Here is a 57,671-nt window from a genome sequence, read left to right on the forward strand (position 1 = left end):
CTTGCTCCCCTGCTCTTGCCGCTTCAATCGCCGCGTTAAGTGCCAGTAAATTGGTTTGCTCTGCGATCCCACCAATCTCTTCCATCAAATGGTTCACCTTCTGCGCCTGATCACTCAGTTGATACGTCGTTTCCGTCGCTTTTTCAGCTTGAAGGCTTAATTGCGCTAGATTGGTGTGCGTTTGATCAATGGTCTCCTTCGCCATCAAGCATGACTTCAATGTATCATCAATCAACATATGGGCATCATTGGTACTCGAAGAAACCGAATTTGCCGACGACTCCACCTCTTGGGTAGCATCTCGCACACGATGAATATCGGTATTTTGCTGATTTAATGCAGCCGAGACTTCTGCCGTTGTTTGACTGAGCTCTTCGGCGCAATGCTGCAAAGGCAATGCGGAGTCAGTCATTCTTCCTAACACGGTTCGAATTCTTGCGGATAGCATTTTGATATGGAAATCGGCAATCGAAAATGCCGTGTTACCGGAATAGATCAAGCGACTTACGCTGTCATATTGCTTTTGTAACTTTTTAAGTTGCTGAGGTGTATCAATTAACTCTTGGCGGAATAACAGAGCCAGAACACTTGCAGGTAACGCACTTGCAAGCCAAGCCAACGGCCCTTCAACAGACAACGCATATGCGGTTGCAGGTGCGGTTAGTGCACCAAGTAGAATCGCATAGCGAATGGTTTCATTGATTTTCAACGACCAAGTTCGACCAGACTTCTCTGCAGCACGCATGCTTTTGTAGGCTTTTGTCGCAATATCAACCCACTCTCGCTTTGGTTTCACGCGCACTGATTGATACCCAACAACATGGTTGTCTTCGTAGATAGGGGTGACATAAGCATCAACCCAATAGTAACCGCCAGACTTAGTGGCATTCTTAACCATTCCACGCCAGGCTTTACCTTGTTTAAGGCGTGCCCACATGTCACCGAAAGCGGCTTTAGGCATATCATTATGACGAACTATATTGTGGTTCTGACCGACAAGTTCTTCGTGAGTGTATTCAGCAACGCGGCAAAAGGCTTCATTACAATATGTAATAACACCTTGTAAGTTCGTTGTTGAGACGAGTTCCTCAGACTCCCTCACGAGAGTTTCTTGAGCTTTATGAGAAATATTGGCTGACATAGACGAAACTTCTTTAGTTTTTATTGATTTTCGGCAAGATATATACAGGATTTTTATTTTTATTACAAAAAGTTAGATAAAAAGTCTTATCAAATCGACATTTTTATTGTGGGAATTCACATTATCGATAAAAACATAAAGAAGAGATTGTTGATTTGAGCTAATAAACAAACCCGACACGATAGGCCGGGTTATATATTAAGCCTTAATTAAGCGGTTTGTGATTCTGGCTTTTTATTCGTTTTTAACGCAAACATCGCGATAACGAGTAACACAAATGGAAGAACATACAAATTAAGATTCTGCCAACCTACGGTAGACTCAAGCCAACCAGATAGTAATGCGGTGATGGTGACACAACTGAACACGAAGAATTCATTAAACGCTTGAGCCTTGCTTCTGTTTTTCGCTTCATAGCTTTGACTAAACAGCCCGGTTGCTGCGATAAACATAAAGTTCCACCCTATTCCTAACAGGATTAAAGCAAGACTAAAATGCCAGATAGACACTCCATGTATATTAATTCCAATACAAGCAACAAATAGCAATCCACCCGCCAAAATCATATTCTTAGCGCCAAACCGTTCTATCAGACGGCCCGTGACAAACGCAGGTGCAAACATACCCAACACGTGCCATTCGATCACTCCCGCCGCTTTATCAAAATCAAAGCCACAACCAATCATCGCTAAAGGAGTTGCTGTCATTAAAATGTTCATCACCGCGTACGCAACCATTGCCGCGATAACTGCCAGCATGAAATTAGGTCGACGAATAATCAGTCTCAGCTTATCCGCCTTAGCGTGTAGCGCCTGCGTGTGTGCAGGTGGAAAACGAATGGTTTGTAGCACAACCAACGCGGTTATATAAAGCACGACAAGCACAGCAAATGCACTAATGTATAAGCCATCATCTGACCACTGCTGCGAGTACACGGCCAGATTAGGCCCAAGGATCGCCGCTAACACCCCACCCGCCATAGATATCGAAATCGCCCTATGCCTTGCCGACTCTTCACACACTTCAATGGCAGCAAACCTGTATAGAGTACCGAAACCTATACCAACACCAAGCAAAAACGTAGACATGCAGAACAGATAGAAGTTTTGTTGACTTAATGCATACGTCGCTAGACTAGCACCCAAAATGCCAATGACATTACCAAGGCTAAAACCAAGGCGACGCCCTAACTTGCCCATAATTAGCGACGCAGGAATTGTCGCGGCCATCAGTCCCAAAAACTGCAGTGCAACTGGTAATGTGATAAAACTTGATGACGGCGCAAGTGTTTTGCCAATAAGGGCAATAACAGATATGAGTAAAATATTCCCTGTCATTAATAAGGCTTGGCAGAGGGATAGAAGCCATACATTACGATTCAATTCCAAATTCCTTTTGGTTACGACGTATACAGATAACATATAGGAAAGCAGAAACAATAGAAAGATATGAGAGTAATTCTCAACAAAAAGAGCCAGAGGCATAGTACCTCTGGCTCTTCACTATTCGCTTTTAAAAAAGTTTTTCTGTTGAGCTTACTTGTTGCGGCGCGCTTTTACTGCATCAGAAAGCTGACGAAGTACCGTTTCCGTGTCTTCCCAACCAATACATGCATCAGTGATCGACTGACCATAAGTGGCTGCTTTGCCATCCACTAAGTCTTGGCGACCTTCAACTAAATGAGACTCGATCATCACACCAAAAATGGCTTCTTCGCCAGCAGAGATTTGCTCGGATACATCATCAGACACCAGCATTTGACGCTTGAACTGCTTCGAGCTGTTAGCATGGCTAAAATCAATCATCACTTTTTTCGGCAGACCTGCGGTGTCCAGCTCATCTTTAATTTGAGCTACATGTGCTGCACTGTAGTTTGGTTCTTTACCGCCACGTAGAATAATATGGCAGTCTGGATTACCAGCGGTTTCTACGATCGCGGAATGACCGTATTTTGTTACTGAAAGGAAGTGATGGGAAGCGCTTGCAGAACGAATCGCGTCGCTCGCTATTTTAATATTCCCGTCTGTACCGTTTTTGAAACCTACAGGACAAGAAAGACCAGAAGCTAGCTCGCGGTGAACCTGAGATTCTGTCGTACGAGCACCGATAGCGCCCCAACTGATCAAATCCGCCACGTACTGAGGTGTGATCATATCTAAGAATTCACTTGCCGTTGGCAAGCCCATATCGGTTAGATCAAGAAGAAGTTTACGTCCGATACGTAGACCATCATTTAGCTTATAGGTGTCATTTAAGTAAGGGTCATTGATAAGGCCTTTCCAACCAACGGTCGTACGCGGCTTTTCAAAATAAACTCGCATAACAACCTCAAGCTGCTCGCCCAGTTCATCACGTAGTACTTTTAGCTTTTTGCCGTACTCAACCGCGGCAGCCGGATCGTGAATAGAACACGGGCCAACGATCACGAGTAATCGATCGTCTTTTCCTTCAAGAATATTGTGAATGGCGTTACGGCAATCAAAAGTGGTCGAAGAAGCGGTTTCAGTCGCTGGGAACTTCTCTAATACTGCAACAGGTGGCAATAACTCTTTTACTCTATTTATTCTTACATCATCAGTTTGAAACATTACTTCTACTTCCTGGTTTTATTTCCGACCCCATTTTTACCAACTGAACTCATTGCAACATTGTTCACAAAGCGAGCAGCATCAAGGGCTGTGGTCATTTTCTGTCTAGCGTTTAAGTAACTTATCGGCTTAGGCGTAGACTTGCAATCAGTTTTTGCAAATAAATGCAAATAAAAACCACCTGTTAACCATCGCGCACAATGTAAAGTAAAGTTTACGAAAAAAAGTTCAAAATAATCATCAATTTTCTTATGCACCAAAAAATCTTTACTACAATGTAAGAAATATCAGAAGTTTGTGAGGTATTTTTGGGTAGTAAATGTTGATCAAGTTCAAATATATTGTTGCTTGATATGAAATGATTAGAATATTAAACTAATTTCTTATAAACGCTGGTTTTTTCTAATTTTTTGATAAAACGAAGTAGAAGTTAATATGCAATCAATACAAGGAAACATTATGAACAAAGTAGCAATTGCAGTAGCAGCAGTGGTAGCTGGTAGTAGCGCGCTTTTAAACTCTGCTCAAGCTGAAATGTACATCGGGGGCAAAGTGGGCATGACTACACTTGACGACGCTTGCTATCTAAATAGCCCTTGTGATGATGAAGCGTTCGGTGCAGGACTACATATCGGTTATGACTTTACCGATATCATCGGGCTAGAGTACGGCGTAGACTTCTTAGGCGACTACAAAGCTAACTCGATGTCAGGGGCTAACACGGTTAATACGATTGACGGCAATCTAACGGCTTTAACACTTGCACCTAAATTCAACTGGCACTTAAACGACTCTTGGAATCTATTTGCTAAGATCGGTGGTGCTTACATGATGTCTGATGACGAAACAGACTTTGTCCCAACAGGTTCTTTGGGTGCTGAATACTCGATCGATAGAAACTGGAGTGTTCGCGCTGAATACCAACGCTACCAAGATATGTCTGACGACGTGTGGGACGACATGGATGCTAACTTCTTTGGTATCGGTGTTAACTACAAATTCGCAGCAGCTCCAGTTGTTGCAGCAGTTGTAACGGAAGAAGTGATCGAGCCAGATCCAGAACCAGTGATGATGAGCAAGGTGCACAAAGAAGAGTACGGTACAGGTACGTTTGAATTCGATAGTGCTAAGTTAACAGAGTCCGTTTCTGAACGTCTGGACAACTTTGTTTCATTCTTGAACGAATATCCTCAAGCTCAAGTAGAGATTACTGGTTACACGGATAGCTCAGGCCCTGCGGCATACAACCAAAAACTGTCTGAGCGTCGTGCTCAATCTGTTGCTGATTACCTAACCGCAGCTGGCATTGGTTCAGATCGTTTGACAGTTAAAGGTATGGGTGAAGAAAACCCAGTTGCTGACAACAGCACTCGCGAAGGTCGTGAGAAAAACCGTCGCGTAGAAGTTGTGGTACCTTCATTTGAATACCAAGAGCTAGTTCAACCAGAATAAGCATCTATGATTCATGATCGATGATGTGGTAAAAATTAATGGGGTGCATTTGCACCCCATTTTGATCTCATATTAAGGGATATTGCCACTATGGTTTTGGGAAAAAGATCAACTCATTATCTTGCACCATAACGCAATCCATACCAGCTGCATGCGCAGCTCGCTTCCCCAACTCAGTATCCTCGAACACAAGACACTGTGACGCCTCCAAGTCGAGTTGTTCCGCGGCCACCAAAAAGGTATCTGGAAAGGGTTTATGGTTCTCTACATCACTCGCGGTTACTACAACATCCAACTTGTCTAATAAACCTGCATGGCTTAATAAGCGCATGGCACTTTCTCGTTGGCTGCCAGTCCCGACTGCAATTTTCTTATGGCCTAAATATTCCTCTAACACGATGTTCGTGCAAGGAATAACGTCACCATGAAGCTCCATAGCAGCGAATGTTTCCATTTTAAATGTCGCGACAGTTTTAGGATCTAATGAAAGCTCATGCACACGATTTAGTTCCTCAACAATTTTAAAGCTCGGCATCCCTCCCAAACTGTGAAACCATTCCTGGCAAAACGGAAAATCAAAACGCTCAGCAGTTGCTTGCCAAGCTGCCAAGTGGGCTGGCATGGTATCGATTAGAGTACCATCCATATCAAATATGAATCCCTCATAGGGTCTAAAATCAATCGTGCTCATGTCTTTTCTTCTATTTGTGCATCTGTAATGTTAATTTATCAGCTCTTTCAATCGTCCTTACCGGCATTTACTTATCATGCTCAAAATTTCGAACTCCGTCACAATTCAAGAGTGGGAAATTCAATTATCCCCAATTAGAGCTCAAGGAAATGGTGGTCAGAACGTTAACAAGGTGGCGTCCGCTATACACCTGCGCTTTGATATCCGGCATTCAAGCTTACCTGACTTTTACAAAGAGCGATTACTTGCACTTTCTGATAGTCGTATAAGTAAAGATGGCGTGATCATCATCAAAGCGCAACAATTTCGGACACAAGAACAAAATAAGGAAGACGCCCTAAATCGGCTTCAAGCATTGATAAAAGCTGCCGCTTTACAGGAGAAGAAGCGTATTAAAACGAAACCAACCCGCGCTTCTCAACGCCGACGACTTGATACAAAAAACAAGCACGGAGCGAAAAAACAGCAACGTAAAAAAGTGCTGTATTAGTGCATGTCGTTTTCTCGACATGTTAGTTGAACAACGTTTGCTAGCCCTTGGAAATCTCATTGGATTTCTCTTTTTAGTTACTTATTCAGGAAACAACAATATGACTATTAGGCAAAAACTCTACTTCCTCGGAGTTATCGCCATTTTAGGCATCGTGGCCCTTTTGGGTACGTCATCCCATTTTGAAAATAAGAGCAATGATCTTAATCACGCCATCAAACTCGTTGGTGATCTAGAAATACGCTTACTCAACTTACGCAGAAATGAAAAAGATTTCCTACTGCGTAGTAATGACAAATATCTAAATAAGTTTGACGCCAATGTTGACAAGTTTATAGACACAGAAAAAGAGCTTGCGAACATACTCAAGAGTAATGAATTACCTTCCAGTCAACAATTTAAGCAAGACTTGCTCGCATACCAAAGGGGCTTTCAGAATCTGGTCAGCGCTTACCAACGATACGGGCTTGATTCAAAGAGTGGGCTTCTCGCCGGTTACGAACAAGCACTATTAGAAGCTAAACAACGTTCAGACCACCAGCAGTTATTGGCATTAGTCCGTTTTGACTCTGCGGTAAAAGCAGGACTATTCAATAGTGACTTGCTTGAGGGGCAATATGCTCCTGAGCTTATCAAAACAGGTAAGCAATTGGCGGCCCAAAAGCAAGTTGTTGGGGTTGCTTATGACAAAGGCCTACTCGGTGAAACTCGCGCATTATCTCATGCCGTAGAAGAGCAATTTGAAACCTTTTCCACAGCCCTTAGCTCTGCTGCCGCACAACGTGATGAACAAATGTCGACCATCAAGCAAGTCATTACAGCTCTGATCTTAGTCGTTATTTTCGCATTGATTTGGCAAATTTCACGTTCAATCAACACGCGAGTGAATAGCTTACTTGGCACCATTCGAAGTATCAGCGAAACGAACAACATGGGACTTCGATCTGATTTGAAAGGTCAAGACGAGCTATTTGATATCAGTCATCACCTCAATGACCTATTGGATAAGCTTGAGCATCTAATTAGTAGTACCCAAGAAAAATCGGCGCAACTCACTGCAAGTACCGATAATATGCATCGTGAGTTAGAAGGCGTTATGGAGCAATTCCACACGCAAACTGACCACACAGCATCAATGGCGACGGCAGTTCAGCAAATGGTTGCCACAATAGGTGAAATCTCTGAAAGCACATCAGTTGCGGTAGAAGGCGTACATCAGGCAGCGAATAATGCCGAACAAGGTCGAGGAGTTGTTGAGGCGACGGTAACCAACATCGGTCAACTAACCACGATTTTATCAAACAGCCAGCAGTCGATTGGCTCGCTGAATCAGCATGTAGATAAAATTGGTGGTGCCGTGAACATAATCCAAGAAATAGCAGAGCAAACCAACCTACTAGCTCTCAACGCAGCAATTGAAGCCGCGCGAGCAGGCGAACAAGGCCGCGGGTTTGCAGTTGTCGCCGATGAAGTACGTGCCCTAGCTAGCCGAACTCATCAATCCACTGAGGAAATCACGCGGGTCGTTGCAGATATTCAAACTCAAATGTCTACAGTTGTTGCTGATATTGATCAATGTAACGATCAAGGGCAACAAACACTTAATGCTTCTGAAAAACTGGATTCTAGCCTACAGCAGATCATCACTGACATGCATTCAATTCAAGGTAATTCGGAGCGCATAGCTTCAGCAATTGAAGAACAAGGTATCGTTATGAACCAAGTTAGCGGTTCAATCACCGAGCTAAACGCAATATCTGAGAATAACATGCAATCCGCTCAGGAATGCTTGCATGAAGTGAACTCTGTCTCTGCTCAAGCTCATGATATGGATGAAGCCGTTGCACAATTCAAAACTGCGCTAAAATAACCCTTTTTCAAAATAGAAAGCCCGAGGCAATCATTGCTTCGGGCTTTTTTCAATTGTCACTTCGTGCTTACTGCGCACTTCGGATGTGATTATTCATCATCAAGAGGAACCAGCTTGGTGTTGCCACCATGAACTTTCTCACGCTGTCTTTGCACCAGAGCGTAGAAGCCTGGGATCAAGAATGTACCTGCTAGAAGCACACACAATAGACCACCAATCAGCGACACGCCGAGTGAGTTTTGACTCACGTGCCCCGCGCCAGCGGCAAAGATAAGCGGGAAGATACCCAAAATAAATGACCAAGATGTCATATTCACAGCGCGGAAACGTAAAGTGCCTCCTTTAACCGCTGCACTATCGATATCAGCATCTTTTTCTTCTCGCTCTTGCTTGGCGAACTCCACAATCAAAATTGCGTTTTTCGCCGCCAAGGCTATGAGCAAGACAAGACCAATTTGGGCATACAAGTTAAGCGGCGTGCCAGTTAGATTCAACGCAAGGAAGGAACCTAACGTTGCTACTGGGACCACCAAAATAATAGCCAGTGGAATACTCCAACTCTCATACTGAGCCACCATAAACAAGTAAATGAAGATCAAAGCCAGCGCAAACGCATAAATGGCTTGGTTACCCGCGAGCACTTCCTGATAAGCCATACCTGTCCATTCATACGTGTACCCTTGCGGAAGAACTTCAGCAGCAACGCGTTCCATTGCTGCAATCGCATCACCACTAGAGTAACCCGGAGCTGGTTGGCCTTGAATGATAGCACTGCGGTACATGTTGTAACGCCACGCCACATCAGGCTCAAACACTTGCTCGTAGCTCACTAGCGTACTTAACGGGACCATATCACCGTTCGAAGAACGAACATGGAAACGCTCTAGATCTTCCATGCTGCTACGGTGCTGGCTATCAGCTTGCATGGTTACGCGGAAGTTCTTACCAAACATGGTGAAGTCATTCACATAAAGCGAACCTAAGTTGCCTTGCAAGGTTTGGAAAATAGACGACAGCGAAATACCTAATTGCTGCGCTTTCTCACGATCGATATCAACGTAGTAGTGCGGAACATTCGCGCGGAACGTGCTAAACGTGTAGGCAATTTCAGGCGCTTGGTTAGCCGCTTGGATCATTTCTCCCATGACCATCGACAAGTCGGTACGACTTCGCCCTAGCGTGTCTTCAAGCACAAACTCAAAACCAGACGCAGCGCCCATACCTGGAACCGCCGGTGGTCCCATCGCAAAAACAACCGCTTGAGGTAACTCTGTCGCCGCTCGCCCGTTAATACGTGCCGCGATAGCATTAGCAGAGTGCTCTCCTTGCAGCGAGTTACGAGTATCCCAATCATGCAATTTGATAAATACAGAAGCACCGTTTGATGCTGCTGCGCCTGTCATAAACGAGTAACCGTTCGCAACCGTCACACCATCCACACCAGGTTCTTCACCGATCATTTTCATTAAATCATTGGTGACTTCTTCAGTGCGTGATAAAGAGGCTGAATCTGGTAGCTGTACGTTAACCAGCAAAATGCCTTTATCTTCTTGAGGAACAAACGCTGTAGAGGTGGTTTTCGCAAAGAAAGTGACCGCTGCGATAGCAACTATAAAGAACGTCACGAGCAGTAAAGACTTCTTCACCAAGAAACCAGCGATCTGGCCATAACGCGTAGTGATGCGCTCTAAGCCTCGGTTGAAAGCCTGGAACCAGTTAGCGGTATTGCCCCCACCCTGCTTCAATACCAGAGAACAAAGTGCTGGAGACAGCGTCAATGCATTGATGGATGAAATCACAACCGAAATACAGATGGTCAAAGCGAACTGGCGATACATGATACCGGTGATACCTGGCAGCATGGCGACGGGTATGAATACCGCAAGTAGAACCAAGGTCGACGTGATGATTGGTCCCGTTACTTCTTTCATCGCTAGCAACGTCGCTTTACGCGGTGAAATGCTTGGGTCTTTCGCCATGGTAGTATCGACGTTTTCGATAACCAGAATCGCATCGTCCACCACGATACCAATCGCAAGGATCAAGCCAAACAAAGTAACCGTATTAATGGTGAAGCCCGTTGCCTGCATGATGGCAAACGTACCAATCAGAGAAACGGGGATCGCGACAACAGGAATCAACGTTGCACGCGCACTACCCAAGAACAAGTAAGTTACAGCAATCACCAATAGAATCGCTTCAATCAGTGTTTTTACTACCCCTTTGATCGATTCAGATACGAACACGGTTGTATCGTAGCTGGTCTCGTATTCCATTCCCTCTGGGAAGTTTTTGCTCAAGCCTTCAAGGAGCTCCATGACGGCCTGACCACTTTCTAACGCATTCGCATCCGATTGAAGAGACAACGCAACGATTGACGCGTCCTGGCCACGGAACTTACCGTTACCATCGTAGAACTTTTTGCCTAGTTCAACGCGAGCAACATCTTTCAGATAAACCGTAGAGCCATTGGGATTAGCTCGAAGGACTACGTTCTCAAACTCACTCACGCTTTCCAAGCGACCTTTGGTCACAAGGTTAAACTGAACTTCTTGCGGATTGTTGTATGGTGCTGCACCTACACGCCCTGCCGCAACTTGAACGTTCTGTTCAGCCAAAGCGGCGTATACGTCTGACGTGGTTAGCTTAAGGTTGGCCATTTTTTCAGGATCTAACCAAACACGCATTGCGTATTCGCCACCACCAATCACGTTAACTTCACTGATACCTTTCGCACGAGCCAACTGATCTTTTACATTCAAGTTAATGTAGTTAATCAAGAACTGATCATCGTATTTGCCATCAGGTGAATAGAAGTTAAGTACCATCAGCAAGTCAGGTGAACGCTTTTTCACCGTCACACCAACCATGCGAACTTCTTGAGGCAGTTTTGACTCAATCTGTGACACGCGGTTTTGCACGTTAACTTGCGCCATATCTGGATCGGTGCCAACATCGAACGTGACGTTTAGGCTGTAAGAGCCATCGTTCGCGCTCTTTGAAGACATGTATATCATATCCTCAACGCCGTTGACTGAGGTCTCTATGGGGTCCGCAATGGCCTGCTCGACAACTTCCGCACTCGCGCCAGTGTAGTAAGCCGAAACGCTTACTGATGGCGGGCTTATCTGTGGGTACTCAGCCACTGGCAAAATCGCCAGTGAGATCGCGCCGGCTAGCGTTAATATGATCGAAATAACCAGCGCGAATTTAGGTCTCTGAATAAAGAAACGACTTAACATAGTGCCCCCTACTGCTTATCTTCAGCAGGTGCTTGAAGGCGCACTTCTACACCATTACGCACACGTTGTAGGCCTTGTGTAATAACCGTATCTTCCTGATCGAGCCCTTCTCGAATGATAATGCCTTGTTCAACCTGAGGGCCAAGCTCGACGTTACGACGCTCTGCCACACTTCCCTCAGCCATCACCATCACAAAGTCACCTTCTAAGTCAGTCTGTACGGCACGTCGTGGGATAACAATAACGTCTTTCGTGTTCTTATCTCTCAAGTTCACTTTGATGTGTTGACCCGGAAGTAACTTCTGCTCTGGGTTTGGCACTAGCGCGCGCATAGCAATCGTACCCGTTTTGGTGTCAATACGATTACCTAAGAAATCAAGCTTACCAAGATGCTCAAAAAACTGTCCATTTTCCAGTTCAAGCTGAACTTCAACGCGGTTTGATTCAGCCGAGCCATCACCTTTTACTTGATCCATACCCATAGCTAAACGCTCACGCTCACTCACACTAAATGAGGTATGAACTGGATCTAAACTCACCAGAGTTGTCAGCACGCCAGATGACGGAGAAACCAGATCACCCGTACTCACTTTGGTATCACTAATACGTCCGCTAAAAGGTGCTCGGATTTGAGTATAGGAAAGGTTAACTTCAGCAAGTTTAAGTTGAGCATTTGCCGCTTCTAGCTCTGCTCTCGCACCAAGAAGTGCAGCTGTTAAAGCATCAAACTCAGATTGAGAGATACTACCGCGAGGCAACAAGTTTTTACCTCGAGTATGATCTAATTCGGCTTTTTTTAGCGCCGCTTTAGCTTGTGCAAGTGCGGCTTTAGCACTCGCGACTTGGGCTTCAAAAGAAGATGGCTCGATAGAGTAAAGGAGCTGCCCTTTTTCTACCATTTGCCCCTCTTCAAAGTGACGAGCTTTTAAGTAGCCAGAAATCTGCGCGGTAATATTGGTATCTTCTACTGCTTCAATGCGACCGATATAAGACTTGCTCGGTTGGTAGTCGATAACCGTGACATCCTGAGTCACTACGAGAGGCGCTTGACCTTTCGTTTGGGCATTATTAGCTTCCCCGCATCCAGCGAGGATTGCTGTAGCCGCCATTAGTGCGACAAGTGGTTTCTTTTGCATGTATTTACCGTCTTTATAGAACAGGATATTGTTGAACTCCTATCAACCTTACTCCTTGCTGCCACTGAAAACTTCACTGAAAAGCGCCCAAGGTGTTTCTAAATGTAAACATGAGAAACAAAAGGAAAATAAAGTAATTTAGTTAACAGTGGTATTCAATGAGCAATATACATACAACTCAATCATAACTATTTAATATACGCCTTAGGAGATCGCGAATTTTAGCGTGTGCGTGGAAACACTAACGGGAGTATTGTATTCGGGCGTAAAGTGAGATTCAGTGCTCAAGATAAGAACGTTTTGTGGCTAAAAAGGTAAAAAGTGACGCCTTCATACTCAAGACCCCGATTTTGACTATTTTTTTAATATAAATGGGTTATCATTCAATTAATTCAACGCCTTCGACAGAGAGGATGATTATGATTTCTAAATGGGCGAAACGCTTTTACCAGATGGCAGAACTAGTGGCGTCTTGGAGTAAGGACCCATCAACACAAGTCGGTGCCGTTATTACTAAACAGAATCGCATTGTATCTGTTGGATTTAATGGCTATCCGCATGGTGTTTCTGACAGTGTCGACACCGATGAGCGCGAGTTGAAATACCTTAAAACACTGCACGCGGAAGAGAACGCAATTTTGTTCTCAAAACGTGACTTAGACGGATGTGATATTTGGGTAACGCATTTTCCTTGCCCTAACTGCGCGGCAAAGATCATTCAAACAGGGATCTCACACGTACACTGCCCTGAGCAGTCTGAAGACTTTTTATCTCGCTGGGGAGATAAAATCCAAGTCAGTCAAGATATGTTCGATCAAGCGGGTGTGAAAGTCGACTGGTTACCACTAGAAGACATTGAAATTGAAGACAAAGACGTGCGCTAGTATTCCATCTTAATATTTAAATAGCCCAGGAAGATCTGGGCTATTTTGTTATTAAATCTGCAAGAGGTCTCGACGTAGTCTTTTAACTGTGTTTTTTCGCTGTGAGCTCAGCAATTTTGACAATAACGAGTACTGATTTTTCCATCATTTCAACAGAAATAAACTCATGAATTCCGTGGAAGTTAAAACCACCGGTGAAGATATTCGGGCACGGCAAACCCATAAAAGATAAACGAGCACCATCTGTACCACCACGAATAGGTTTTATAATCGGTTCCACATCACACGCTTCCATCGCTTGCTTTGCCAGCTCAATGATATGAGGGTAAGGCTCAACCATTTCTCTCATATTGTAATAGCTGTCTTTTATTTTTAGCTCTACAGAACCATGGCGTAAACCCGTGTTCATTTCATCGACGAGTTTCTGCATAAAGGCTTTTCGATCCTCAAGTCTTTGACGGTCAAAGTCTCTAATAATGTAACCTAGCTCGCTTCGTGCAACGCCCATTTCTGCCGATTTTAGATGGAAGAACCCTTCGTAACCTTCGGTTGTTTCCGGAGTTTGATCTTGGGGCATTTGAACTTGAAATTTCGCAGCCAAGTTCATCGCATTGACCATTTTGCCTTTTGCAGTACCTGGATGAACGCTAACACCATGAAAAATTACATCAGCGTTTGCTGCATTAAAGTTTTCGTATTCCAATTCACCTTGCGGGCCACCATCTATAGTGTATGCCCATTTCGCGCCAAATTTTTTAACATCAAACAAATCTGCACCACGACCGATTTCTTCATCCGGAGTAAAGCCGATACAAATGTCGCCGTGTGGAATGTCTGGGTTTTCCAGTAGCAGAGCTACCGCGGAAAGAATCTCTGCGATACCGGCTTTGTTATCCGCGCCAAGTAATGTAGTGCCATCGGTAGTAATAAGATTGTGGCCATGTAGGTGATGTAAATCTGGGTATTGCACGGGAGATAACACTTCATCCCCCAACCCTAATGCAATATCGCCACCCTGGTAATCTTCGATGAATTGCGGCTTTACGTTTTTGCCAGATGCATCCGGCGCGGTATCCATATGGGCAATGAAGCCGATAGGAGGAACCTCATAATCAACATTGGCTGGCAGTTTAGCCATCAAGTAGCCATTTTTATCCAAAGTCACGTCACTTAAACCAAGCTCGATCATCTCTTTTTTAAGTAACTCAGCAAACACAAGCTGACCAGGTGAACTTGGGCAAAGCGTCACATGTGGATTGGATTGGGTATCAAACGTGACGTATCGAAGAAATCTTTCAACTAAATGTTTCATATTTATTCTCATTGTTTTGTACGATGAGGCCTTATCACGCATTGATAAGCTGACGTTGCCTCATCAAACCTCACGCTATGTTACGCTCTTAGCTCAATAAGAATTTGCTTTGAATCATTTTTTGATAAGAAAGGCTTTTGCGCTTTGCTTTCGCTCATTGAAGCATGAATTTAATCTAAAAGTTCCTCAGCCAATACTCGCCACTCTTTAACCTTTTCACGAAAATGACGCCATTGCTTATCGGTCATCGAACGAGAAACATCTAATGTCAGTTGATCAACCAATGCAAAGTTAGAGTCAATATTCAGAGAAAGCTGCTCACTATAATAACTCTCTGGCTCGAACAAGAGTCGCATAAATATATCTTGATAAGTCACAACATTAGATTTGTTGTCGAACAAGTATTCGAGCTCTTGATATACCGTGGCTCGATAATCTCTCCATAAAGGGCTGTTTAAAATAACTTGCTGAGAAAATCTTTGAGCTAATTGACGCTGATTTCCTGATAGATTCCCCAGCCATTCTTCCATCCACTCTTCAGTGTTATCCAGAATAATTTCACGCACTTCGTCTTCTGTCTTATCGGCATATTTTGCGTTTCGCTCTTGATAATGTTCTTGTACATTACTCAAAAACTCGCGTTCTTGCTCTTTCGTTAATTGCAAACTTAACGCAAAAAGATCTGGTGCTGCTTTGCTGACCACTCTATCGTAATGCGCTCGCATTCTATCTCGATTTTTTTGTAAGTAATTTAAGGTGATATCGCTCGCTTTTAATCTCTCAAGGTCTTTTAAATGTTCGATATATAATGGTAACTCCTCTTTCTTGTGCCAGTCTGCCAACAATAATAAGCGCTCTTCCACTAGGACTTCTTGTTCCCCTTGCAACGAGACATAGTCCTCTAAGTAATCGAGCACGAACCAATCGATATTGCTGTATAAAAACTTTTTCGCACAACCGGCAAGCAGAAATACGAAACAAAATAGAAGGCCATAACGAAGCGCCTTATTAGATACATCCTTTAATTTAGTCACTTATTCGTATTCCCTTTTCTGTTGATTAAGTTCTATACTCAACCTGTATCACTTAGTATTGCGGCAAACTTACACCAGTGTGACAAATATTGATTGCCACCTTAATAATATATAGAGTTTGAAATTAACTTTTTGATCACAGCTATCCGCAAAAAAGTGAGTTAGAGCGCAATTATCGGCTAAAAAACGTACCGAACGACGCTCCCTATAACGGCATATAATTTGCATGGATGTTTTTTGGATGGTTTATGGAGGCGAAGTATGGCAGCCGCTGAGCAACTTGATACCAGTGTAGAATATGAGATTCGATATTTTGAACAGGGGAAAATGCACTGCATGAGAGTCATTGCTGAAAGCAAAAAAGTGGCTTATCAGTACTATTTGGAGTGTGGTAAGCACAACAGTGACTTGTACTCTATTCGCCCAGACAAGTAAAAAAACCGCCTAACAGGCGGTTTTTTTTATTCGTCAGAATCAATATAACTGTTTGATTTTATTTATTATTACAGATTCAAATCCAACAATGTTATTTGATGTCGCCAAAGCGCTCAAGATAAAGGACGGTTGCTGCAGTACGAGAAGGAACTTGAAGCTTTTTAAGTAAACTCTTCATATGTACTTTAACCGTAGACTCAGAGATAAAAAGACGATCGGCAATTTGCTTGTTGCGGAAACCTCTTGCCACCTCTCTTAAGATCTGCGATTCACGATCGGTCAGTGTATCAAACACGTCCTCTTGCTCTGAACGTTCACTCAAATACTTAGAAACTTCTTGGCTGTATGCCTTGTCCCCTTGATGCGCTTGTTTTAGCAACTCAACCAACTCATCAGGCTCAGTGTCTTTCAATAAATAGCCATCGGCACCACTTCGAACTATTGCTTCTATATCTGCTGGGCTATCCGAAACGGTTAGAATGACAATTCTGGCTTCACAGCCATCTGCACGCAGTGCTTGCAAAGTATCAAGGCCAGACATGCCTTTCATATTAAGATCAAGAAGTACAAGATCCAGTTCCAGCTCATGCGCTTTCGCTACTGCATCCGCGCCATTACTTGCTTCTGCAATGACCTCAAACTCAGGCTCAAAGCTTAAAAGCTGGTGGATACCTCTTCGCATGAGTGGATGATCATCCACCAGCATTACTTTACACACTGTCACTGTTTACTTCCTTACTATGTTGGAATTCTAATTTTACGGTACAACCTTTGTTTATCGATGCTTCGATGTGAAGATCGGCATGCAGTCTAGCGGCCCGCTCTTGCATGATACTCATACCGTAATGATTTAATTTTTCGTCTTGATGTTCAAAGCCTATTCCATCGTCGCTAACGGTTACTGTGACTTTTCCATCATTATCGAGACATTGAATGTGAATATTATCTGCTTGCGCATGTTTGATAGCATTAATTGCCGCTTCTCTTATCAACTGTAGTAAATGAACCTGCTGATGTGCATCCAGTTCAGTTGATGAAAGTCTATTTTTTAGCGTAATGTCCGCAGCAGTTTGTTCACTGAGCGTTTCAACCATGTCTTGCAATGCTTGGCCAAAACTGCCCTCTTTAATCGTAAGACGAAACGTCGTCAGTAACTCGCGTAACTGCGTATAAGCGGCAGATAAGCCCGTATCTAGCTCGGCAATAACTTGATTAGCCTGCGCGATCGCCTTTTCGTCAGGCAAGTTCTTTACGCTTCTCTTCAACAAAGCGACCTGAATTTTTAAGTAAGAGAGTGCTTGAGCCAATGAATCATGCAACTCCCGAGCAATAGTGGCTCGCTCTTCCATCAGCAGAATTTGTTCTGCTTGGCGCTGCGCCCGATTGTAATACACGGCGCGTGATAAAATCTGCACGAAGTTGTCAATAAGAGCCTCGTTCGGACAAGGTAACCCTGCTTTCCAATATAAATAGCCCAAGTGCTCACCATCTAGCATCAGGGCTTTACCGTGGCAATCTTCATCACAATCTTGGCAGCATTCTTCTCCTTCCATCAATATCCAGCTCGGTTCTCCCAGCTGCTCGATTTCAAGTTTGACCGCTTTAATGCCCTCAAGACTGACGATATGCTGCAAAATCGCCTGGAAATTGTCTTGATTAATACGCGACGCCGTGAGTTCTTTTGACGAGTCATACAGCACTTCTAAAGACTGGTTGGCATGCTGCAATTTACGTGTTTTCTCATCAACCGCTTGTTCTAATCCTCGGTACAACTTACCAAGGTCTGTCGCCATCCGGTTAAAGGTTCGAGTCAGTATTCCCATTTCATTGTCGCTAGATACATTGAGCGATATATTGAATGAGCGATTTTTAATTTGCTCGCTAGCAAAAACTAAGGCACGCAGAGGCCGAACAACTTCGAGGCGCACAAAATGAACGACAAACATACTGACACAAAGGATGCCACCCAACCCTAACCCGCCGATCCAGGCTAAGTTAATCAGTTTTTGCTCCGAAAAGCTTTGCAGCTTAAATACAAACTCATCGATTTGTTCAACAAAACCGGCCACTAGGAGTTGATATTCTGCCGGGTTGTCTCCTCTCAGCACCGCCTTGAGTTCATGCCATCTGATAATAAGACGGTAGTAATCGTGAGTGATGTCTTCTGGCACAGACCAATGCTGAAGCGCTTTCATTGAAGGTGAATATATCGAATGTTCAAATGCGTCAATATGTGAAGAATAGTCAACAGATTTAACCTGAATATCATTCGCCAGACGGTAGCTTTGCATTCGCATCGAGCCAGCAACATTGACGGCTTCAGCATCGTTCAAACTGGACGCTAACGTAAAAATCGCAAAACCAGTCGTAGCGACTGAGAGCAGCAAAATAAGAAGCATCGCGGATGCAATCGTGCGCGTCACTGACTTTTTCACATTTTTAAACAATCTGAGTTCCTCGCCCATTAACAATCCTATTTGTACGTGCAATGAACCCATTACCTTTCAACTTTATCAATATGTGATCACCTGCGACGGAATTTATTGATCCAAAACAATATTGCATACCATTTACCCCCTAAGAGGTATTTATACAAATATGTCAAAAACTACAATTTCGTTAGTTTAAATGACAGTTTATTAATGAAAATTGTGGACTATGCTTAGTTTGGGTTCCAAGTTTCGAGGTGACTAAGTGGTAGACCTTTCCAGAAGAAGACTCTTTGCAAGAAAAGCGCACCCCGACAACGCCGTACGTTTGCCTTGGTTAACTAAACCGCAACAGTTTACGGACGATTGCACTCGCTGCGGTAAATGCATTGAGGCCTGTGAAACAAAGATTATAACCAAAAGTGATGGCGGATTCCCCTCGGTCGATTTTTCCATCGATGAATGCACATTTTGCTATCAATGTGCAAACGCCTGTCCTGAGCCCCTTTTCTTGCCAGAAACAGAACAACCTTGGCAAGCAAAAGCAAGTATCAACGATAACTGCTTAGCAAAACAAAATGTCGAATGCCGAAGCTGTGGGGATATGTGCGACCCGATGGCAATTCAGTTCAAATTAGAACTGGGGAAAGTAGCACAACCCAATTTAGACCTTGATGAGTGTAACGGCTGCGGCGCCTGTGTTTCAGTTTGCCCGACTTCATCCATCAATGTGAGCAATACAACAGCCTAAGCCGAATGTCGTCGGCCAAAGGCAATAAAAATAAATGAGAGAGCTATATGTCACTAAATGAAGTGCATATTTCAAGTTTGGTAGTACATGTGCTGCCGGAACATTTGGACGAAATCAAACAAAAGATAGAAGCACACGAAAATGCGGAAATCTATGGTGACAGTCCTGAAGGCAAGATTATCGTCGTACTTGAAACTGAGAACCAAGGTTTCATCACAGACACTATCGATGCCATTAACAATTTACCGAACGTCTTAAGCACGGTATTGGTTTATCACCAAATCGAAACTGGGCTTGAAGAAACGGATGAAGAAGACACTGGAACACAACATTCCCAAATCGAGGGTGAAGTATGAAAATGACAAGACGTGCGTTTGTGAAAGCAAACGCGGCTGCATCAGCTGCTGCTGTCGCAGGTGTGACACTACCAGCATCTGCAGCCAACCTGATTGCAAGCTCTGATCAAACCAAAATCACATGGGACAAAGCACCTTGTCGTTTCTGTGGTACAGGCTGTTCTGTTCTTGTTGGCACTCAAAACGGCAAAGTGGTAGCAACACAGGGTGACCCAGAAGCACCAGTAAACAAAGGTCTGAACTGCATCAAAGGTTACTTCCTTTCTAAGATCATGTACGGTCAAGACCGTCTAACTCAACCGATGCTACGAATGAAAGATGGCAAATTCCACAAAGATGGTGAATTTACACCTATCTCTTGGGATGACGCTTTCGACATCATGGCTGAGAAATGGAAAACGTCTCTAGAGAAAAAAGGCCCAACAAGCGTAGGTATGTTTGGCTCAGGCCAATGGACAGTAATGGAAGGCTACGCTGCATCAAAGTTAATGAAAGCAGGCTTCCGATCAAACAACATTGATCCAAACGCTCGTCACTGTATGGCTTCTGCCGTTGTAGGTTTCATGCGCGCATTCGGTATCGATGAGCCAATGGGTTGTTACGATGACTTTGAGAACGCAGACGCTTTCGTTCTTTGGGGCTCAAACATGGCAGAGATGCACCCGGTTCTATGGACTCGCATTACTGACCGCCGCCTAAGCCACCCTCACGTTAAAGTGAACGTGCTTTCTACTTACTACCATCGTTCATTTGAGTTGGCAGACCACGGCTACATTTTCAATCCTCAGTCTGACCTTGCAATTGCTAACTTCATCGCAAACTACATCATCGAAAACGATGCAGTAAACTGGGACTTCGTGAACAAACACACGAACTTCACTCAAGCAGACACTGACATCGGCTACGGTCTACGTGACGATGATCCGCTACAAAAAGCAGCGAAGAACCCGAACTCTGGCAAACTCACTTCTATCTCATTCGAAGAGTACAAGAAATCAGTAGCGCCATACACAGTAGAGAAAGCATCTGAAATCTCTGGTGTTGAGAAAGAGAAGCTTATCGAGCTTGCGAAGCAATACGCGGATCCAAACACGAAAGTGATGTCTCTATGGACAATGGGCATGAACCAGCATACTCGTGGTGTATGGATGAATAACTTGGTTTACAACATCCACCTACTAACCGGTAAGATCTCGACTCCGGGGAACAGCCCATTCTCACTAACGGGCCAACCATCAGCATGTGGTACCGCTCGTGAGGTTGGTACGTTTGCTCACCGCCTACCAGCGGACATGGTGGTTGCTAACCCTAAACACCGTAAGATTGCAGAAGACATCTGGAAACTGCCAGAAGGTACGATTCCACCAAAACCTGGCTTCCACGCCGTATTGCAAGACCGTATGCTGAATGACGGCGTTCTGAACTGTTACTGGGTTCAATGTAACAACAACATGCAAGCCGGTCCAAACATCAACACAGAACGTCTTCCAGGTTACCGCAACCCAGAAAACTTCATCGTTGTGTCTGACCCATACCCGACAGCAACAGCACAAGCAGCAGACCTTATTCTTCCTACCGCAATGTGGATTGAAAAAGAAGGTGCTTACGGTAACGCAGAGCGTCGTACCCAAGCTTGGTACCAACAAGTGGGCACAGTCGGTCAAGCAAAATCGGACCTTTGGCAGCTAATGGAGTTCTCGAAACGCTTCAAAATGGAAGAAGTGTGGCCTGAAGAGCTTCTAGCGAAAGCGCCTCAATACCGTGGTAAAACAATGTACGACGTACTTTACCGCAATGGTAACGTCGACAAATTCCCTATCGAAGAAGCTCGTGAACTGAATGACGATGCTCACCACTTCGGTTTCTATGTTCAAAAAGGTCTATTTGAGGAATACGCAACATTTGGCCGTGGTCACGGTCATGATTTGGCTCCATACGACCGCTACCACCAAGTACGTGGTCTACGTTGGCCTGTTGTTGATGGTAAGGAAACACAGTGGCGCTTTAAAGAAGGTTCAGACCCATACGCGAAAGAAGGTTCTGGTTGGGACTTCTACGGCAATGCTGACGGCAAAGCGAAGATCATTTCCGCGCCATACGAAGCGCCACCAGAAGTACCGAACGATGAATTTGATATGTGGTTATGTACTGGTCGTGTTCTTGAGCATTGGCACACAGGCACCATGACTCGTCGTGTACCTGAATTATACAAAGCAGTACCAGACGCAGTGTGTTACATGCACCCAGAAGACGCAAAAGCACGCAATGTTCGTCGTGGTGAAGAAGTACTCATGGCAAACAAACGCGGTGAAGTACGCGTTCGTATTGAAACTCGCGGTCGTAACCGTCCGCCAAAAGGCTTGGTATTCGTACCGTTCTTTGATGCACGTATTTTGATTAACAAGCTTATCCTAGATGCGACTGATCCACTGTCTAAACAGACAGACTTTAAGAAGTGCCCAGTCAAAATCACTAAGATTGCTTAACCTTCAGATACTGAATGCTACGGCCGTCATTATGGCGGCCTAATAAAGAATTTAAGCCATAAAGGCGGAGATGAAATGATGAAAAAATTACTTGTCGCAGTTTTATCTGTAGGTGCGTTAGTGACAGGCATTGCGCAAGCTGAGTTGGATAATCCAGGTGGTATTGGTGGTCTAGAATCTTTACGTGGAATGTCTCAATTGGAAGATACGCGTCCAGCAGACGAGTTCAAAGACTTCCCTAAAGATCAAATCGTTGAAGACAGCTATGTTTATCAACCACCGTTGATCCCACACAGCATTCGTCACTACGAAATTTCGTTAAATGCTAACAAGTGTCTTGCATGTCATAGCTGGAAAAATGCAAAAGAGTCAGGTGCGACTAAAATTAGCGTAACGCACTATGTAAACAGAGAAGATGCGGTACTGGCAGATATGTCTCCTCGTCGTTACTTCTGTTTGCAATGTCACGTTCCACAAACGGATGCAAAACCACTAGTGGAAAACGAGTTTAAGGCAGTCGATTCGCTTCAGTAATTGAAACGCGAGTACTAAGAGGTTACTTATGAAAATACTTAAAGCGTTTTGGAAGAGACTGTCGAGCCCGAGTAAAGCTGCCGCTGGTGTGGTTTTATTTCTAGGCTTCGCTGGTGGCCTTCTATTTTGGGGCGCATTCAACACAGGTATGGAAGCAACCAACACAGAAGAATTCTGTTCTGGCTGTCACGCGCCGATCGTTGCTGAAATTCAAGAAACAATTCACTACTCCAACCGATCTGGTGTTCGTGCGATTTGTTCAGACTGTCACGTTCCTCATGAATGGACGGATAAGATCGTTCGTAAAGTACAGGCATCTAAAGAGCTATTTGCACACTTCGTAACGAAGACGATCGATACGCCAGAGAAGTTCCAAGAGCGTCGTGGACACCTCGCAGAGCGAGAGTGGGCACGTATGAAAAAGAATGACTCTCTTGAATGTCGTAACTGTCATGAGTTTGATTTCATGGATTACTCTCAGCAAGGATCACGTGCGGCAGAACAACACTCCACCGCTCTCGCTTCAGGCGAGAAAACATGTGTAGACTGTCACAAAGGTATTGCGCACAAACTACCAGACATGAGCGGCGTTGAAGGCTGGCACTAAGGAGACTTACCATGAGTACATTAGAATCTGTAATTTGGCATATCCTTGGCTACAGTGCTATGCCAGTGATTATTCTTTCCGGCTTTGTGGCGGTAGCAGCAATCTCTCTCTGGCTGCTGTCATTTGGTAAGGATAAAGAGGTGTAACGTAACGCATCTCTACTCGTCAACTAGCCTATTTGTTGACACTGAGCGCCGAGCAAATGCTCGGCGCTTTTTATTTATTAATCAATGGTACTTGCCAACAATAAACAAGCAATCATACATAAAAAAAGCGACCATAAAGGCCGCTAAGATTTACTGCTATAGGGAGTCGTTTAAGATTCTTTTACTGGCAGAACCTGTTTGACGTATTGTCCTGGCGCCTCATCAATAACCGGATGGTTTTCTGAGCCAATAGGGAAAGGCTCAACTTGCTCTTTAGGGTTGAATTGGAGTAACCACTCGTTCCAGTGTGTCCACCACGATCCCTCTTTGTGTTCCGCGTTATTCAACCACTCATCAGCAGAGTCATCCAAATTATCGTTCAACCAATAACCATACTTATTTTTAGCTGGAGGGTTCACGATGCCCGCAATATGACCAGATTCACCGAGGACAAACGTTTTGTTACCACCCGTGTTCAGCGCACCACGGTAAGTTCCCTGCCATAACGCAATGTGGTCTTCTTTCGTTGACACAAAATAGCTAGGAATTTTGATCTTATTTAGATCAATCCATACTCCACCAATTTTGACGCCTTTATCTTGCACCAGCTTGTTCTCTAAATAGAGCTCGCGAAGCAAGAAATTGTGAGATGCAGCGCTGACGTTGGTGCTATCGCTATTCCAGTACAACAAGTCGAAATCAACCGGACTGTTACCCTTCAAGTAATTGTCGACGTAGTAGTTCCAGTACAAGCTGTTTTCACGCAGTAAACTAAACGTCACGCTTAAGGAACGGCCGTCCATATACCCTTTTGCGTTATTTTGCGCTTCAATTGCACTAACAATGGTGTCATTGATATACGCGCCGACTTCACCTGGTTGAGAGAAGTCGAGCAACGTGGTGAAGAAAGTGGCAGACTTAATGCGCTTCTTCATACGTTTTGCAGCGTAGTAGGCAACCGTGCTTGCTAAAACAGTACCACCGATACAATAACCAGCAGCATTGATTTGCTCTTGTCCTGTTATATCTTCAATTGCAGCGACGGCTTTCACTACGCCTTCTGTCACGTAGTCACCAAACTCTATGTGCGCTTGTGCCTTGCCTGGATTGCGCCAAGACATCATAAATACACTATGCCCCTGCTCTAACAACCATCGAACCATTGAGTTCTTTGCTGTTAAATCAAGGATGTAGTATTTATTGATGAAAGGTGGGACGATGAGCAGCGGCGTCGCATTCACTTTCTCTGTTAGAGGTCGATATTGAATCAACTCAAACAATTCGTTTTGAAAAACCACATTGCCCTGTGTCGTCGCAACGTCATCTCCCACGCGGAATGCATTGTTATTCGTCATACGAATTTTTAAAATGTCTGCGCTCGACTCAACGTCTTCTTTCAACTGCTCTAAGCCTGCCAGTAAGTTTTGACCGTTTTGCTCAAGTGTCAGCTTCAAAAGCTCTGGGTTAGTGGCGATGAAGTTGGAAGGAGAAAGGGCGTTAATGGCTTGGCGAGAGAAAAAAATAATACGTTCTTTCGTCTTTTCATCTAAGCCTTCCAAAGACTCGATGGTGTCCAGATAGGTCTTACTAAATAAAAGGTAGGATTGTTTGATGAAGCTATACATGGCTTCATTTTGCCACGCTTCGTTTGAGAAACGCTTATCCCCTTTTTCAGCTTCGACGATTTGTGCTTGGTTCCCTGCCAATGCAACATTCTGCCAAATTTGCAGCTGCTGTTCCCACCACTGTGCTTGCAGCTTTAAAATCGCAGCAGGCTGATTCGCAGCTTGTTCGAACAGTTTGGCAGTATCCTCAAAGTTCACTTCTTGCATGGCCTTGTTTAAAGGAGAGTTCACGACTGCCTTGTTCACTTCGAAATCATGCCACCACTGATGATTGGTTTCCTGAAGCTTCACAAGATAGTCCGAAAAGAAGTGTTGAAACATAGTCTTACTCCTATATTCGGAAAAAACAACGCCGCCCAAATCTAGGGGCGGCGAGAATCGGACAAATTACGCTGGAGTAACAGTCTTTAGATTTTCCGAAGTCATTTTCTCAACGTCTTCTTTGAACTCTTTTGCAATCGCTTGAAGCTTGTTGCTGTCATCCATCATTTGTTGAGAAAGTTTAGTAAGTACGCTTAGTTGCTGACTGTTGAAAGCAGTCAATGACGTTACGTCTTTGATTTCTGTCGCTGCTTTCATCTGGTTTAGACCCACTTCACTGTATGTGCGAATGGCGTTCAATTGAAGCTCGGTCAACACTTCTACGTTTTTTGTCACTAGCTTGTTGAACTTCAAGTAAGGTTCTAGATTTTTTTCAGTTTGATCGCTAAATGTTTTGAAGAAATCTGTGTACATGGTTTGTCTCCTAGAGAAAGAATTAAAAATGTCCTTTTAAATAATTACTTAACTGTCTTTACAACCACAGCCGTGCCCATGCCGCCGCCCACACAAAGTGAAGCAACGCCATATTGACCATTTTGCTTATGAAGCTCGTGAACCAGCGTGACTAAGATTCGGTTGCCAGAAGCACCAAGCGGGTGTCCTAGCGCGATAGCACCACCGTTAAAGTTCGCTTTATCTTGAATCGCGTTAACTGGAACTTGGTTTGTTTCCGCCAACTGATGAATCACGCCAAGTGCTTGCGCTGCAAATGCTTCGTTTAACTCGTAAACGTCGATGTCGTGTACACTGAGTTCTGCTTTTTCGAGTGCTTTATTGACCGACTCAACAGGACCTAGGCCCATGATCTTCGGATCAAGACCCGATTGCGCATAGCTTACGATCTCAGCAAGCGGCGTTAATCCATGCGCTTTAACTGCGCTTTCAGACGCCACGATAATCGCACTCGCGCCATCGTTAATGCCTGATGCATTACCCGCAGTCACAGTGCCTTCGCGGTCAAAAGCAGGACGTAGCTTGCTTAAGACTTCCATTGTCGCGTTCGCTTTTGGGTATTCATCCGTATCAAACATCACGGTTTCACGGCGTTGCTTTACTTCCACTGGCACAATTTCGTCTTGAAATTTGCCAGCTTCGATAGCGGCTACCGCTTTCTGTTGGCTAGACAGCGCGTATTCGTCTTGCTGCTGGCGAGTTAAGCCGATTTGTTTTGCTACGTTTTCTGCCGTCACACCCATGTGATATTGGTTGTAAACATCGGTTAAACCGTCCGCTACGAGCAGATCTTTCAGTTCCAGATTGCCCATTTTGTTGCCATCACGAATGCTGCTTGGTGCAGCAAATGGAATCTGAGACATGACTTCAACACCCGCTGCAACAACGATCTCAGCATCGCCACTACGGATATGGGACACGGCATCCATGACCGTTTTCATGCCACTACCGCAAACCATGTTTACGCCATATGCAGGAACAGATTCAGGAATCCCCGCAAACAGTGCCGCTTGGCGGCCAACACCCATTCCTTGACCTGCACCAACAACGTTGCCAACAATCACTTCGTCAACCTTGTCGCCAGGCAACTTTGCCGCTTCCAACGCGCCTTTAATCGCTACTGCTGCCAGATCGCCAGCAGAAGTATTTTTCAGGCTGCCACCAAAAGCACCAATTGGAGTACGCTTCGCCGCTACGATAAATACTTTTTCCATCATCTTCTCTCCTTAGTGCATGTATAGGCCGCCGTTCACCGACAAAGTCTCTCCGGTGATATAGGCGCCCGCATCGCTGACCAAGAAGCTCACTGATGCTGCAATTTCTTCTGGTGTCGCAAGACGTTTCATTGGAATTTGGTTCGTGATAGATTCCAGCACTTCTGGCTTCATTTGCTCAACCATTGGCGTACCCGTGTAACCCGGCGCGATAACATTAACTGTTACACCCGAGCGAGCACCTTCGTATGCTAAGGCTTTAGAGAAACCGATCATCCCAGCTTTCGCCGCCGAGTAGTTTGCTTGACCAAACTGCCCTTTAAGACCATTGACTGAAGAGATATTGATGACACGACCACCGCCTTTTTCGCACATTGCAGCAAAGAGGGGTTGCGTAACGTTGAATAAACTATTGAGGTTGGTATTGATGACATCATTCCAAGCTTGCGCAGTCATCTTTTTAAACACGCCATCACGTGTAATTCCTGCGTTGTTGACAACAACATCAATGGTTCCTTCCTCCCCAAGCAATTGCGCCAATTTCTCTGCACACTCTGTCGTGTTTGTTACATCCAACTCAAAAAGGCGAACCTGATCTTTGGTAAACCCTTTGCTGTTGAACCACTCCAGCGCACATTCGTAGTTACCTGTGAAATAAGTAGCGATTACACGGTAACCGTCATTGACTAATTGAGAGGAAATAGCAGAACCAATTCCGCCTTTTGATCCAGTGATCAAAGCGACTTTCTTCATTGAAGACTCCATTCTTAACGGCATTTAAAAAGCAAACTTAATACACTGATGAAATAGTTCACCAACTGACGTGTTTATTTATTCTTTTGACAACCAATCCCGTGCTGCCTTTATTTTAAGTTAACCTAGAAATATTACATTTCAAATAAAAAACTCACCCAATTGCATAAGATTGATTTAGATCTCATTACTCGTGAAATGTTATAAAATGGTTAATTTTATATAAGCCATTGTTTTAAATCACACTTCCACAAAATCCACACCAACAGAAATAGAAACATAATTATTAAATATCATGCACTTACATACAGAATGGTAGACGTTACATTATGTCATGATTTAAGATCTGAATTTTAAGCCTATATGATTACAACAAACTTGAGATTAGAATAATAATTCAATTATCAGTAAAAATAATTATCAAACATATCATTTAATTACTGCATTTAATGATAATTTAGTTATCAATTCGATTATTTTAACACAGTGATGATTAATACCGATAAAATATAATAAGTTAAATATATTTAATCTAAAAATGATATAAGAGCTTGTCTCATACTGGTGCAATACGCACTATTATGACGCATAGATTAAAATATAATTTCATTTTAAATTTATATATTCGAAGAACATCAACTAGCTACTAGTGAAAGTAATCGTTCGCTTTGTAGTAGCATCCTTTTCCACTTTGCACTATCTTTGTGGCTTCTCTTTAATCACTAAATCATCAACAGATATGAATCTTGCATTGCTCAGTATGTTCATCCCTACTTTCTTTTTTGTCTCAATCACGCCTGGTATGTGCATGACTCTCGCCCTAACGTTAGGTATGAGTATCGGTTATCGTCGCACGTTATGGATGATGATAGGAGAGCTTCTCGGTGTTGCGCTGGTGTCAGTCTCTGCGGTGTTAGGTATCGCTGCGATTATGCTCAATTATCCTTGGATGTTTATCGCGTTAAAGTTCATTGGTGGCGGTTATTTACTCTATCTTGGAGTTGAAATGTGGCGATCGCGAGGGAAACTTACGATTAATGTCGACAACTTAGAAACACCAAAGAGTGACAATATCGCACTGATCATGCAAGGCTTCGTTACCGCAATCGCAAACCCAAAAGGCTGGGCATTTATGATTTCTCTTTTACCGCCTTTTATAGACCAAAACGCAGCGCTTGCACCGCAACTGATCATACTTGTCTCCATTATTTTACTGTTTGAGTTCATTTGCATGTCTCTGTACGCTACTGGTGGTAAAGGGTTGAAACACGTATTAGGTCAGTCTAAGAATGTACGTCTAATGAACCGTATCGCAGGCACTTTAATGATGGGAGTTGGTGTCTGGTTGCTACTAAGCTAAGGCAAACTGGAAACAATGAAAAATATTCTGAATAAAATAGCTAAAGTCATGGGTGAAGTATTGGACTTTCAAGCCCGAGTTTGGGTTGTGAACGTCTATAGCGGTGAGCATAAAGGCGAGTCTTATGTCGTTAATGAAGATGCTTTCTCTGTACCTCTTCAGTGGATGAAGAAGAAAGGCTACCAAGAGCCAATGTTGAATAAAGTCGAAGCAATGAAGCGCTCACAAGTCTTAGAGTTCGACTTGGGACTTGTGAAACATCGCTTGATGCGCGTGAAATAAGCACAAAAAAGCGCCACTCAAGATGAGTGGCGCAAGCACTTTTACCTTAAAAATAATGCTACGGCGCAGCGTCGATCTCAACTGGAAGATAATGTTTCGGCTCCAGTTTCAACCACTCAGGCAGCACAGTACCAATCGAAATCGAAGACCATGTCCCCGACAGAACGCCAATAAACATGGCGGTTGAGAAACCAGCCAAAGGCGCTCCTCCCATAATCCATAATGCACCAACAGTGATCAATGTCGTACCAGATGTCACCATAGTGCGTGAAAACGTCGCGATAACAGCTTGGTCATTGATGTCTTCTGTTTTCCAACTCTGCTTCGCAATCAACAGCTCACGGATTCGGTCTGCAATGATGATCGAGTCATTCAATGAGTAACCTAAAATCGCCAGCACAGCAGCAAAAACGGTTAAGTTGAACTCCATTTGAGTAATTGCAAAGAAGCCAAGCACTAAGATCACATCATGGGCCAAAGCAAACAGTGAACCACTCGCTAAACGCCACTCAAAACGGAAACACAAGTAACCGAGAATACTCAACACACAAATCAACAATGCTAAGCCACCTTGTTCAAACAAGTCTTGGCCAACTTGAGCGCCAACTATACTGTTGCTGACAACATCAACTTGGTGAGAGATTGGCTTCAACACCTCTTCTACACTTGGCAACGTTTGTCCATCTTCCGGCGCAGAGTAACGAATCACCCAACGGCCATCTTCACCAGAGCGTGTCACTGACGCAGATTCACCAAGCTTTGGTTGCAGAACGTCAAGCAGATCATGGTTAGTTAGCTGCTTATCTACCTTTACTTCTGTCACCATACCGCCAGTGAAGTCCAAACCTAGGTTCAACCCTTTAAAGCCTAGAGCGACGATCGCGATCACCGTTAAAATGATGGAAACTAGCGTAGTAAAGTAGCGAATTTTACGAATATTTTGTTTTAGCATTTCGACCATGATTAAACCCTCACATCACGACGGGCATCGCGGCCCCAAATTAAATTGATCATTGCTCGAGAGGCAAATACGCCTGTAAACATACTGGTTAACAAACCTAATCCGAGTGTTAAGGCAAAGCCTTGGATTGGGCCATTACCGATGGCGTACAAAATCACGGCGGTGATCATGGTAGTAATGTTGGCATCAAGGATGGTCGAGAATGCGCTGTCAAAGCCAAGATCAATCGCTTGAGCGAAGCTGCGGCCTTCACGCATTTTGTCCTTAATACGTTCAAAGATAATAACGTTGGTGTCTACTGCCATACCGACGGTTAACACTAAACCGGCAATACCCGGAAGCGTTAGAACCGCACCTGGTAACAAGGCGATTAAGCCAAGCAAACAAAGCATGTTGGCACAAAGCGCCACGTTTGCTACCCAACCTAAGCGGCGGTACCAAAGTGCCATAAAGGTCAGTGTTAGTCCCATTCCTAAAGCCAGTGCTGCAAAACCGTTTTCAATGTTTTCTGCCCCCAGAGAAGCACCGATAGTACGCTCTTCCACAATAGTAACCGGCGCTGTCAGTGACCCCGCGCGAAGTAATAGCGCTAACTGCTGCGCATCGTCCATGCTACCTGCCCCAGTAATACGGAACTGGCTACCAAGTTGAGATTGAATAGTCGCGACGCTGATAACGCGCTCACTACGCTCAGTTACACCGCGATCGTTTGTTTTGTACTCTCGGTAAACGGTCGCCATTGGCTTGCCGATGTGAGTTGCTGAGAAGTCACTCATTTTCTTACCACCAGCGTGGTCAAGAGAAATATTTACCTCTGACATGCCCATTTTGTCGACACCAGCACGAGCGTTCACGATGTGCTCGCCCGTTAGAACTGGTCGTTTTGCCAAAATCACAGTACGACCATCATTATCTTGAAGAACAAGATCTTGGCTGCTGTGTGCTTGGCTCGCATCTTTCACTTCATAAAACGCCAAGCTTGCTGTTGCACCAATAACGTTTTTCGCTTGAGCAGGATCTTGTACACCAGGGAGCTCAATTCGAATGCTCTCTTTACCTTGGCGTTGCACTAGTGCTTCTGTGATACCAAGTTCTTCAATACGACCACGCATGATCTTCAGGTTTTGTTGAAGAGTCGACGATTGAAATTCTTGGATATTTTGTTCACTCGGTTCAAGCACAAAGCCACGAGATGAACTTTTTGAAATCCAGCCCGGGTAGTTTTGACGCAAGAACTTGTTTACTTCCGACAATGCTTGCTCGCTGTCACTGTTTACCGTAATTCGGTTGCCGCTTTCTGCTCGAACTTGCACACCACGAACACGTTGATCACGCAGATTCGCTTTGATTTCATCAATCAACGCATCACGTTGTTCTTCAAACGCTTTATTCACATCAACATTCAACAAGAACTGAACGCCACCACGAAGGTCAAGACCGAGCTTAATTGGGCTAAAGCCCATCTCATTTAACCATTCTGGCGCAACCGATACGTATGAGAAAGTGATGCTGTCGTCTTTATTTAGCTCTTTGTTTAACAACGCACGAGCTTTACTTTGCGCATCTTCACCATCGAATACAATGGTTGTTTTGCCGTCTTTTTCGATGATTTTGTCGGCTGAAATATGGTTGGTTTTTAGCAGTTGATTCAGATGAACAACCGACATTTCGCTGTTGTTTTGATCCGCAAACGTCAACTGGATAGAAGGCTGTTCACCAAACCAAGTTGGTATAGCACTTAGGGTTAAAATAATGACTGTCGTGATTAATACGACATATTTCCAAGCTGAGTAGTGATTCATCAGCTTTCTGTTCTTTTGCTGCTTTGGTGTTTTTTTCATGTAAACATCATCCCTTCACAATGAAGTGAAGCTTTTAATAACAAGGCTTAACACACGACAGATGCTCCCAGAATAAATTCAGGGTATGAAATGCTCAGAACGCTCACGTCCTGTCGAATACAATCGTCGTGCTAAGAGTGCACAATGGTGCAAATAGATGGTGTTTAGGCAGAAAACTGACTATTGAGTGCGACGTACATGGCATTGGTCTCTTTCCAACCAGAAATGCGATGATCGCTTGTGAAATGATAAAATGTGGACTGGTTGTGACGCCAGTTAATGTCCATCAAGCTGTATGCGTAACCCGCATCAGCGTAAAACGGAGTAGTGAGATCGCCGACAAAATCTACGTGCTCGTCATCAAGCCCTTCCCGTAAGTAAGACGTCCAGCGCTGAGAGTTAAACAAAGCAACGGAATCGAGACTTGCATGGCCTTCAGATACTGGAGATTGAGAGCTTTCTTCTGAAACTTCAGAAAAATCGACGGAAGAGTTTGGCGATACACTTACGGCTACAAAAGGTTGTAGCTTAGAAAAGTGCGGTACGTGAGCCTTGTGGTCGATTTGCGCAGCAGATACATGCACTGGTAGCAATACCATTGCAAATAGCAGCAAAATCAACTTTCTAAGGTAAATCCAAGGCATAGGAACTCACTAAAAACACAAAGAGCCAAGTTAGGTCACTTGACTCGTTGATAGTATTCCTATTGATTATGGTTCACAACTAAAAAGTTATAAATCTCTGATTTCAGGTTTGCATCGTTATTGCATTTATCAAAACGTCTTTAGAGAACGAGTGTAATTGGTGGTGAGTTATCGATAAAAAATATCGCCCTTATCAACATCTAAGTAGATCTTATTCTCTTGCTCCAAACCGCCACAATAGATGAAGTAAACGTTGCGCTTTTTGAACGTCACAGAACGCACCCAACCCCCGAGCTCCTCAAAATCACTCGGATCACAGGTTTCATCGTCTAACAATTGCTGTGTTTTCTTACGGAAAATATCCAAGTGAACTTTTAAATCATCCGACTTCTGTAGGTATTCATCCAATATCTCTAAGCGCTCTTGCTCTTTAATAACTGGCTCTGCATCCGATAACCCTTCAGCATTCAACCATTCGGCTTTTTCTTCTCCACCCTCTTCATAGACAAGATAGCCGGAGATTCGGTACCACCCATCTACTTTTTCTAACACCGATACTTTTTCTCCCTTATAGAGCGTATCGACAACTAAAGCATTAAGGTTAGGCTTGTTGTAAACATTGACACGACGCTCAATAACGTAGTACTCGGTAACTTCCGGGGGAGCGGCTTCTAAATCCAGAATCGGTTTGGATGTTTCTTTTTGCAGTGACGATTGCTCGACTTGTGTAGCCTTTGGTGCTTCAGGTTCATCTTTCTGCATAAAGAAGAAATAGTATCCAGCCCCCGCTCCGCCGAGCAACAGCATGACAATCAATGCGACGAGAATTTTCTTCATGCCCTTTTCCTTTTCATTCTTTATTCTTATCCCACCAGCAGCACGCATGTCGTAGAAATTTGGGTATATACTCAAAAGAGCAGGTCAACTAACGCGAGCAATAATGATCAACAGACTCAATTGGATACTACTATTTCTTCTGTTCCCGATAACGGGGCACGCCAATATTCAATGTAACCCATCGTCGTGGAATGACAATCTTACCCAATTCAATCGTTTAGAGTCCAATTACAATCAGCATGTTGAGGTATTCAATACACTTTTGACCGAACATAAACAGCGTCAGTTATTGTCCGAAACCTTTTCACTGCATGAGCTCGTGCTACTTTGGCGTGCCAAGTCGAACCAAAATGTGTTCAAAGCGCAATTAAAAGCATCGATTCAATACAAAGAAGAGCTCACAACTAAAGCGAATCAGCTGCTTAAATTGAGCACACAATCCCAATGGTCAGCAAATGGGTGGGAGATACTGGCCCAGAAGTGCCGCGAGTCAAACAAAACAGCCAATCAAATAACTGCGGAATGGTATAACACCAACGCTTTGGAACTTGCTGAAGATTACAAGCGCCTCTCTTCACAATATCAAACTCTGTCACAAGTCTATGATAAAGAAGCCCGAGCGCTTCAATACGCTCAAGATGTTTCGAAGTAAAAACAGAGCCAGTTTTGAATAGACGATGTTGGTTTTTCACTCCAATATTGGACGTTATTCGTGCTTTTTATCTTTCCTTAGTCGTGAACGATATCAAATGTAAATAATGGGATTGTTCCCTTTGACAAACTTGACTAAACCATGACCAAGACAATCAATTTATAGAGACATACGTCACATTAATGCTTTACTTATGGACATTTTTTGGTTAGTTTAGCCATTAATAAAATTTAATAAAAAGTCACATTTGGCTGGAGATGATGCTACAAACATGGTTATCAATCGATTAAGTAACAGGGAATGTCCTAATGCTACCAAAGCCAAGTTTTTGTCAGTAGTTAGGCACGTAAAAGAGTTCGGTTCAATCAGTGATTTGGATCTTTGTAAAATCTTCGGAGAAACAATATGGAGTGATGGGAGGGAATACCATTCAGCCGCGTTCTCATTCAAGGTTGATAGATACACAGGTAACTGTGAAATCTCACAATACAAAAACCAATAAGGCTTAAGAATTTATTAAGCGGAGTCAGGAAACGGACTCCGCTTTTTTGATCATGGCAATCGTAAAGTCGTGCTCGGAGTATCCCTCAATCAATCGTGTATTCGGACACAGCAACCGACAATAGCGAAAGACACCTTCTTTATTGTGCGACGCTAACATTTTCATGCTGGGTAGTTTGGATTCATCCAACAAGTTAAACACACAACCTTTCTCTGTCGCTCGGTACATTTTATCAATCATTTCAATGGTATGATTTGGGTTGGTGGATTGATAGTTCAATGATCCGGAAGCAAAAACAAAGTCGCAACGAGGCAATACCAACGTTGAAAAGTCGCCACATATAAACTTACTTTGCGTACGAAAATCTCGTTTTCTGGCTTCAGAGATAAACTGTTTTTGCTGATCAATGCCAATATAGCTTTGAGGAAGCCCCCCCGTAAGTTCGATAAACGCTAACAAGTCTCCGTAGCCGCACCCAATATCTAAAATACTTGAACCGTCTAACGTTAACCCTCGGCACAACGCCTCAAAACGGCTGATCTGACTATACTTATCTGCCCATCCCAGAGTTCGGGCTCTGTCTTTACCAAACTGTCTATATCGCTTTCGATGATAGTGGGCAATCTTAAGTCTATCGAAAAATTTCATCTTTCTTATGCATAAATCGGCAAACTGCCATTTCCTTTCACTTGTCTAATCGCCAGGTGGGTATGAATATCTTTCACATTTTCTAATCGCTGTAACTTTCTAGTAAATGTTTCATAACCAGCGAGATCTTTACTGACCACCTCTAACAGGTAATCATAGGCCCCTGATACGACATGGCATGAGATCACTTCATCCATCTCAACAACGGCATGTTCAAACTCATCAATCGAAGAAGCTTGGTGGTTATTTAAACTCACTTCAACAAATACAGTCATCGCGATGCCTACAGTGTCTCTGGACACAATAGCTCGATAACCACTTATTACACCTTCCTGCTCCAAACGCTTAATGCGTCTTGCACAAGGTGATGCCGATAGCCCTACTTGGTCAGCAAGTTCTGCCGTTGTCAGAGTGGCATCCTTCTGCATTAGGTTGATAAGTTGCCTGTCAATTTTATCCATTTATTCTTCCATGCCTTTAATCACCAACAATTAACACTTATACGCAATTTATCACCAACATCAAGCCTAATTACGTCAAACTTTGCCTCCCTTTTGCAAGAGTTTTATTCAACAATTAACACATCATTTACAAATGGACATGTCGATAATGATCTTGGGATACGCAGCTATATTAACGACCTTACTGCTTTGGTCTGGTTTCTTTATTTCTTTAAAAGGGGGCGCAATTTCTGCCTTGCAGCCAGCCGATATCGCGTTAGTTCGCTTTCTAATCCCAAGTATAATTTTATTACCATTTGTGATTAAGCATAAACAGTCGCTGCGCGTAGTGCCTAAACGCTACCTGGTTGGTGTTGTGGTTGGAAGCGGCCTTCCCTATCTTCTGGTCGTCGGAACGGCTATGCATTTCGCTCCCGTGGCGCACGGCAGTGCATTAGTACCTGGCACTTTGCCATTGTTTGTTTCTGCTATCGCGGTACTTTGTTATCAACAGTCGCTGAGTGCTCACCGCTTAATCGGGCTTTCTACGGTGTTGTTAGGGATTTTCGTATTCCTTCTTTCTAATAGCGGCGCAGAGTACAACTGGTCTCAGTTGCAAGGGCATATCCTGTTTCTAACTGGCAGCATCATGTGGGCTGCTTTCACCATCAGCGCTCGTGTCGCTAATCTTAATGCACACGTCTGTGCAGGATTCGTTGCAATCGCGTCTTTGGCTCTACTCATCATCGCCGTTGGTTTCGGGTGGGTAGACAGTTATTTGGTGGTAACACCGTTCAGCCAGTGGCCATGGGAGGAGTTATTTGGCCACGCGATGCTACAAGGTGTTGGCGCAGGTTTAATCGCTTCTTTCACTTTCATTTATGCAATTAGGATCATCGGTGCCGAAGCCAGCGCTGCTTTTGGTTCATTAACTCCAGTCGTCGCGACACTTCTTGCCGTTCCAATTTTTGGTGAACAACCAGATTCTCTCACTTGGTTAGCGCTGATGTTGGTCACATGCGGCAGTATTGTGGCAAGCCAAATCTTTATGAAAGGTGGAATGAGCCAAACTTATCGCCCACCACTTCACAGATAGCGATGATTTTACAAAAACTTATGCCTTACTATCTTGAATAACAAAATGGCGTTTTGATAGCCTCAGCTTAACTAAAAAATTAAAACGCCAATGTGATGCCAGCCACTCATACTAAAGATGAACTGCATAGGTTTCTCAAACCGGGAATGAAGCTTTCTACTAATTTCGAATTTGGGCCTAAGGATCAATATACGTATTCCACCACCTATCTGGGGATGAAAGAAAATGCTTATTTGATTCTTGATATACCAATGCGTTTGCTTGAAGAGCAAGTGATGAGAAAACTCCCCAACGCCGATGTCATCGTGCGTGGTGTATCAGATACGGAGTTAGGCCATGTCATTGCGTTTAAGTCCAGCGTGCTGACGACGACCGTTCGACCATCCCCCCTTTTGTTTATCCGCATTCCAGGAACATTTGCAACCAAACCAGTTCGGGAACATGAGCGTTACAAGTTGCAAATGGACTGTAACGTTATTCATGCAGGGAATGTCTACGACGGTAGCCTTATCGATTTCTCTCTAGCAGGTGTTGGTATATCAACCTTGATTGAGCCCGAATTCAACGTGGGTGAGAGTGTTACCATCGAATGCCCGTTAAGCCACTATATCGGAGAAGAAAATCGATGTGTCATTGCCAACATTAAGAAATTGGTGAAGGGATGGGTAGTTGGAATTAAGTTTGCTAGTTCCATTGAGATGACTCACGAACTAAAAACAGAGTTACTGGAGCAATCCTTTCTAACCAGTAACGTCTGAACTTACTGCTCGCTAAAGCGCGTCGCCTCAAAGCTGTTGAGTATTCTGTGAACCGTATAGGTCACAAGCAGCGTCGCAACAATAGCAAACAAAATACTGCTCACGCGATACAGCGCACTGAACATTAAGTCACCATCCGGAGTAAGGTATTGGCCGAAAAGAATACCTAACGTGGTTAAGCCGCCAAATCCGGCTCCCGAACCGCTAGACTCTTTCACGTGCATATAACTGAACATCATAGCCCCAATCCAAAGCAATGGGACGATAAACAATAAGGTATCCGACCAATCGTATAATACAAGTTGTCCGACAATACCAAAGGTCACCCCCATCAAGGTCCCCATTGCTCTTTTTCGCGCATACCCTAAAGCACCGTTCCAATGCATAGGAAACAATAAAAGTAAGGTTGTCGCCTGAGCAGACATAGAGTCACTGAGGTCAAATAGCTGGAATACAAGGAAAGACATTGTAGCGATACTCGCCCCCATAAGGGCTTCATGACGCATTCGATGACTCTGTTTAGGCTGCGACGGTTTCGCTGGTGGCTGACGAGGTTCCGCATCGGGAATCAAAAATGTCACCACATAAGCAACGATCACTGAAATAACATTCGCTTGCAGATTGCTAAATATTAGGTCATTTAAGTCAGTGGTTGGATAACTCGCAAAATGCAGCATGATGCTTAAGCTCAGTACGCTGTTCGCTCCAAATAAGAACAAGCTCCCTTTTGACATACAGGCGAATTTATACAGAAACAACCCGAATGCAATGATTGTCATCATGCCAGGGTGCCCACCAAATAACCCACCAAGAACACCAACTTCTAATCCACACACAACCGCTGAAAAAATCAGTTGTCGTGCGGCATGTAGACTCATGACTGGCACCATTCCAAGTAACAGCATCGGGGTTACAGTAAAGAATACGCCATAGTTCCAACCAAATACTTTACATAAAGTGAAACCAATGGTCGCACCAGTTGCAATGCGCAAACACTGACGGAAGTCGTTTTCCGACATGGGGTGGTCCCATAACTTCATATCGCCTCCTCGTTAATAAATATAATGAAGAAGACTCAAGAATTGGATCTGGCACCTCGCTAACCAGCCAGATAATGCGTTTTCTGGCAACAACTGCACGGTTGCTCGTGCCCCTGCTGGAAATGCGCGCTGCTGAGGTTCATCGATAGCTAAATGTAAACGTAAGCGCTGCGCGTCTCTCACCCAACGGTTTGAGTCAGTTGGTGTTGCTAAGCGACCATCCGCATCGAATTGACCCGAGCTGACCCCGGCATCCACACTCGTAATACGAGCTTCAAATACATCACCAGGCAAGCTATCAAAAGCCACTAACGCACGGCTGTTCTGATTAAAGTGTCGTAAACTCTTTTCACGAAAGTCGGCAATGATATCCACGTCATCGGAGACTAAAGCGACAAGAGGTGTACCAGCTGCCGCATAGGCCCCCGTCTCCAGCTGCAAGTTAGCGACAACGCCATCATGTTCCGCCGAGACTTGAGTGTAAGACAGATTAAGTTCCGCTTGTTTTAGCTGGTTTTGCGCTACGCGGATATTCACATTCGTCGCGCCTAAATCACCGCGGTTTACTTCCAACTCTTTTAAACGAGCACGTGCGGCCAGTAAGTTCGCTTTAGCTGCCGTTGCACTGCTCTGTGCGTCATCGCGCTGTTGTTGCGAAGTACCATTACGGTGAAACAGGGTATTAAGACGTTTTGCTTCGCGAACTTTTTGTTCCGCCACGATTTTGCTCGCTTCAACGTCTGCTTTTGCCGCAGCAATAGAAGCATCAAGTTGTTCGTTGTTTTGAATCACACGCTCAAGGTTAAGTTGAGCCTTTTCTACGGCGAGCTGATAAGGCTGGGAATCAATCTGAAATAGTAGATCGCCTTGGCTTATTTCTTGGTTGTTGGCAACATAAAGATGTGTAATCTGCCCACTCACACGGGGGGCCACTTTAGTTACCACACGCGTTGCCATTGCCTGAGGCGTCAACGGCATGGCGAGATCTGCAACTAGAAAATAGGCAAAGACAAGGACAAACGCGACGCAAGAATATTTGATCCAACGTGCGAATTTTTGATCTGGAGTCATAGGCGTTTACTTCTCTTTTTATTCGGTTTTCTGACTTATTCGCTAAGTGAATCAAGCGCATTGTGAGCAATCTGATCAAGAATCAATGAAAGCTGCTGAAGTTCCTGGTCGTTGATGTCCGTTAGGAGCTTGCTTCGAACTTGAAGAATTCGAGCCTCCATTTGCTTTAGTAGGGTTTTCCCCTCTTCTGTGAGGCTAACAATACGTGCTCGCTTATCGTGTTCACAGCAATGGCGAGTGATCAGAGATTGCTCTTCTAATAATTTTAATGTTCGCATCAACGACGCTAACTCGATCTCAAGCGCTTCAGCCAAATGCTTCTGACTGATGTTGTCACCCATTCGATAAAGCTTCCATAACGCAGTCCAACGCGGATACGTTAGGTTTAAAGGCTCTAACTCTCGATCTGCAACCATTTTCCACAAACGAGCAACACGAGATAATTTTTCAGCCAGAGAAAGGTCTCGCAAACTGTTGATGTCTTGAATCATAAGATCTACTCAATTACTTAGCGTGCTAAGCAATATAAAATAGTTAGCACGCTAAGTAAATATCTTTTTGTGATTGAAATCACGTTGGGTGTGTCAGTGAAGGGGGGAGAAATCTAAGTAATACAACACTATGTTTGAATTTGAAATGCTGCGATGTACACAACAAACGTCGAGACCAATAAAGTCTGAAAAGTCTGATTTGTATAAGAGTAAAAGGGGCAGATACAAAAAAGCACAACCCACAGTCATGGTGTTGTGCTTTTCAGATAATGAATAATTGGGTTATCCCGTAGTGAGCCAATTCCTTATGTTCGCTCAACTAAGAACCGCTGCTTAAAATCCACAAATGCTTCATGGAGCGCATTTTCTTTAATCGGCTTGAGAAGCACGTAATTCGCACCCGATTCCATAAAGGCGTCACTGGTTTCTTTCGCGGTGTCAGCAGTACACGCATAAATTGGCGTGCCTAGTTTTAGCTTTTGTCGGATCTCTTTGGTCGTTTCAATTCCACCAAGATGCGGAAGTTGGTTGTCCATCAGTATCAAATCGTAAGTATGATCTTTTAAGAATTCCATTGCTTCTAACCCATCTTTCGCCCAATCAACCTGCATTTTGTACTTGTTACAAAACGCTTTTAGAATGAATGCGTTAGTATGGTTATCCTCTACCAACAACACTTTGAGACTCTCTGCAAATAGTTCACCTGGCTTAACTCGCAAACTCGAATCAAGAGGGGTGAGTACTCGCTCACGATCTTTCACTGGCATTGTAATGACAAAAGTCGTTCCTAAGCCTTTCTGACTGCGGACTTGAACATCACCTTCCAGCATGTCGACGAGGCTCTTCACAATGGTCAGCCCTAAGCCACTGCCGCCGTATTCTCGAGTCGTTGTTGCTTCTTCTTGAACAAAAGGTTCGAACATTTGGTCGAGTTTGTCAGACTCGATGCCGATACCTGTATCCGAAATTTCCACGACCAGCACGCTATTGTCAGCGCCATAGAACTGCTCAAGTTCAGCATGCAAGCGCACGCTACCCGAGGGCGTAAACTTCACAGAATTACTGACTAGGTTGAATAAAATTTGGTTCAGACGAACTTGGTCAGTAAAGATTTCAACATTGGGATCTATTTTGTTTTCAATGACAAGGTTGACGCCTTTACTTTCACAAATAGGACGATAAATGTTTTCTAACGTTCGAATTGTATCAGTGAAAGAAAACGGGTGCTTTTGGATATTAAACTTACCCTGCTCAATCTTCGAAAAGTCCAAAATATCATTCAAAACAGCAAGTAAGTGCTCACCACTATGTCGAAGTACGTCAATTTGGTTATTCTGCTCTTCTGTTTCCACAGAGTCTTTTAGCAATTGAGCAACCCCTAAAATTCCATTGATTGGCGTTCGGATCTCATGGCTCATTTTAGCCAGAAAGTCGGCACGGGCTTGAGCAGATTTTTCTGCTTCTTTGCGCGCCAAGTTACTCTGTTTTTCCGCCTCAATAAGCGTGGTTATATCCTGACCTTGAACAATAATACCGCTAATATCTCCATCAACTCGAATCGGCGATAAGTTCCAGCGATATACTTTGTCTCCAATTGGCACATTAACGCCTGTCAACGTAGCTCCCTGAGCCGCCATGCGAAGGTGTGGCATCAACTTTTCTTTGAAACCTTTGAACACTGGGTGCATGGTTTCAACATCGTTTTCCATGACTAACTCTTTGCGTGCTGCCGGATTGATTTGGACAAGCACACCCGATTCAGACCACACCATAATAGGAGATAACGCAAAGTTAAACAGGTCGCGGAAAGAGCGCTTTTGTGCTTCAAGCTCTTCAAAAGTGTTTTCTAGTGTCGAACCAATATGATCGAATTCCTCAATATCTGACCCCTCAAAACGCTCAAATCCTTTTTCTTCACGAGCCGAGCGGGTATATGCCATCAGGGATCCTAACTCTTCAACTACTCGATTCTCGATCCATTCTTTAGTCATCAGCGCAATCATGACCATACCGATAACTGAGGCTAGCATTGCTAGCAGGTGTTGGATTTGCAATGTCACCACGCTCTGATTGTCTTGCACAGTAAGCAAGCACAAGTCAGTCTCGGCGGCATTTACCTCAATAGGGGTTTTGATGATCAATAATTGGTCAAGCTTGTGCTGGGACTCTCGTCGTTTGAGTACGTCAAATATTTGATAAGCCTCATCTCCTACTAATGAGCTTGCCAATGGTGTGTTGTTAGCGACCAACACAACATTGTCGACGTTGCCTTCATTTTTTAACCTTTCCATCAACCCAAAGTTATTATCTAAAACAACAACATTGTAAGAGTACCCCATCACTTCACCGGTTTTAGGTTGTAAAACGGGTACACGACGAAGTAACAGATGGCGAGTTCCCATCGGGGTCTGTGAGGGTAGATAATACCAGTTGTTGCTAAAGGTCACTTGACTGGCAAGTCGGCTAAGTATCAGGTTGTTGATGCCATAGAAATGCGCGTTGCCATCGTCCCAAATAATACCTTGATGATCGGTTAGGAAACGAAACTCTGGTGTATGGGAAGGATCACTCTGGTCAATACTCATGAAAAAGTAATTGAGTGCCTCTTCATCACGTTCTGTATAAAAATCCAATACAACATCACTTTTCGAATTGCTGTTGTGATGAATCTGAATCGCTGCAAAATGGCTATCAAAAATGTTCAGGATCAGGGCAGAGGTCTGCTGCTTGGTTCGGTCGACTTCCTGCCAAATAATCTGCTTCGAGAAGTAATAACTCTGAACAAAGATGCCTAGAATGATCGGAGCAAGTACGAGAATAATTATTTTGGTAATAAGCGTCGACAGTGAGCGACGCTTTCTTGTTTTTGATGTAGTTGTCATCAATTATCTGAGTATCTAAATGCACGTTTTCTTAATGCTTCAATTCTTTCTGGAGAGTCCGATTTGGTAACGACTTCAAAATCACCAGAGTAAACGGTGGGAACTGGCTTTCCTTCTAAATCCCACTTAATGGCCTCAGCCATTGCAATACCTGTATCATCGTTCATACGCATAACGGTAACGTCTAACTCCCCTTTAGAAAGCGCCTCTAACTCTGCTGAACCGCCGCCCCAACCATTGATCATGACATCATCACGACCTAACTCTTTAAGAGCGTCAACAGCACCTAATGCTACATCGGTAGAACACGCGTAAATGAAGTCAACGTTCGGATACTTCTCCAAACTGGCTTTTGCAGCTTCATACCCAGATTGCTTTGTTGCTTTGGTGTAGTAAGCAGATTGTAGTTCAAATTGATTATCGCGGTTCACTTGGTTGATAAAAGTGTTGCCTCTGATGTCACTAATGTAGCCCTCTGAGAAGTAGAGAACACTATAGTGGCTATGTTTAGGGAAACGCTTGCCAAACTCAACGGCCAATTCACGACTTCCTTCTGCGTGGTCGAAACCAACATAAAGAAACGGCTGATGATGTTCCCAATCCCTAACAGGTGTGGTGATATTTTGTAAAATTAACTTGGTTTTCTTTGAATCTAAGACATGCTCAACAAACTTACGATGTCTTGTGGTATCTAGAGTAAAGATCAAGTAATCGGAGTTGCTTTTCAGCGCCTCCATTAAAGACAAACTTTGCTGCTTTATATCTGCATTAGGACGAGTAAACACTTGATTTAGTTGATAGTCGATATCAAGCTTATCTAGGCGTTTTTCAAACGCATCGATGTTTCGAATCCAATAATCAGAGATCTGCTGCCCTGGATAAACAACAGAAATTTTCAGTGGACGCTTTTTGTCTTTTGCTACGGGTACAGGGGTTTCTCTTACCACTTCAGCCAACGCACTAGTTAACTGCTTCTGTTGTGGAAACTGGTCTAAAAACTCTTGATATGCCCAATACCCATTAAGAACTTGGGTGGCCTGCACATTCGGCGCAAAAGCGGCCATTGAAATCAGGGAGAATACTAACGCTTTTTTCATCTACTGCTCTTTTAGCTTTTTTATGAGCCTAATTCAGCTCTATTCATTACCTAGCCGAGTCATCCTATACTCTTGTAATCTACCTTCCTCTTAGTGCCTGTTTCAATAGTAAATTGGTTCTTGGTCTGAGTGGATGCAAATAAAGTACATTGAGTCGCTTCCTTTGTCTCGATAACGTAGAGACATTTCGCGCTTTTCATATTCAGGACCTTTAAACAGAACACCAGCCCATTATGCGTCAGTTTATTCCTACATGGTACTCCAAAAACAAAAAGAAACCGCCAATGTGACATAGGCGGTTTCCGTGTATCTTTGCGTAGCAAGGGCTTATCAGAGTGCCACTATCTCTAACATCATTTGTTGATGTTCGTCGACGACAATATTTGCTTTTGACATAACGAGCAGCTCTTTTTTCGCTTTAGTTAGTTGCTTAATATAGTACTCTGCTCGCATGGCAAGCGTCTTTGAGTCAAAATCCGATGACCATTCCAATACCAAAGGGCCTTTTCCCTTCAAAGCTTTCGCTCCTTTTCCGGTTTGGTGCTGATTGAATCTTCGTTCAACATCATTGGTAACACCACAATACAACGCGTTGCGGTTATTTCGTATCAGATAGACACTCCAACGCTGCGTTGTATTTTCCATCATGAAAGCAGTGACTCAACCTTAGCTTTTAATTCATCCAGCTCTTCTTTCAGCTGAGCGACTTCGAGCTCTAGCTGACTTACTCGATCGGAGCTCGAGCTTGCAGCAGACACAGGCGCTGCAAGTTCGGACGCATCAACATCACCACAGAACAAATGCATATAACGCGACTCCCGCTTACCAGCCTCACGTGGTAATTTGACCACTAATGGTCCTTTCTCTTCGCTTGCTAAATGCTCAAGGACCGTTTCCACTTCTTTTACATCATGAAATGTCGCGAGACGATTAGTACGAGTACGAATTTCCCCAGGTGTTTGAGCACCGCGCAAAAGCATACAGCATACAATGCCCTTCTCCTGCTCTGTCAGCTTTAAATCACCAAATTCCGTATTACAGAAACGGTGTTGATACTTGCTGACGCGGCTGTTGAACGCACTTTCGTCACTGACGAGCCTGCGCTCAATAAGAGCATCAACGGCATCGAGAACGTCTGACTCAGAGAGTGACATCACGGGATCACGGTTGCTTTTTTGATTACACGCGTTGGTTAATGCGTTTAGGCTGAGGGGGTAAAGATCTGGGGTAGTGACTTCTTTTTCGATCAAGCAACCAATAACTCGTGCTTCAATTGCCGTTAGCTCAACTTTCATAATGCATTTCCTTATTATTTTTGCATTTGACTTTGTACCTAAATCGCTTCGAAATCATACGCCATAAATTCACACAGCAGTGCAAGAAGCGTTAGCGGTTCAGGTGTTGGTGTCAGGCTAAAGCATAGCGTAAGACCTGACACCCCTTACGAATAGGGTCAGGTATCAATGCTCCGAGAGAATCGGCACTCTCGTCAAATTGCCATCTTGGTCGACCATCATTATTTTTGAACGATTAAGCTCAACTTCGATGATTTCGAGTTGCTCGCGAGCGTTGATATACGCCGTTTTTAACTTTTCAGCCACAGAGCGAGTGACTTGCTCATTATCTTGACTATTTACTTGCTCCGCAGTGTTACCAGAGTCCATATCAAGTTCATCATTTTGCATTCAATGGTGTTGATAATATAGTGAAGGCCACGTTATGACAATGAATCGATGGATTCTACGATGTTGGCCAAAACTCGAAGAAAGCAGCACGATTATATGTACACAGCGCAATTGGTTGAGAAATGTTCAACTCTGCATTGCTATTGATCTAAAGACTGTTATGCCACTGGATGTTGTGCTTTAATCGAGGAAGATATTCATAAAATTAGGAAAGAGAACTATGAGTAGCGTATTTGAAATCGTTAACCAAGCTCGTCGTAAAAACAAACTAAAACGTGAGCTTCTTGATAACGAGAAGAAAGTTCGTGATAACCGCAAACGTGTTGATCTTCTAGAAAACCTTCTAGACTACATCAAACCAGAAATGACTCACGATGAAATCGTCGCAATCATCAAAAATATGAAAGCAGACTATGAAGATCGTGTTGATGACCACATCATTAAAAGCGCTGAGATCTCTAAAGCACGTCGTGACATCAGCCGTCGCATTCGTGAGCTGACTGAAGAAGACAAGCAAACTAGCGGCAAAAAATAAACGCGTAAGCTAGATTTTCGAACCCCGAGCAAGAATATCTTCCTCGGGGTTTATTTTTGTCTCTAAACTAACCGCCGTGTACAATCAATCTAACTCTTATTCCTAACGCATTCAGCTTTCTATGTCTTCAACTACGACAAGTACACAACCAACGCTTGCAAAACAATTATTTACAATGACCTGGCCAATGCTTTTTGGCGTTCTGTCTTTAATGAGCTTTCAGCTTGTGGATAGCGCGTTTATCGGTCAGCTCGGCGTTTTACCGTTAGCCGCTCAAGGTTTCACTCTGCCTTTGCAAATGGTCATTATCGGCATTCAAGTCGGTCTAGGGATCGCAACGACAGCGGTCATTTCTAAAGCTCTTGGGGCGAATGAAAGTCGGTATGCCAAACAACTTGGCGGATTGGTATTGATGATCGGCTCAATTGGTGTCGCTATTTTTGGCGGGCTAATTTGGCTTTTGCGCTACCCCATTTTAGCTCTATTAAGCGCTCCAGAATCTGTTATGCCGATAATCGACAGTTACTGGCCTTGGTGGTTATTAAGCTCATGGACTGGTGCGGTTTTGTATTTTTACTACAGTATCTGCCGAGCTAATGGCAATACAATGTTACCTGGCACAATGATGATGATAACCAGCGGCGTGAACCTTGTACTCGATCCGCTATTTATTTTCACGTTTGACTTGGGTATTAACGGAGCGGCAATAGCAACCATCGTCGCTTTTGGGTTTGGTATTTTAGTCGTAGCTCCTCGCGTGAAGAAGAATCACTGGGCAACGACACAATGGCAAGATCTTAACATAGCCAAAAGTGTTGCATCTATCGGTAACATTATGGGCCCTGCGATGATTAGCCAACTGCTGCCACCGTTGTCTTCCATGCTAGCAACAAAATTATTGGCAAGCTTTGGAACCGCAGCAGTCGCCGCTTGGGCGCTTGGTTCACGCTATGAGTTCTTTGCTATCGTTTCGGTCTTGGCGCTGACAATGTCTATGCCTCCAATGGTTGGACGCTTACTTGGAGCAAAGAACTATGAAGATATCCAAAGGCTCGTCAGTATTGCTGTAAAATTCATTCTAGGTTTCCAACTTTTGATTGCTGCCATTACATTTGCCGTCGCAAACCCACTCGCATTATTGATGACAAGTGATGTGCAAGTGGAGCAAGTCTTGGAAATGCATTTACTGATAGTGCCGATCAGTTTGGGTTCATTAGGGGTTTGTATGCTAATGGTTTCTCTTTGTAATGCATTAGGCAAATCTTACACCGCGCTCACCATTTCAGCGCTGCGCTTGTTTGTCTTTTTCCTACCGTGCTTGTGGGTTGGCGCTCAAATGGATGGAATCCGAGGTTTACTCTTAGGCGCTTGTATCGGCAACCTGTTAGCTGGTGTTTCCGCATACCTAACCTATCGCCAAACCATACGCAAACTCGCAGGCGCTCAAGCCAACGCACAACAGTGAATAATCAGAACTAAGCCCCTGAAGTGGGGCTTTATCGTTTTGACGCCTTGTCTAAGTTGAAATGTTAGCTAGGCGAGTTTTAATTCACTAAAGAGCTCAAATAACTGGTTCGATTTATACGGCTTAGGTAAATAAGCATCCATGCCTGCCGCAAAACAGTTGTGGATGTCTTCTTCCAAAACACTCGCAGTGAGTGCGATAATCATCGTTTTTTCACGTCCTGCTTTCTTTTCCCAACGACGAATTTCTTTCGTCGCGGTCAGTCCATCCATCACGGGCATCATGCAGTCCATTAAAATTGCATCGAATTCTTCTCCCTTTGTGATGGCTTCTAACGCTTCTTGACCGTTGCTTGTTATCAAATAGTCATAACCTGCTTTATCCAGAAAAAAACTCGCTATTTTCTGGTTCATCAAATTATCCTCCGCAATTAAGATCCTCCGATGAGAGCGCGACGCTCGATATTCAGATCTGACAACATTATTGGTGACATTGTCACTTGATATAGTCTTTTCAACCTTAGCTAAATCATCAATGACATGCTTAAATCGATTGCCAAGGAAAGGTAATGTGAGTACGGCATGTACTTTTTCTGCATTTTCGTAGGGAGTGGATAAATGATGCTGGCAAATAATCACACGGCGAAGATCGTAATTAAATGATAGATTATCCAAGATTTCATCGGTATTAGCGTCGTTACTGTGGCACAGAAATATGACATCAAAGTCATCATTTATCGCTTGCACTTCATTCACATTATTAACACCAAAGAGATTGATTTTCGCTAAGCGACACTCTTTTAATACTTGGTCGGCGTAGTCGTAATTTGAGCAGATCAAAAGCCCTTTATTAATCACCTCCGAACGCCAGCCAAACACCGGAATTGCTTCAACCTCAATCGAGAATTCAAAGCATGTGCCCACTCCTTTTGTAGATGTTGCTACGAGCTTGCCCCCCATCATCGACACAAGCTGACAACAAATTGCCAAACCCAACCCTGTACCGCCAAATTGCCTCGACACTCCTTCATCTTCCTGAGTAAAGGGTTCAAAAATCGTGGTTAACTTATCTTGATCAATGCCTATTCCGGTATCTTCTACTTTAAACGTCAGCACTCCACGTTCTTTCTCAAGTAACTCCTCATAACTAACATCAACGCATACATGCCCACTTTCGGTAAACTTAACCGCATTCGATACCAGATTCGTAACTACCTGTTTGACACGATGATCATCGACCATCACGCGAATGGGGATATTTTCAGCTAAATTAATACCTAACTTTAGCTGTTTAGATGTTGCTTTGGATTGGAATAAAATCATCGACTGATACACGACTTCTCGGATATCCGCTTCTACTAGTGACAGCTCCAATCGTCCAGACTCGATTTTAGAGAGATCCAATATATCGTTAAGTAAAGTAAGCAGTGTTTGAGATGAGGAGTCAATGTCATCAACAACTTCTTGTTGATGCGAAGACAACTCACTTTGAGAGAGTATTTCTGTCATGCCCATGATCCCGTTAAGGGGCGTGCGTATTTCATGTGACATGTTGGCAAGAAACACAGATTTTGCACGATTAGCCGATACTGCTGACTCTTTTGCATGCAGTATTTCTTCAGTTTGTCTCTGCATTTCTTCAACCACTCGATTCACTTGCTGAGCAAAAATGGTCAGTTCATCACTTCCATCAACTTTGACTTTTGTTTGCTTCTCTTCGGAGTTGATCAACGCGTTTAAAGTGTGAATGATCGCATCGAGTTTGCTGTTAACTCGGAACCAAGTACTAAATCCGAGCCAACAAAGCAGGATAACCACTAAGGCAACGCCAAAACTGATCACCGCTATATTGGCCTTTTGTTCATGAACCTGCGTGAGAAGCGACTGCTCAGTTTGTTTGGTGAACCCATCAATGAGCACTTGTAAGCGCTGCACACGAAAATCGAGTTCTTTTAAATATGCGGCGTAGTCACTTTGTGACATGTCTCCTGACATTAATTGTCCGCGAGACGCCAAGTTTCTCTGATATCTCGGCGAAGTAAACAAGCCAAGCAATTTATCCACTTGCTCGTATGACCCACCTAAGTTTAAAAACGCATCCAAATTTTGCTGCTGTCGGTCAATCGCCTGATAAAACATACTTTGACTTAGCCGACTCTCAGGGTCTTGGACTAAACGGTTCGTCAGCCAAGCTTCTTTCTGTGTCCAAAAAGAGAGCTGAGCAAGGTAGGCAATAAAATTTTGCATGCGAATGCCGTCGTCATTGCCATACCATTGATGATTTTGCAACAAAGAGCGCGACATATTTTGGAGCTGTTGAAATGCCCAATCACCCAGGTCGTCCATCTCACTCAATCTACCTGACAATACCCCCAGCATGGCTTCTTTCAGTTCATCAGCATACTCAGCAGTATTAGGGTTACTCACAAACTTTTGATGCAAAGAAGAAATAACTTCACCTTGTTCTTCAATATTAATGGCTGCAGAGACTTGAAGATCAGGCTGTCGGCGTACTTTCTCTATGGAGTAAATAAAGTGGGAGGCCTTGGATATCAATTGGAAACCTTGAATATTGCTAACCGTTTGATTGAGACGGCTCACGCGCAACGCATTATCAGAAAACTGCTGAACTGCAAATACCACGATTACCACAGCGGGTAATAGTGCGAGGAGTGCTAAGCGTGTTTTTATTGATAATCTCAACATCCATCAGCCTAATGGTTGATTTCATCCGTTTATTTAATATTAGACTAGTTTCTGGCATTGAAAGGCATATACGACATTGTTACTTTCAAACAACATTCACCTACCTAGATTATGGTTATTGTGAGTGTTTTATCATCGGCTAATGAAGTGGCAATTGTGATTCAAGTCATATTTTTTGATCTTAAAGTTGGATGCAAACAATAAAGTTTCACTCACAACTAAGAGTCGCATCACTTTTCAGGAAATCATCTATTGTATGTTTACCTATTGAGTTGCCTTATCGAGTTAAATCACACAAAAATGCAAAATATCCATTTTTGTCAACAAAACTAATTTGAAAGCAAACGTTATCATCGCAAAAAAAGTAAGTTACTTTCTAAATGTCAATACGTGAAAACCACTGCTTTAGTCACATTAATCCACCACTAACGTCCCCTTAAGTAGTGTTTTACACTGGATTTAATTTTCCTAGCAGAATAAGGACTCCGACCTTAGAATCCGCACACACAACTATTACAACCCGATTACATAACCCACCACACTCTTGCACGCTGCCGAAGAGGCAACAGCAGAGAGTATGGTTAGCCCCCAAAACGTGAAAGGTCTAATACAACAATGAGTCCAGAGAAATATCTCCAAGACTGGCAAACTAGCCAAACGATTGCTGAATCTATTTCCCCTCTAATTGGTAAGCTATATCGTCAAAAAGGAATCGAAGTGGTTCTGTTTGGTAAAACGCTTATTAATGCTACTACTATAGACATTCTCAAAACTCATCGCGTTGCAAGACGTTATACCGGTAACCCACTTTCGCTTGAGCACACGATGCCTATTATTCAAGCGCTTTGTGAAATGAGCATTTCTTCATGCCGTGTCGATGTTGGCCAATTGGCAACTATGTACTGGAATGAACATGACGATACAAGCTCTCTAAACGATTTCCTTATCACTGCACTTGATGGTGCTCGCGACGCAGATTCTTCATTGAAAGCGCGTGATGTGGTTCTTTACGGGTTCGGTCGCATTGGTCGACTACTTACTCGCCTTCTCATTGAGAAAAGTGGTCCAGGTTACCCACTAAGACTACGTGCGATTGTGGTTCGTGGCGGTAAAAAAGGCGATTTGGAGAAGCGTGCTAGCTTGCTGCGTCGTGACTCAGTTCACGGTCAGTTCAACGGTAGCATTGTTATCGATGAAGAGCGTAAAGCACTGATCGTTAACGGCAACTACATCCAAATCATCTACGCAAATAACCCAAGCGAAGTGGATTACTCAGCTTTCGGTATCAATAACGCGCTAGTTGTTGATAACACAGGTGTTTGGCGTGATTCTGAAGGCCTGAGCCAACACTTAGCGTGTCAAGGCGCAGAGAAAGTACTGCTAACAGCACCAGGTAAAGGTGACATCAAAAACGTTGTATTCGGTGTAAATGAGTCGGTAATTAAAGAAGATGACACCATCATCTCTGCGGCAAGCTGTACAACAAATGCAATCACGCCAGTCCTTAAGGCTCTGAACGATAAATATGGTGTTCTTTCTGGCCATATTGAAACCGTGCACTCATACACAAACGACCAAAATTTGATCGACAACTTCCACTCTGGTGACCGTCGCGGACGTAGTGCTTCACTAAACATGGTTCTGACTTCAACAGGTGCGGCAAAAGCAGTTGCTAAAGCATTGCCAGAGCTTGCAGGCAAGCTAACAGGCAACGCGATTCGCGTACCGACACCAAACGTTTCTATGGCAGTCGCTAATCTAAACTTAGGTGAAGACGTAGACCGTGATTCACTGAACGATTACTTGCGTGAAATGGCGTTGAACTCTGAGCTTTCGGCACAGATTGACTACACCGATTCAACAGAAATTGTATCAACTGACTTGGTTGGTTCTCGTCATGCAGGCGTCGTAGATGGTCAAGCGACTATCGCACAAGACAAGCGTTGTGTACTTTACATCTGGTACGACAACGAATTCGGTTACAGCTGCCAAGTTGTGCACTGTATGGAACAAATGATGGGTGTTCGTTACCAAACATTCCCTCGATAGGTGAACTTTGCTCCACAACGTTAACCACATAGCGTAGCGGACAATATCTCATATTTGTTCTAAATAATAAGCGCCATGCGCATTACTAATATTTTTCCCCGTTTATACGCCTGATCACCCTCAGGCGTTTTTTCGTTTCATTCATTTGACACTCTCCGGACAAAGTGAACGTCAGCATTCATGTTTTGTTCATGTTCACAGCATTAATCTGAGCACATAAATTACAGAGAGGTCATGATTATGAATCGGATTATTGTAACTGCACTAGCACTGATTACCGGTTTTTTTACGTTAGTATTTAGCTTGATCATTGCGATTCCGTTGACCATCGCAGCATTAATTACCGGTAAACGTATTGAAAAGCGCGTCAAGAAAATGCAGAGAGAAATGCACGAAGAGTATGAGTTTAATACAGGTAAAGCAGATGCGATTGAAGGTGAATTTGAAGAGGTTCGCCGGTAAGTAAATAAGATTTAGATGAGTTTCTCTCCCCCGACCGCTCCTGAGAAACTTCTTGCTTTCACCCTGTCCTTAAAATGGCAGGGTGCTTTTTTGAAAAGCACAATATTGAATAAGCACCTAGCGGTTTATTGCTTTATCTTTTTGTTGTAGGAGGCTGTGTAACCAGCCTCCCATAAATCACCATCGACACCAGAGTATGGGTTGGATTCTTTCGGAGCGCCGCTTAGGCAAGCATCTTTGCCTTCCTTCTTAATTTCATCGATGTGATTTAAAACAAAGTCAAAGTGTTTAGGATCAGCCTTTTGTAGTAACCCGTACAAAAGGCCAAAGCCAAGCATCGTAAATACAAACAGTTCAAAAAACACCCAAATGCTCTTTGTTGAAAAGAATATCCAAGCAACGCTGCAAACACTGGTCAAAATTACTACTGGAGCTAAATCTACTATTCTTTGCATATTGCTCTCACCTTCTAAACGGTCATGAAGTCTCTACCCCTTTCATAGGGTAAGTAAGAGGAAAGTCCGTTTATATCCAATAAAGCACTCTCGACTTAATATGCGACACTGTTAGTATTAACGTTAAGTGGCTATCGTTCTCATTATAACAATGCGTTGGAAAGTAGCTTTCACAGCAAATGAGAATATGAACCAAAGTAACACTATTGATAATATTCATTTTAGCAACGTTTAGCGTCAGAATTACGTAAATTGTGTAAGGGTTACTGAGAGTAGACAAAAAAGCAGCCACACGGGCTGCTTTTAGTATTTCTGTCTTGCGAGCTTGTCTATACCGTTACGACCACTCTAAGAGCCAGCAGCATGAGTACTACTCCTGACAAACGATCAATCAACACTGCCTTAGAGCGAATTCTGTCAACGACTTTAGAGCTCGATAGCACTAGGGTAATAAAGGTGTACCAAAGCCCATCCACAACAAACGGCGTGGCAACAATGATCATCTGATTACTCAAATCATTACCGAGCGCGACAAACTGACTGAATAATGCGATAAAAAACAAAGCAATTTTGGGACTTAAAATCGAGATAAAAAAGCCTTCTCGCGCAGACTGGATTACCGTTGTTTCCTCACCTGACTCCAACTTCGCAGCCACACCACCTTTTGAACGCAAAGCATTAAACCCTAAATACGCAAGATATGCCGCACCCACAAGGCTAATCGTCTTGAACAGCATCGGGCTTTGCTGCAAAACAACAGCGAGCCCAATCAAGGTAATAAACGCATATATACCAATGCCAAACGCATGAGCCCAAGCCGTAGCTAATCCATTGATACGTCCACCAGCCAACGAGTGCTTAGCGACAATAGCTAAGCTGGGACCTGGTGACATAGCCCCTAATAAACACACGGTAAAAAGTGATAACCAAACTGTTAGTGTCATAAGAATCTCCCCTCTTTGAAGCTCACTCTATCAACGGAAGAGGTATAATTAGAAATCAAAGTTATTCATACTAATCATGACTTAAAGTCATAGCTAAACGGTGTACGTATTAGCGAATGGAATATTCAGAGATTTGCATTACTGAGCGAATCTCTTCTCGCACCCATTTATGCGCAGGATCCGTGTCGTATTTGGGGTGCCACATTAACCAATATTGATGAATAGGTGTTTCGAGTGGTAATGCTTTATGGGTTAAGTCCCAATGCTTAGCGAGGTTAACGGCAATATGTTCAGGAGCCACCATCAGGTGCTCACTTGCAACTAAGCGATTGATCGCAGCAGAGAAGAATGGAACCTTAAAGGTAACGTGGCGGGTGTGCCCTAGCTCTTTCAATGCTAAATCAGTGTAGGAATCTTTGTCTCCGCCGCCAGTCACTTTGATGTGTGAATATGAAATCAAGTCTTCAATACTGATCTGGTCCTGCTTTGCTAACGGATGAGAAGATTTCATCAAACAAACTGATGAATCCTCACCAATTTTAACGCTCGACACACTCTGTGGTTTTTCTGGATACATAGAAGACGCGATATGGATGCCCGTCTCATGAAGTTTATCAAGAAAGTTGGGTTGCCACAGTCGGTACGCCATATCTAACTGTGGCGCTTGTTCACCCAAGTGAGAGGCAATATCGGGCAATACGTATTGCGCCACGTAGTCACTAGAAGCAATAACAAGCTCACCTTGCCACTGCCGCGGCTCAAAAGGTTGGTCATCGAGTAAATGGTCAAACTCAGCCAGTAATGCATCAAGCTTTGATTTTAACGCTATTGCTCGTGGCGTTGGTATCAGTTGATTACCTTGACGAATAAGCAGTGGGTCACCACACAGATCGCGCAATTGTGCAAGCTGTCGACTGACGGCAGACTGCGTAATGTGCAAACGGTCTGCGGTCCGGCTGACATGACACTCCTCTAAAAGTACATGCAAGGATCTAAGTAGATTCAAATTAATGTTGTTTAACATATTCGCTCAGAAGGGTTTTCAACATGGCATCCATTCATGGTCACTTCACAAACAGGTTCCCAGTCGTGTTAAAGAATTCAGCTAAGACGGTATGAGTCATCAGGTTTCGAAGCTCTGGATATCGTTGAATTTGATCTCTGATTTCGTTCAAGCGAGCCATCGTAGGCACTTCGACAAAAACCATCATGTCCGTCTCACCGCTGATCGCATGACACCATTTTACGCCATCAATTTTGTATAACTCGTCCGCGTATGATTCGCAATAATACGTAGAGGTTGATTTATCGAACTTTAAGGCAAAATAGGCGCAAATCGAATCCCCACCCGAAGGCGCAATTTCAGCGTGATACCCTAGAATCACTTTGTCATGCTCTAGCTTACGAATACGGGCCGTTACCGCAGAACGAGAAAGGTTTACTTTATCCGCAATTTCAGTCACCGACAGCCGAGCGTTGTGCCTGAGCAGATCCACAATCTTATGATCAAACTTGTCCATACCGTTACCAAGCTTTCCTTATTTTTCTCATTCTATACCGATTCTAACTGCATAAGAAACCAACATTTTGTTGGAATTATTTAAAACAACCGTCATATTGACGGTTTAGTAAATCATTTTGTTATTAACATTTTGGATATGCTATTTGGTGGGCATGAGATGAGTGCTGTTATCCATTTCAACAGAAAATAGATAACACATTGAAATCAAATTCCCAACTTAAGTACTCAGCACATAAATAGCATCGCTTAAACACATAAAACGAAATAACCAGAAGCCACAAGCTTTTTCGTAATAAGCCTCATAACATTGGATGAATCAATTCGCATGGAAGAGCTCAAAAAAGACATTTCACTCACATCAGGTATCGCACAGTTATCCACCACATTAATGGGAACGGGGCTGTTTATGATCCCGGCTATCGCAGCAGGTATAGCTGGCCATTTTTCACTATGGGCTTGGATTTTATTGTTCATCGCGATTTGTCCTATTGCGCTGACTTTTGCTCAACTGGGTAAACGATACCCCAACGCGGGCGGAACAGCCTTTTTTGTACGCAAAGCCTTTAACGCCAAACTGGAAAGTAGTGTCGCTTGGCTATTTGTTAGTGTCATTCCGGTAGGGGTTCCGGCCGCGATTGCACTCGCCGCAGGCTTCCTACAACAAATATTGCCAGAGCCTATTAGCAACAATCTGTTTGCACAAGTTCTCACGGTAGTACTTCTTGTGTTCGTCAACTTGATGGGCACAAAATCATCAGGTCATTTACAAACTCTTATTGCTTTGAGTGTCTTCGCACTTGTTGGCGCATTTTTATGGAAAGGCGACGTTAACAACGCCGATCTTGTGATGCCCGCCATCACACAAGAGTCAATTTGGCCTATTACCGCAGCGTTAGGCGTGATGTTCTGGTGTTTTGTTGGCATAGAGGCTTTTGCCCATATGGGGGAAGAGTTCAAAAACCCTCAAAGAGATTTCCCTATTGCCATTGTGGTCGGTTGTTTTGTAGCAGGGGCTACCTATTGGGCATGCTCTGTCGTTATTTTAAAATTTGGCGCGTATGGTAACGCTCAATTTGATAACGCATCCATCCCCTGGCTTAGTGCCCAACTACTAGGCGATGGAGCCAAATGGATAATCAGCTTGATAGGTTTCTCCGCTTGTTTCGCGAGCGTTAACTTATACACACAGAGCCTAGCGCGAATGGTCTGGGCTCAAGCTCGTGAACATCGTCCTTCTAGTCCACTAGCCAAGATTTCACGTCGTGGTGTCCCTTTCTCAGCCACCATATTAGTTGGC

General features: G+C 43.7%; 55 protein-coding genes (2 of these 55 cut by a window edge). 21 read left to right on the plus strand and 34 right to left on the minus strand.

Features of this window, described 5'->3' with window-relative positions:
- The 4 genes from R7P72_RS02350 to R7P72_RS02365 form a co-directional block, all read right to left on the minus strand.
- Positions 1-1,141, minus strand: partial view of a methyl-accepting chemotaxis protein gene (locus R7P72_RS02350; RefSeq protein ID WP_005389027.1) — the 5' portion only. 422 nt of this gene lie to the left of the window's left edge; 1,141 of the gene's 1,563 nt are visible here — the first part of the coding sequence; the start codon lies at positions 1,139-1,141; the stop codon falls past the left edge of the window.
- Between the two features lie 209 nt (positions 1,142-1,350).
- Positions 1,351-2,523, minus strand: a complete 1,173-nt coding sequence (locus tag R7P72_RS02355; protein WP_021035943.1) for an MFS transporter — start codon at positions 2,521-2,523, stop codon at positions 1,351-1,353.
- A gap of 153 nt (positions 2,524-2,676) precedes the next feature.
- On the minus strand, positions 2,677-3,729 hold the full coding sequence (gene aroG, locus R7P72_RS02360) for a 3-deoxy-7-phosphoheptulonate synthase AroG (protein ID WP_017635200.1): 1,053 nt from the start codon (positions 3,727-3,729) through the stop codon (positions 2,677-2,679).
- Between the two features lie 5 nt (positions 3,730-3,734).
- On the minus strand, positions 3,735-3,986 hold the full coding sequence (locus R7P72_RS02365) for a hypothetical protein (RefSeq protein ID WP_017635199.1): 252 nt from the start codon (positions 3,984-3,986) through the stop codon (positions 3,735-3,737).
- A 202-nt stretch (positions 3,987-4,188) separates the two neighbouring features.
- Between R7P72_RS02365 and R7P72_RS02370 the strand changes: the two genes are divergently transcribed.
- Entirely contained in the window at positions 4,189-5,181 is a 993-nt protein-coding gene (locus tag R7P72_RS02370; protein WP_017819897.1) for an OmpA family protein, read from the plus strand.
- Positions 5,182-5,269: 88 nt separating this feature from the next.
- Here the strand turns inward: R7P72_RS02370 and R7P72_RS02375 are convergent, their stop codons facing one another.
- Positions 5,270-5,872, minus strand: coding sequence for a beta-phosphoglucomutase family hydrolase (locus tag R7P72_RS02375; protein WP_017819896.1), 603 nt, complete (start codon positions 5,870-5,872; stop codon positions 5,270-5,272).
- Between the two features lie 76 nt (positions 5,873-5,948).
- Here R7P72_RS02375 and arfB point away from each other — a divergent pair, with 76 nt between their 5' ends.
- Positions 5,949-6,362, plus strand: a complete 414-nt coding sequence (arfB, locus tag R7P72_RS02380) for an alternative ribosome rescue aminoacyl-tRNA hydrolase ArfB (protein ID WP_017635196.1) — start codon at positions 5,949-5,951, stop codon at positions 6,360-6,362.
- A 100-nt stretch (positions 6,363-6,462) separates the two neighbouring features.
- Positions 6,463-8,232: a methyl-accepting chemotaxis protein gene (locus tag R7P72_RS02385; RefSeq protein WP_025767924.1), complete on the plus strand. Its 1,770-nt coding sequence runs from the start codon at positions 6,463-6,465 to the stop codon at positions 8,230-8,232.
- A gap of 89 nt (positions 8,233-8,321) precedes the next feature.
- On the opposite strand, the gene vmeZ is transcribed toward R7P72_RS02385, so the two are convergent.
- Both vmeZ and vmeY read right to left on the minus strand, forming a co-directional pair.
- Positions 8,322-11,474, minus strand: a complete 3,153-nt coding sequence (gene vmeZ, locus R7P72_RS02390) for a multidrug efflux RND transporter permease subunit VmeZ (protein ID WP_005373507.1) — start codon at positions 11,472-11,474, stop codon at positions 8,322-8,324.
- Between the two features lie 8 nt (positions 11,475-11,482).
- Positions 11,483-12,610, minus strand: a complete 1,128-nt coding sequence (vmeY, locus tag R7P72_RS02395; RefSeq protein WP_017635193.1) for a multidrug efflux RND transporter periplasmic adaptor subunit VmeY — start codon at positions 12,608-12,610, stop codon at positions 11,483-11,485.
- A 419-nt stretch (positions 12,611-13,029) separates the two neighbouring features.
- On the opposite strand from vmeY, the gene R7P72_RS02400 reads away from it, so the two are divergent.
- On the plus strand, positions 13,030-13,494 hold the full coding sequence (locus tag R7P72_RS02400; RefSeq protein ID WP_005373515.1) for a dCMP deaminase family protein: 465 nt from the start codon (positions 13,030-13,032) through the stop codon (positions 13,492-13,494).
- Between the two features lie 82 nt (positions 13,495-13,576).
- Here the strand turns inward: R7P72_RS02400 and pepT are convergent, their stop codons facing one another.
- A complete protein-coding gene (gene pepT / locus R7P72_RS02405; protein WP_031781280.1) occupies positions 13,577-14,806 on the minus strand; it encodes a peptidase T in 1,230 nt (409 codons plus the stop codon).
- 170 nt (positions 14,807-14,976) lie between these two features.
- Positions 14,977-15,840 (minus strand): DUF6279 family lipoprotein, encoded by an 864-nt coding sequence (locus R7P72_RS02410; protein ID WP_054574706.1) that lies wholly within the window; start codon positions 15,838-15,840, stop codon positions 14,977-14,979.
- Positions 15,841-16,101: 261 nt separating this feature from the next.
- On the opposite strand from R7P72_RS02410, the gene R7P72_RS02415 reads away from it, so the two are divergent.
- The gene (locus R7P72_RS02415) at positions 16,102-16,275 is read left to right on the plus strand and encodes a hypothetical protein (protein ID WP_005373524.1); all 174 of its coding nucleotides are present in this window, start codon (positions 16,102-16,104) and stop codon (positions 16,273-16,275) included.
- A 91-nt stretch (positions 16,276-16,366) separates the two neighbouring features.
- Here R7P72_RS02415 and R7P72_RS02420 read toward each other — a convergent pair whose 3' ends face one another.
- Entirely contained in the window at positions 16,367-16,981 is a 615-nt protein-coding gene (locus tag R7P72_RS02420; protein ID WP_031777156.1) for a response regulator, read from the minus strand.
- 4 nt (positions 16,982-16,985) lie between these two features.
- Positions 16,986-18,722, minus strand: a complete 1,737-nt coding sequence (gene narQ / locus R7P72_RS02425) for a nitrate/nitrite two-component system sensor histidine kinase NarQ (RefSeq protein ID WP_025767926.1) — start codon at positions 18,720-18,722, stop codon at positions 16,986-16,988.
- Between the two features lie 247 nt (positions 18,723-18,969).
- Between narQ and napF the strand changes: the two genes are divergently transcribed.
- The 6 genes from napF (at position 18,970) to R7P72_RS02455 (ending at position 23,584) form a co-directional block, all read left to right on the plus strand.
- Positions 18,970-19,455 (plus strand): ferredoxin-type protein NapF, encoded by a 486-nt coding sequence (gene napF, locus R7P72_RS02430; RefSeq protein ID WP_005373529.1) that lies wholly within the window; start codon positions 18,970-18,972, stop codon positions 19,453-19,455.
- 47 nt (positions 19,456-19,502) lie between these two features.
- Positions 19,503-19,811: a chaperone NapD gene (locus R7P72_RS02435; RefSeq protein ID WP_005373535.1), complete on the plus strand. Its 309-nt coding sequence runs from the start codon at positions 19,503-19,505 to the stop codon at positions 19,809-19,811.
- Entirely contained in the window at positions 19,808-22,297 is a 2,490-nt protein-coding gene (gene napA, locus R7P72_RS02440; protein ID WP_213907152.1) for a periplasmic nitrate reductase subunit alpha, read from the plus strand. The genes R7P72_RS02435 and napA overlap by 4 nt, the downstream gene beginning before the upstream one ends.
- Positions 22,298-22,375: 78 nt before the next feature.
- On the plus strand, positions 22,376-22,831 hold the full coding sequence (locus tag R7P72_RS02445) for a nitrate reductase cytochrome c-type subunit (RefSeq protein WP_005389061.1): 456 nt from the start codon (positions 22,376-22,378) through the stop codon (positions 22,829-22,831).
- Between the two features lie 28 nt (positions 22,832-22,859).
- Complete coding sequence (locus R7P72_RS02450) at positions 22,860-23,438, plus strand: NapC/NirT family cytochrome c (RefSeq protein WP_005373542.1); 579 nt, start codon at positions 22,860-22,862, stop codon at positions 23,436-23,438.
- Positions 23,439-23,449: 11 nt separating this feature from the next.
- Positions 23,450-23,584, plus strand: a complete 135-nt coding sequence (locus R7P72_RS02455; protein WP_005373546.1) for a TIGR02808 family protein — start codon at positions 23,450-23,452, stop codon at positions 23,582-23,584.
- A 170-nt stretch (positions 23,585-23,754) separates the two neighbouring features.
- Here R7P72_RS02455 and phaC read toward each other — a convergent pair whose 3' ends face one another.
- The 4 genes from phaC to R7P72_RS02475 form a co-directional block, all read right to left on the minus strand.
- The gene (gene phaC / locus R7P72_RS02460) at positions 23,755-25,530 is read right to left on the minus strand and encodes a class I poly(R)-hydroxyalkanoic acid synthase (protein ID WP_017819891.1); all 1,776 of its coding nucleotides are present in this window, start codon (positions 25,528-25,530) and stop codon (positions 23,755-23,757) included.
- A gap of 66 nt (positions 25,531-25,596) precedes the next feature.
- Entirely contained in the window at positions 25,597-25,944 is a 348-nt protein-coding gene (locus tag R7P72_RS02465) for a phasin family protein (RefSeq protein ID WP_005373550.1), read from the minus strand.
- A 44-nt stretch (positions 25,945-25,988) separates the two neighbouring features.
- On the minus strand, positions 25,989-27,197 hold the full coding sequence (locus tag R7P72_RS02470) for an acetyl-CoA C-acetyltransferase (RefSeq protein ID WP_318110379.1): 1,209 nt from the start codon (positions 27,195-27,197) through the stop codon (positions 25,989-25,991).
- A 12-nt stretch (positions 27,198-27,209) separates the two neighbouring features.
- On the minus strand, positions 27,210-27,950 hold the full coding sequence (locus R7P72_RS02475; protein WP_005373555.1) for an SDR family oxidoreductase: 741 nt from the start codon (positions 27,948-27,950) through the stop codon (positions 27,210-27,212).
- Between the two features lie 739 nt (positions 27,951-28,689).
- Here R7P72_RS02475 and R7P72_RS02480 point away from each other — a divergent pair.
- Both R7P72_RS02480 and R7P72_RS02485 read left to right on the plus strand, forming a co-directional pair.
- Positions 28,690-29,310: a LysE family translocator gene (locus R7P72_RS02480; protein WP_213907151.1), complete on the plus strand. Its 621-nt coding sequence runs from the start codon at positions 28,690-28,692 to the stop codon at positions 29,308-29,310.
- 15 nt (positions 29,311-29,325) lie between these two features.
- Positions 29,326-29,592 (plus strand): hypothetical protein, encoded by a 267-nt coding sequence (locus tag R7P72_RS02485; protein WP_005373566.1) that lies wholly within the window; start codon positions 29,326-29,328, stop codon positions 29,590-29,592.
- Positions 29,593-29,650: 58 nt separating this feature from the next.
- Here the strand turns inward: R7P72_RS02485 and secF are convergent, their stop codons facing one another.
- The 4 genes from secF to R7P72_RS02505 form a co-directional block, all read right to left on the minus strand.
- Positions 29,651-30,553, minus strand: a complete 903-nt coding sequence (gene secF, locus R7P72_RS02490) for a protein translocase subunit SecF (protein ID WP_005373567.1) — start codon at positions 30,551-30,553, stop codon at positions 29,651-29,653.
- 2 nt (positions 30,554-30,555) lie between these two features.
- Complete coding sequence (gene secD / locus R7P72_RS02495) at positions 30,556-32,394, minus strand: protein translocase subunit SecD (protein WP_005373570.1); 1,839 nt, start codon at positions 32,392-32,394, stop codon at positions 30,556-30,558.
- A gap of 164 nt (positions 32,395-32,558) precedes the next feature.
- Positions 32,559-33,038, minus strand: a complete 480-nt coding sequence (locus R7P72_RS02500; RefSeq protein WP_005373572.1) for a hypothetical protein — start codon at positions 33,036-33,038, stop codon at positions 32,559-32,561.
- Positions 33,039-33,206: 168 nt separating this feature from the next.
- On the minus strand, positions 33,207-33,875 hold the full coding sequence (locus tag R7P72_RS02505) for an SH3 domain-containing protein (protein WP_005373574.1): 669 nt from the start codon (positions 33,873-33,875) through the stop codon (positions 33,207-33,209).
- Positions 33,876-33,978: 103 nt separating this feature from the next.
- On the opposite strand from R7P72_RS02505, the gene R7P72_RS02510 reads away from it, so the two are divergent.
- On the plus strand, positions 33,979-34,527 hold the full coding sequence (locus R7P72_RS02510; RefSeq protein WP_017635183.1) for a hypothetical protein: 549 nt from the start codon (positions 33,979-33,981) through the stop codon (positions 34,525-34,527).
- Between the two features lie 526 nt (positions 34,528-35,053).
- On the opposite strand, the gene R7P72_RS02520 is transcribed toward R7P72_RS02510, so the two are convergent.
- Together R7P72_RS02520 and R7P72_RS02525 are read right to left on the minus strand one after the other, a co-directional pair.
- Positions 35,054-35,677, minus strand: a complete 624-nt coding sequence (locus R7P72_RS02520; RefSeq protein ID WP_005373579.1) for a class I SAM-dependent methyltransferase — start codon at positions 35,675-35,677, stop codon at positions 35,054-35,056.
- 5 nt (positions 35,678-35,682) lie between these two features.
- Positions 35,683-36,138, minus strand: coding sequence for an Lrp/AsnC family transcriptional regulator (locus R7P72_RS02525; protein ID WP_005373581.1), 456 nt, complete (start codon positions 36,136-36,138; stop codon positions 35,683-35,685).
- A gap of 148 nt (positions 36,139-36,286) precedes the next feature.
- Here R7P72_RS02525 and R7P72_RS02530 point away from each other — a divergent pair, with 148 nt between their 5' ends.
- Both R7P72_RS02530 and R7P72_RS02535 read left to right on the plus strand, forming a co-directional pair.
- Positions 36,287-37,213 (plus strand): DMT family transporter, encoded by a 927-nt coding sequence (locus R7P72_RS02530; protein WP_017635181.1) that lies wholly within the window; start codon positions 36,287-36,289, stop codon positions 37,211-37,213.
- A gap of 95 nt (positions 37,214-37,308) precedes the next feature.
- Positions 37,309-37,971, plus strand: coding sequence for a flagellar brake protein (locus tag R7P72_RS02535; protein ID WP_005373585.1), 663 nt, complete (start codon positions 37,309-37,311; stop codon positions 37,969-37,971).
- A gap of 2 nt (positions 37,972-37,973) precedes the next feature.
- On the opposite strand, the gene R7P72_RS02540 is transcribed toward R7P72_RS02535, so the two are convergent.
- The 8 genes from R7P72_RS02540 to R7P72_RS02575 form a co-directional block, all read right to left on the minus strand.
- A complete protein-coding gene (locus R7P72_RS02540; RefSeq protein ID WP_017635179.1) occupies positions 37,974-39,011 on the minus strand; it encodes a DUF2955 domain-containing protein in 1,038 nt (345 codons plus the stop codon).
- A gap of 12 nt (positions 39,012-39,023) precedes the next feature.
- Positions 39,024-40,082, minus strand: coding sequence for an HlyD family secretion protein (locus R7P72_RS02545; protein ID WP_054574591.1), 1,059 nt, complete (start codon positions 40,080-40,082; stop codon positions 39,024-39,026).
- Between the two features lie 35 nt (positions 40,083-40,117).
- Positions 40,118-40,573, minus strand: a complete 456-nt coding sequence (slyA, locus tag R7P72_RS02550; RefSeq protein ID WP_005373589.1) for a transcriptional regulator SlyA — start codon at positions 40,571-40,573, stop codon at positions 40,118-40,120.
- Positions 40,574-40,878: 305 nt separating this feature from the next.
- Positions 40,879-43,455, minus strand: a complete 2,577-nt coding sequence (luxQ, locus tag R7P72_RS02555; RefSeq protein ID WP_005373590.1) for a quorum-sensing autoinducer 2 sensor kinase/phosphatase LuxQ — start codon at positions 43,453-43,455, stop codon at positions 40,879-40,881.
- Positions 43,455-44,552, minus strand: coding sequence for an autoinducer 2-binding periplasmic protein LuxP (locus R7P72_RS02560; RefSeq protein WP_005373591.1), 1,098 nt, complete (start codon positions 44,550-44,552; stop codon positions 43,455-43,457). Before R7P72_RS02560 ends, luxQ begins: the two co-directional genes overlap by 1 nt.
- A gap of 330 nt (positions 44,553-44,882) precedes the next feature.
- Complete coding sequence (locus R7P72_RS02565) at positions 44,883-45,200, minus strand: GIY-YIG nuclease family protein (protein ID WP_005373593.1); 318 nt, start codon at positions 45,198-45,200, stop codon at positions 44,883-44,885.
- A complete protein-coding gene (locus R7P72_RS02570) occupies positions 45,197-45,847 on the minus strand; it encodes a YceH family protein (protein ID WP_005373594.1) in 651 nt (216 codons plus the stop codon). The genes R7P72_RS02565 and R7P72_RS02570 overlap by 4 nt, the downstream gene beginning before the upstream one ends.
- Before the next feature lie 165 nt (positions 45,848-46,012).
- Entirely contained in the window at positions 46,013-46,216 is a 204-nt protein-coding gene (locus R7P72_RS02575) for a hypothetical protein (protein WP_031777159.1), read from the minus strand.
- 241 nt (positions 46,217-46,457) lie between these two features.
- Here R7P72_RS02575 and R7P72_RS02580 point away from each other — a divergent pair, with 241 nt between their 5' ends.
- On the plus strand, positions 46,458-46,772 hold the full coding sequence (locus R7P72_RS02580; RefSeq protein ID WP_005373603.1) for a DUF496 family protein: 315 nt from the start codon (positions 46,458-46,460) through the stop codon (positions 46,770-46,772).
- A 121-nt stretch (positions 46,773-46,893) separates the two neighbouring features.
- The gene (locus R7P72_RS02585) at positions 46,894-48,237 is read left to right on the plus strand and encodes an MATE family efflux transporter (protein ID WP_005373604.1); all 1,344 of its coding nucleotides are present in this window, start codon (positions 46,894-46,896) and stop codon (positions 48,235-48,237) included.
- Positions 48,238-48,305: 68 nt separating this feature from the next.
- Here the strand turns inward: R7P72_RS02585 and R7P72_RS02590 are convergent, their stop codons facing one another.
- Positions 48,306-50,942 carry an ATP-binding protein gene (locus tag R7P72_RS02590; RefSeq protein ID WP_213907149.1) on the minus strand — a complete coding sequence of 879 codons (2,637 nt, stop codon included), beginning with the start codon at positions 50,940-50,942 and terminating at the stop codon, positions 48,306-48,308.
- A gap of 615 nt (positions 50,943-51,557) precedes the next feature.
- Here R7P72_RS02590 and R7P72_RS02595 point away from each other — a divergent pair.
- Positions 51,558-52,991, plus strand: a complete 1,434-nt coding sequence (locus R7P72_RS02595; protein WP_005373606.1) for a glyceraldehyde-3-phosphate dehydrogenase — start codon at positions 51,558-51,560, stop codon at positions 52,989-52,991.
- 240 nt (positions 52,992-53,231) lie between these two features.
- Positions 53,232-53,453, plus strand: coding sequence for a hypothetical protein (locus R7P72_RS02600; RefSeq protein WP_005373607.1), 222 nt, complete (start codon positions 53,232-53,234; stop codon positions 53,451-53,453).
- 125 nt (positions 53,454-53,578) lie between these two features.
- Here R7P72_RS02600 and R7P72_RS02605 read toward each other — a convergent pair whose 3' ends face one another.
- From R7P72_RS02605 to R7P72_RS02620, 4 genes are all read right to left on the minus strand, one after another.
- A complete protein-coding gene (locus R7P72_RS02605; RefSeq protein WP_005373609.1) occupies positions 53,579-53,908 on the minus strand; it encodes a hypothetical protein in 330 nt (109 codons plus the stop codon).
- Positions 53,909-54,237: 329 nt separating this feature from the next.
- Positions 54,238-54,852, minus strand: coding sequence for a LysE family translocator (locus tag R7P72_RS02610; RefSeq protein ID WP_005373611.1), 615 nt, complete (start codon positions 54,850-54,852; stop codon positions 54,238-54,240).
- 109 nt (positions 54,853-54,961) lie between these two features.
- Positions 54,962-55,876 (minus strand): LysR family transcriptional regulator, encoded by a 915-nt coding sequence (locus R7P72_RS02615; RefSeq protein ID WP_017819875.1) that lies wholly within the window; start codon positions 55,874-55,876, stop codon positions 54,962-54,964.
- 40 nt (positions 55,877-55,916) lie between these two features.
- Complete coding sequence (locus R7P72_RS02620) at positions 55,917-56,372, minus strand: Lrp/AsnC family transcriptional regulator (protein WP_005373615.1); 456 nt, start codon at positions 56,370-56,372, stop codon at positions 55,917-55,919.
- A gap of 327 nt (positions 56,373-56,699) precedes the next feature.
- Between R7P72_RS02620 and yjeH the strand changes: the two genes are divergently transcribed.
- On the plus strand, positions 56,700-57,671 hold the 5' portion of the coding sequence (yjeH, locus tag R7P72_RS02625; protein WP_005373616.1) for an L-methionine/branched-chain amino acid transporter. Its footprint extends 291 nt past the window's final position; the window shows 972 of its 1,263 coding nt (coding positions 1-972); it begins with the start codon at positions 56,700-56,702; the stop codon falls past the right edge of the window.

The sequence above is a fragment of the Vibrio sp. Vb0888 genome (assembly GCF_033338835.1).
Taxonomy (GTDB): Bacteria; Pseudomonadota; Gammaproteobacteria; order Enterobacterales; family Vibrionaceae; genus Vibrio; species Vibrio alginolyticus.

Coding starts and splice junctions, on each gene's coding strand:
- aroG (WP_017635200.1), bottom strand. CDS start 3,729: ATGTTTCAAACTGATGATGTAAGAATAAATAGAGTAAAAGAGTTATTG.
- R7P72_RS02370 (WP_017819897.1), top strand. CDS start 4,189: ATGAACAAAGTAGCAATTGCAGTAGCAGCAGTGGTAGCTGGTAGTAGC.
- R7P72_RS02375 (WP_017819896.1), bottom strand. CDS start 5,872: ATGAGCACGATTGATTTTAGACCCTATGAGGGATTCATATTTGATATG.
- arfB (WP_017635196.1), top strand. CDS start 5,949: ATGCTCAAAATTTCGAACTCCGTCACAATTCAAGAGTGGGAAATTCAA.
- R7P72_RS02385 (WP_025767924.1), top strand. CDS start 6,463: ATGACTATTAGGCAAAAACTCTACTTCCTCGGAGTTATCGCCATTTTA.
- vmeZ (WP_005373507.1), bottom strand. CDS start 11,474: ATGTTAAGTCGTTTCTTTATTCAGAGACCTAAATTCGCGCTGGTTATT.
- vmeY (WP_017635193.1), bottom strand. CDS start 12,610: ATGCAAAAGAAACCACTTGTCGCACTAATGGCGGCTACAGCAATCCTC.
- R7P72_RS02400 (WP_005373515.1), top strand. CDS start 13,030: ATGATTTCTAAATGGGCGAAACGCTTTTACCAGATGGCAGAACTAGTG.
- pepT (WP_031781280.1), bottom strand. CDS start 14,806: ATGAAACATTTAGTTGAAAGATTTCTTCGATACGTCACGTTTGATACC.
- R7P72_RS02415 (WP_005373524.1), top strand. CDS start 16,102: ATGGCAGCCGCTGAGCAACTTGATACCAGTGTAGAATATGAGATTCGA.
- R7P72_RS02420 (WP_031777156.1), bottom strand. CDS start 16,981: ATGCTGGTGGATGATCATCCACTCATGCGAAGAGGTATCCACCAGCTT.
- R7P72_RS02435 (WP_005373535.1), top strand. CDS start 19,503: ATGTCACTAAATGAAGTGCATATTTCAAGTTTGGTAGTACATGTGCTG.
- napA (WP_213907152.1), top strand. CDS start 19,808: ATGAAAATGACAAGACGTGCGTTTGTGAAAGCAAACGCGGCTGCATCA.
- R7P72_RS02445 (WP_005389061.1), top strand. CDS start 22,376: ATGAAAAAATTACTTGTCGCAGTTTTATCTGTAGGTGCGTTAGTGACA.
- R7P72_RS02450 (WP_005373542.1), top strand. CDS start 22,860: ATGAAAATACTTAAAGCGTTTTGGAAGAGACTGTCGAGCCCGAGTAAA.
- R7P72_RS02455 (WP_005373546.1), top strand. CDS start 23,450: ATGAGTACATTAGAATCTGTAATTTGGCATATCCTTGGCTACAGTGCT.
- phaC (WP_017819891.1), bottom strand. CDS start 25,530: ATGTTTCAACACTTCTTTTCGGACTATCTTGTGAAGCTTCAGGAAACC.
- R7P72_RS02465 (WP_005373550.1), bottom strand. CDS start 25,944: ATGTACACAGATTTCTTCAAAACATTTAGCGATCAAACTGAAAAAAAT.
- R7P72_RS02470 (WP_318110379.1), bottom strand. CDS start 27,197: ATGGAAAAAGTATTTATCGTAGCGGCGAAGCGTACTCCAATTGGTGCT.
- R7P72_RS02475 (WP_005373555.1), bottom strand. CDS start 27,950: ATGAAGAAAGTCGCTTTGATCACTGGATCAAAAGGCGGAATTGGTTCT.
- R7P72_RS02480 (WP_213907151.1), top strand. CDS start 28,690: ATGAATCTTGCATTGCTCAGTATGTTCATCCCTACTTTCTTTTTTGTC.
- R7P72_RS02485 (WP_005373566.1), top strand. CDS start 29,326: ATGAAAAATATTCTGAATAAAATAGCTAAAGTCATGGGTGAAGTATTG.
- secF (WP_005373567.1), bottom strand. CDS start 30,553: ATGGTCGAAATGCTAAAACAAAATATTCGTAAAATTCGCTACTTTACT.
- secD (WP_005373570.1), bottom strand. CDS start 32,394: ATGAAAAAAACACCAAAGCAGCAAAAGAACAGAAAGCTGATGAATCAC.
- R7P72_RS02500 (WP_005373572.1), bottom strand. CDS start 33,038: ATGCCTTGGATTTACCTTAGAAAGTTGATTTTGCTGCTATTTGCAATG.
- R7P72_RS02505 (WP_005373574.1), bottom strand. CDS start 33,875: ATGAAGAAAATTCTCGTCGCATTGATTGTCATGCTGTTGCTCGGCGGA.
- R7P72_RS02510 (WP_017635183.1), top strand. CDS start 33,979: ATGATCAACAGACTCAATTGGATACTACTATTTCTTCTGTTCCCGATA.
- R7P72_RS02520 (WP_005373579.1), bottom strand. CDS start 35,677: ATGAAATTTTTCGATAGACTTAAGATTGCCCACTATCATCGAAAGCGA.
- R7P72_RS02525 (WP_005373581.1), bottom strand. CDS start 36,138: ATGGATAAAATTGACAGGCAACTTATCAACCTAATGCAGAAGGATGCC.
- R7P72_RS02530 (WP_017635181.1), top strand. CDS start 36,287: ATGATCTTGGGATACGCAGCTATATTAACGACCTTACTGCTTTGGTCT.
- R7P72_RS02535 (WP_005373585.1), top strand. CDS start 37,309: ATGCCAGCCACTCATACTAAAGATGAACTGCATAGGTTTCTCAAACCG.
- R7P72_RS02540 (WP_017635179.1), bottom strand. CDS start 39,011: ATGAAGTTATGGGACCACCCCATGTCGGAAAACGACTTCCGTCAGTGT.
- R7P72_RS02545 (WP_054574591.1), bottom strand. CDS start 40,082: ATGACTCCAGATCAAAAATTCGCACGTTGGATCAAATATTCTTGCGTC.
- slyA (WP_005373589.1), bottom strand. CDS start 40,573: ATGATTCAAGACATCAACAGTTTGCGAGACCTTTCTCTGGCTGAAAAA.
- luxQ (WP_005373590.1), bottom strand. CDS start 43,455: ATGACAACTACATCAAAAACAAGAAAGCGTCGCTCACTGTCGACGCTT.
- R7P72_RS02560 (WP_005373591.1), bottom strand. CDS start 44,552: ATGAAAAAAGCGTTAGTATTCTCCCTGATTTCAATGGCCGCTTTTGCG.
- R7P72_RS02565 (WP_005373593.1), bottom strand. CDS start 45,200: ATGATGGAAAATACAACGCAGCGTTGGAGTGTCTATCTGATACGAAAT.
- R7P72_RS02570 (WP_005373594.1), bottom strand. CDS start 45,847: ATGAAAGTTGAGCTAACGGCAATTGAAGCACGAGTTATTGGTTGCTTG.
- R7P72_RS02575 (WP_031777159.1), bottom strand. CDS start 46,216: ATGGACTCTGGTAACACTGCGGAGCAAGTAAATAGTCAAGATAATGAG.
- R7P72_RS02580 (WP_005373603.1), top strand. CDS start 46,458: ATGAGTAGCGTATTTGAAATCGTTAACCAAGCTCGTCGTAAAAACAAA.
- R7P72_RS02585 (WP_005373604.1), top strand. CDS start 46,894: ATGTCTTCAACTACGACAAGTACACAACCAACGCTTGCAAAACAATTA.
- R7P72_RS02590 (WP_213907149.1), bottom strand. CDS start 50,942: ATGTTGAGATTATCAATAAAAACACGCTTAGCACTCCTCGCACTATTA.
- R7P72_RS02595 (WP_005373606.1), top strand. CDS start 51,558: ATGAGTCCAGAGAAATATCTCCAAGACTGGCAAACTAGCCAAACGATT.
- R7P72_RS02600 (WP_005373607.1), top strand. CDS start 53,232: ATGAATCGGATTATTGTAACTGCACTAGCACTGATTACCGGTTTTTTT.
- R7P72_RS02605 (WP_005373609.1), bottom strand. CDS start 53,908: ATGCAAAGAATAGTAGATTTAGCTCCAGTAGTAATTTTGACCAGTGTT.
- R7P72_RS02610 (WP_005373611.1), bottom strand. CDS start 54,852: ATGACACTAACAGTTTGGTTATCACTTTTTACCGTGTGTTTATTAGGG.
- R7P72_RS02615 (WP_017819875.1), bottom strand. CDS start 55,876: ATGTTAAACAACATTAATTTGAATCTACTTAGATCCTTGCATGTACTT.
- R7P72_RS02620 (WP_005373615.1), bottom strand. CDS start 56,372: ATGGACAAGTTTGATCATAAGATTGTGGATCTGCTCAGGCACAACGCT.